Raw genomic sequence first — 57,671 nt, 5'->3', positions numbered from 1 at the left:
CATGACCGAAAAAAAGAGGAAATGGTCAATTTTGTAATTGCGTATGAAGCGACATTCAAAGGACATCAGTTGTACTCCACCGGTACCACCGGAATGCGCATCATGGAACAGACCGAGCTGCAGATTCATCGCTTCATGTCCGGCCCGCTTGGCGGCGATCAGCAGATCGGCGCGATGGTGGCGAAAAATGAACTTGATTTGATTATTTTTTTGCGCGATCCGTTAATGGCTCAGCCGCATGAGCCCGACATTATCGCACTGCTCCGGCTGTGCGACGTGCAGGGCATTCCGGTGGCCACGAATGTTGCAACCGCCGAATTGCTGGTGCGCGCCTTGCAGCGCGGCGATTTTGCCTGGCGGGAGCTTGTCCACAAGTACAAGCAGGGGCCGGAATAATGGAGGCCCGGGCGGACCTGCTCGCTTTTGGCGCACATCCGGACGATGTAGAGATTGGTATGAGCGGGACGATCGCCAAGCATGTGGCGGTCGGTAAGCGCGTAGCGATCTGCGATCTGACCGAAGCGGAAATGTCATCCAACGGCAACCCGGAGCTGCGCCGTGTCGAGGCCGAGCATGCGGGCACGGCGCTTGGTCTATCGCACCGCAGCTGTCTGAAGCTGCCCGACCGTGGGCTGGACGGATCGCCGGAGATGATCCGCGTCATCACAGCGGAGATTCGACTGCGCCGGCCGCGGCTCGTCTTTGCACCGTACTGGGAAGACCGGCATCCCGATCATGTCCGCTGCAGCGCAATGGTCGAAGAAGCGGTGTTCAACGCCAAGCTGCGGCGCTATCTGCCCGAGCTCGAACCGGTGACGGTCGAGCAGCTTATTTTTTATTACATCAACGACGTCAAGCATGCCTCGCTCATGGTCGATGTGAGTGCGGTCTACGCACAAAAAATAGCGGCGCTGGAAGCCTATCGCTCCCAGTTTATGCGCGGGGATGACGCCGACGATACGGTTGCGACGCCGCTGAATCAAGGCTATGTCGACAATGTCGAAGCGCGCGACCGTCTGCTGGGCGCGGAGCGAGGCTGGTCCTACGCCGAGGGCTTTGCCGTCAAGCGGCCCTTTCCGGTGTCGCTATTCGATGCATAATTGGCTTGCGATCTGGATACGCATGTAGGATGACGGGCAAACGGAGGCGGCAAGATGAAACGCTTAAAAATTGGAATCACGTGCTATCCGACGCTGGGCGGATCCGGTGTGGTGGCGACCGAGCTCGGCAAGCAGCTCGCCGACCGCGGCCATGAAATTCATTTTATTACGCATAGTATCCCGTTCAGACTTGGAAAGTATCATAAAAACATATATTACCACGAGGTTGAGGTTAACAACTATTACGTATTCCGCTATCCGCCGTACGACATTTCACTGGCGAGCAAGATGGCGCAGGTCGCGCAGATGCAGCAGCTTGACTTGCTGCACGTCCATTATGCGGTCCCCCATGCCATTTGCGCGTTTTTGGCCAAGCAGATGGTGCAGCGGGAGTTGAAAACCGTCACCACGCTGCACGGGACGGATATTACGGTGCTGGCGCAGGACGAGTCGCTCAAGGACATGATTCGGCTGGCGATCACGCGCAGCGACGCGGTCACCGCGGTTTCCTCCGACTTGATCAAGGAGACGCGCGAGCTGCTGGATATTACCGAGCCGATTGATCTGACGTATAACTTTGTCGACAAGCGCGTCTACTACCCGCGGGAATGCACGGGGCTGCGGCGCGACTATGCGCAGCCGGGCGAAAAAGTTTTGATGCATATCTCCAATTTTCGGCCGGTCAAGCGCGTCGGCGATGTGCTGGATATATTCGCTCGCGTGCAAGCAGAGATCCCGACCAAGCTGTTGCTCGTCGGCGAAGGGCCCGAACTGTCGCGGACGCAGTGCCGCGTGAGGGAGATGGGGCTCGCGGACAAGGTGCACTTCCTCGGCAAACAGGAAGACGTGGCGCAGGTGATCTCGATCGCCGATCTGATGCTGCTGCCGTCGGAAAAAGAGAGCTTCGGACTCGTCGCGCTGGAAGCAATGGCTTGCGGCGTGCCGACGATCGGCTCGCAGGCGGGCGGCATTCCCGAGCTCGTCACGCACGGCGAGACCGGCTGGCTGGCGCAGGTAGGCGATACGGCTGCGATGGCCGAAGGCGCAATTATGCTGCTGCGCGACGAAGCGAAGTACGCGGCATTTCGGGAGGCTTGTCTGCATCGGGCGCGGACCCGTTTTTGCAACGAGCTAATTACGACCGACTACGAAGATATCTATTATCGCGTGCTCGGACTGACACGTGCGGAAGCGCCTCTGACGACCTGCAGGGAATAACGAACACATCGATCGACAGGAGGAACCGGCCATGGACCATCCCGCTCTGCGCGCAGCGCTGCCTGTGCTGCTGACGCTCGAAGCCGCCGGCTTCGAGGCGGTTTTCGTGGGGGGCTGCGTGCGGGATGTGCTGGCGCGCCGCCCGGTGACCGACGTCGACATAGCGACCGCTGCCCGCCCCGAGCAGGTGCAGCGGCTTTTTGCGCGGACGGTGCCGACCGGGCTGCAGCACGGCACGGTGACCGTGCTGCACGAGGGAGCGAGCTACGAGGTGACGACCTTCCGCGCCGAGCGGGAATACGAGCGTCATCGCCGGCCTGCGGATGTCGTCTACATCGACGTACTGGAGCGCGACCTGTGCCGCCGCGATTTTACGATCAATGCGATGGCGATGCGCGCGGATGGCAGCGTCGTCGATCCGTTCCGGGGACAATCGGATCTGGCGAGCGGCGTCATTCGTGCGGTGGGCATTGCGCGTGAGCGCTTCACGGAGGATGCGCTGCGCATGCTGAGAGGCCTGCGTTTTGCCGCACAATACGGCGCCGGACCCAGACCGATCCATCCGGATACGTGGCGGGCGCTGCTGGAATGCCGCATGCTGCTGCGCCATATCGCGCTCGAGCGGGTGGGCACCGAGCTCGACAAGATGACCGCCGGACGGCGACCCGACGCGGCGTGGCGCATGGTGCTCCATAGCGAGCTGCTGGCGCATGCCGCCGAACCGAACGCGTGGCCGGAACAGTTGCATTGCGCCGCCAGCGGCCGGGAACGGGTGCTTGACTTGCTCGGCGAGCACGAATTGCTGGGCGGGCTAGCGGGCGCGGACAGTCGCTGGGCGGCGCTGAGTCTGGCGTCCGGCCTGGATGCCCGCCAAGCCCGCGCCTGGTTCCGGGCGTTGCGCTATTCGGGAGCGCGCATCCGTGCCAGGAGCGACCTCGTGGCCTTCCACCTGGATTGGATCGGCTCGCGCGAGCCGGTCGAGGCGCGCTGGGCGGAGCAGACAGTACGCTATGGCCGCGCGACGGCAGCTGCGTGGCTGGCGCTGGCGCGCGCATGCGAGCCGCTCGCCCCGGCAGGGCCGGATGAGCTGGAAGCGCTGCAGACGCAATTGGCGCACATGCCGGCAGTGAGCCTGGACGAGCTGGCCGTCGACGGACGCGATCTGATGCGCCTGCATGGTCACAAGGGCGGACCGTGGCTGCAGCGCCAGCTGCACGCGCTGCTGCTGGCCGTAGCGAGCGGCAGCGTCCGCAATACAGCCGAGGCGCTGCTGCGTCATGCGTCCGAATTAGACGAACGAGAGGGGGAGACGACGTGAGCGAGCGATTGCTGCGGCTGCTGAGCGAGCGGCAGGGGGAATACGTGTCGGGCGAGGCGATCAGCAAGCAGCTGCAGGTGAGCCGCACGGCGGTGTGGAAGCAAATCCGCAAGCTGCAGGAAAAGGGGTATCGTTTCGAGGCCAGTCCGAGGCTGGGCTATCGGCTGCTGGAGGCTCCAGCCCATCTGGAGCCGGAAGAGATTATGTCTAAGCTGTCCACCAAGCGTCTGGGCAGACGGATCGAGCGGCTGGAGGCGGTCCCCTCCACGCAGGACATCGCGCACCAGCTGGCGGCGGAGGGGGCTCCCGAGGGCACGCTCGTGCTGGCAGAGCAGCAGCTCAAGGGTCGTGGCCGAATGGGCAGAGGCTGGGTATCGCCGCGCGGCAAAGGAATCTGGATGAGCCTGGTGCTTCGTCCACGGCTGGCGCTTCCCTTTGCGCCCCAGCTCACGCTGTTGACGGCCGTTGCCCTGTGCCGGTCCTTGCGCAGAATGAGCGGGGCCGAGATTGGCATCAAGTGGCCCAACGATTTACTGATTGACGGCAAAAAGATCAGCGGCATTTTGCTGGAATCAACCGCCGAAGAGGAGCGCATTCGCTATGTGATCGCCGGCATCGGCATCAGCGTCAATTTGGAGGCGGATGATTATCCGGACGAGCTGCTGCAGCGCGCCGTGTCCCTTCGCATGGCGACCGGACGCAGCTATGACCGCACCGCCTTGATCGTCGAATTTTTGGACGAGCTCGAGCAATTATACGATCTTTTTGCCCAAGAGGGCTTTGCCCCGATCCGTTCGTTGTGGGAGGCCTTATCGGTCTCGCTGCATCGGCCTGCGACGCTTACGACGCCGCAGGGCGTGCTCACAGGCGTGCCGGTCGGTCTGGCGGAATCGGGCGCTTTGCTGGTGCGGCTGGGGGATGGCGAGGTGCGCGCGGTTTTTTCGGCCGAGATGGGGGCGTCCTCGTCAGGCAGGTGACGAAATACGCATGACATGATATACTAGAACGACAACAGGGCGGTATCCCCAGTGGAACTGCACCTGTCAGCCGATATGGCATAACGTCGTCTGTATTTCTTTCTATTTTAAAAAAAGCCAGTAGTACTCTGCTCTGAGCCGTAGGGACCGAGACAGAAGGAAACTCGCGAAGGACACGATGTTCCTTTTTGGACTGGGAACCTTTTTAGCGGCCGCTAAAAGGTTTTTTTGTGTTTCAAGGCGAAACGCCTCGCGCCGTCCTCCGGCGGCGACACAAGTTACGTTCCGAGGATGGCGCGATGCGCGCCGCCTTGCCCACTTCTGACAAGGAGCTGAACATGCATGAAAAAAACGGCAATGAAACTCGGCGCGATGAAACGGGAGCAAGACCCGATTACGTTTCTTACCGCTTATGACTATCCATCCGCCAGAATGGCCGAGGAGGCCGGCATCGACGCCATACTGGTCGGCGACTCGCTCGGCAATGTCGTGCTGGGCTACGACTCGACCATACCGGTCACGCTGGACGACATGGTCTACCATACGCGTGCGGTCGCACGCGGCGCCGGCGCGACGATGATTGTCGCGGACATGCCCTTTTTGACGTATCATACGGGAGCCTCCGATACGCTGCGGCACGCCGCGCGGCTAATGCAGGAGGGCGGCGCTCAGGCCGTGAAGCTGGAGGGCGGCGCCGAGATTGCCGACGAGGTGGCCGCCTGCACGCGCGCCGGCATTCCCGTACTTGGACATATCGGACTCACGCCGCAGTCGGTGCATCAGCTCGGGGGCTATCGTGTGCAAGGCAAAAGCAAAGCGGCGATCGACCGGCTGGTCGCCGATGCGCAGGCGCTCGAAGAAGCCGGTGCATTCGGCATCGTCATCGAGCTCATGACCGACGAAGCGGCCAAGGCGGTAACAGCCGCTGTCGCGATCCCGACCATCGGGATCGGCGCGGGCCGTCATTGCGACGGTCAGGTGCTGGTGTATCACGACATTCTCCAGTACGCTTCGCCGTATCGCGCCAAAAAATTCGTCAAAACGTATGCCGATCTAGGCGCAACCATTCGCACCGCGATCGGCGAATATGTCGCCGACGTCAAGTCGCGGGCTTTCCCGGCCGAGGTGCACAGCTTCCAGGGCGGCGAGACGCCTGCAGCTGGGCCCAGCGCGCTGTACGGCAGCGTCGGGGAGAAGCGGGAATGAGGCGCATTCAAACGATAGCCGAGCTGCGCGAGACGGTGCAGGCGAAGCGCCGCGCGGGGATCGAAATCGGGCTTGTGCCGACGATGGGCGCGCTCCATGACGGACATGCGAGCTTGATCCGCCGCGCGGCAGCGGAATGCGGCTACGTCGTCGTCAGTATTTTTGTCAATCCGACCCAGTTCGGTCCGGGGGAGGATTTTGAACGCTATCCGCGCAAGGCTGACGCCGATGCGGCGCTGGCCGAGGCCTGCGGCGCAGACGCCGTCTTTCTGCCGTCCGTGGATGACATGTATCCGGGCGAGCCGCGGACGACGGTGCACGTTGAGCAGGTCACCGCGCGGTTGTGCGGCGCCTCGCGGCCTGGACATTTTGACGGCGTGGCGACAGTCGTGGCCAAGCTGCTCAACCTCGTCCAGCCGGACCGCGCCTACTTTGGCTTGAAGGATGCCCAGCAGGTGGCAGTCGTTCGGCAGATGACGCTCGATCTGAATCTGCCGGTGCGCATCGTGCCCTGCGAGACAGTGCGCGAGCCGGACGGCCTTGCGCTGAGCTCGCGCAACGTCTATCTGAGCGCGGCGGAGCGCCGGCAAGCCACGATCTTGTGGGAGGCGCTCGAGGCGGCGCAGCGCCAGCTGGAGCAAGCGCCGCAGATTACGGCCGCCGAGCTCGAGGCGCTACTGCGCGGTACGATCGGACGCGCGCCGCTGGCCGAGCTCGAATATGCCGAAGTGCTGCGTTTTCCGGAGCTTGAGCCGCCGGTCGGGGCCCTCGACAGCGCTGCGGCGGAGAGCGACCTGATCGTCGCGCTCGCGGTCCGCTTTGGCGGGACCAGGCTGATTGACAATCGCGTATTCCAGCGCAAGGAGGCGACGCTCGCATGTACAGAACGATGATGAAATCCAAGCTGCATCGCGCTACGGTTACCGAAGCCAATCTGAATTACGTCGGCAGCATCACGATCGACGAAGCGCTGATGGAGCAGTCCGATATATGGGAAAACGAAAAAGTGCAAATTGTGAACAATTACAACGGCGCACGCTTCGAAACGTATGTCATTCGCGGCGCGCGCGGCAGCGGCGTCATTTGTCTCAACGGAGCGGCGGCCAGACTGGTTCAACCGGGCGACAAGGTCATCATTATCGCCTACGCCATGATGAGCGACGAGGAGGCCCGCGCGCACAAGCCCAAGGTGGTCATTCTTGACGATCGTAACAGTCCGGTGGAGCTGCTGCATGAGGAATTGCACGGGGCCATACGCTGAATTGCCGTGAATCCTTTTGACAGGCTTGGCGATTGACTGGGATGCAGTATGAAAACCCTCCTCGCGACAAAAAATGAGCATACACCAGCGCGTCGTGCGCGAGGAGGGGAGTGTGCCATGTTTCAGCATTTGTTTTCGTCCATGCACGCCTTGCTTGACGAACTTATTCAGACTTATCCCGATCCGTTAAGATGCGAGGAGCAGAGCCGCGAGCTCGAAGCGCTCAAGTCGATCAGCGACGATGTGATGGAGCAGTGGCTGGCTTTTGAAGAGAAACTGGGTCAGTTTCAAACGAAATTGCAGGAAAATGCCGACACGACCGAGAATGATACAGGAAGCGAGATCGCGCTTTTGCCGCCGGAAATCGACGGAGCCGCCGAGTCGCTGCTGACAAAGGGACAAGGCTATTACAAGCTGTTTATGTTCCAACAGGCAGCCAGCTTGTTCGAGCAGGCTGTGGGGAGAGCGCCGGATCACAATTTGGCCCGAATTTTTTTGGCCATGACCCACATGCACCTCAAATCGTGGAACGAGGCCCAGCGCCATTTTCAATTTTTGGTCGGGGTCGCCGATCAGCCCAAATGGCGCGCGCTGGCTTGGAATGCGCTTGGCTGCATTCAGGCCATTCGCTGCAACATGGAGCGCGCGGAACAATATTTTATACAGGCGCACGAAGCCGACCCCAGCTTTGCGGAGCCGCTTAGCAACCTAGATGCCTGTCGCCAAACGGGCGGGACAGAGCTGTCCCTCTATTTTGGCAGCGCGCAGCTCGGCTGTCTGTGAGAGGATCGAAACCGGATGAAATTCGCTGTACTGGATTTTGAAACGACCGGCCATCAGGCCACCGACGAAATTATTCAAATCGGGCTTGTTCTGCTTGACGGGCAAATGGAGGAGCAAGACGCCTTCAGCAGCTACGTCAAGCCGGAGCAAGCCATCCCGCCGTTTATCAGCCAGTTGACCGGAATTACCGATGCGGACGTCGCCGAAGCGCCTTCGCTCGAAGAGGCGATGCGATCCGTTCTTCCGCATCTTCAGGATGCCGTGCTGGTGGCCCATAACGCCGGGTTCGACCTCGGTTTTTTGAATCGGGCGTTGGAGCAATGCGGCTACATGTCCTTCTCCGGGCGAACGCTGGATACGGTCGCGCTGCTCAAGGTCGTCTATCCGTCTCTGACGACTTACCAGCTGGGGGCGGCGGCGCAGCAATTCGACATCGCGCACGAGCGCCCGCATCAGGCGGACAGCGACGCCCGGGCGACGGCGCACCTGCTGCAACTGGCGGCCGCCAAAATGCGCGAGCTGCCGCTGCTCACTCTGGAGCGACTGGCCGAGCTGCTGCAGGATACGCGCGATCTGGGCTGGTTCGTGCAGCAGCTCCTGCAGGAGAAGCAGGATGAGACGTCGCTTGATCTGCAGGCCAACCGCTATTACCGCAGCTTGGCGCTGCAGGTGGAGGATTGGACCGATACAATGCCGCCGCGCGAGGGCGAAGGACCGCCGCTGACAGACGTTTCGTACGAAACGTTCATCGAGCAGCTCAAGTCTTCGTTTCGCGAGCATGCGGCCAATTACGAGGATCGCGCCGCACAGCATCAGATGTTCGACGAGGTGCACGAGGCGCTGGAGGCCGATCGACACCTGCTGATCGAGGCCGGGACGGGCACCGGCAAGTCGATGGGCTACTTGATCCCCGGATTGTTCTACGGGATCAAGCATGACGCCAAAATCGTCGTCAGCACCCATACGATCAATTTGCAGGAGCAGCTTCGCGCCCGCGATATTCCACAGCTGCAGGCGATTATGCCGTTCGACTTCCGGGCAGCCGTATTCAAGGGGCGGGGCAATTACCTGTGCCTGCGCAAGTTCGAAAACAAATTGACCGGGCAAGAATTCGGCGCGCCTTCGGAAGACAAAATGACGGCGGCCCAGATGGTCGTCTGGCTGAACGAAACGGAGCACGGCGATCAGGAGGAGCTGCATTTTGGCAATCGCGGGAACGAATTTTGGAATACCGTCTCCAGCGACGCCGATTCGTGTCTGAACCGGGCCTGTCCGTGGTTCCGACGCTGTTATTATCACCGCGCCAAGCAAGAGGCGAATACGGCCGATGTAATTATTACCAATCATTCGTTGCTGTTCACGGATATTCGCGCGGAGCATCGCCTGCTGCCCGGCTACGAACGATTGATCGTCGACGAGGCGCATCATCTGGAGGAGGTTGCCGGCAAGCATCTTGGCATGCGTGTCTCCCAGGGCTCGATCCATGTGCCGCTGCAGCGGTTATGCAAGGATGTCCGCACCGGTCAGGTGCACCAGCTCAGGGCCATGCTGGCGCAAGAGGACGATGAATACAGCGCGGCCTGGACGGAGACGATCGATACGCTTGTTCCCGCATTTTTGGAGGCGCGGGAGTCGTGGGAGGAGCTGCTGGAGCTGCTATATGCCGCGACGACCGGCGGACGGTCCGAGGCCAGTCCCGAGGCGCCTGCCCAGACGGTCGTGCGGCTCAAAAAAGAGACGCTGCCCAGTGGATGGGAGGGCGTGCAGGCCGCCGAGGAGCGGGTCTATTCCGGCTTGGGCCGTCTGGTAAAAGAGATGGACAAGCTGATCGGACAAGTCAAGGAACGCGTCGAAGACAGCGGCGTGCAATCGCTCGTGACGGACATCAACGGCGCGGTGAAGGACGCGGCGCGCGCGCGCGACGAGCTGCACCTGTTCACGCGGCTGGATGAGCCGCTGAACGTTTACTGGATCGAGGCCAGCGAGCGTTACCGCGCCAAGTCCGTTCACCTGTACGCGGTGCCCGCCGACGTGAGCGCCCAGTTGAAGCAGTACCTGTTCGAAGCGAAGAAAAGCGTCATTCTCACCTCGGCGACCTTGTCGGTGCAAAAGTCGTTCGCCTATGCGTGCGAGCAGTTCGGACTGAGCGGCGAGGAGGAGCAGGGCAGACTGAAAACCGTGCAGCTGCCCTCGCCGTTTAATTATCGCGAGCAGGCGCTCGTGATGATTCCGCGCAATTTTCCGACCTTGCGCGGCGCGGCCGGAGAGTCGGCATTTGTCGAAAAGCTGGTCGCCTCGCTGGCCGAGGCGGCGGCGGAGACAAAGGGACGGATGCTCGTGCTGTTCACCTCGTATCGCATGCTGCGACAAGTGTACGAGCCGCTGCGGCAAATGCTCGAGCGCAATAAAATCGACGTCATCGGGCAAGGCATGGACAGCGGCAATCGGAGCAAGCTGACGCGGCGCTTCCGGGAGCAGCCCCAGGCCGTGCTGCTCGGCACGAGCAGCTTCTGGGAGGGCGTCGACATCCCCGGCGAGGACCTGACGTGTCTGGCGATCGTCCGGCTGCCCTTCCAGCCGCCGAATCATCCGCTGGTCGAAGCGAAGGCGGAGCTGCTGCAGCAAGCGGGCCAGAATCCGTTCATGAAGCTGTCGATCCCGCAGGCGGTCATTCGCTTCAAGCAAGGCTTCGGCCGTCTCGTCCGCAGCGGCAGCGACCGCGGCATCGTGCTGATCTACGATACGCGCGTCATCGAATCCTATTACGGCAAGCATTTCTTGTATTCCCTGCCCGGTCCCAAGATCGAGCATATGCATCTCGAACAAATCGTGCCGCGCATCCGTCAATGGCTGGGTGCCGAGTCGAAGGAGGCGTAAGGGATGAAGCCGATCAAAATATCCGAAGCGGTCGTTCGGCGCTTGCCGGTGTATTTGCAATATTTGAACGAGTTGTCCAAGCGCGAGGTCCAGACGGTCTCGTCCCAGGATCTTGGACATAAGCTCGATCTCAATCCGGCCCAGATTCGAAAGGATTTGGCGTACTTCGGCGAATTCGGACGCAAGGGCGTCGGGTACGACGTGACGTATCTGATTGAAAAAATCCGTCAAATTTTGAAGCTCGATCAGCCGCTGAACGTCGGACTGGTCGGAGCGGGCAATCTCGGACATGCCCTGTGCAATTATAATAAATATTTAAAAGACAACATGAAAATCGTCGCGGTTTTCGATGCCGATCCGCATAAATACGGCGAACGCATCAACAATTTGATCGTGCAGCCGACCAGCGAGCTGGCGCGGCTCGTGCAGGAGCTGAATATCCGGATCGGCATCATTACGGTGCCCGCTCCGGAGGCGCAAAATGTCGCCAATCACTTTGTGGAGGCCGGTATCGAAGCCTTGCTCAATTTCGCGCCGGTCATTCTCAAAGTGCCGGATGAGATTCGCATTCATCACGCCGATTTTACGACGGAACTGCTTAGCTTGGCTTATTATATGGAAACGGGAGGCGAGCACGCTTGACAGACAGCCGCCGATTATGGATTGAAAACGGTCTTTTTGTAACGATGCGTTCGGAAACGGATATCCTGCAGGGGCATATGGTCGTGGATAACGGCCGCATCGTCTCGCTCGGCGCCGAGCGCCCGGCGGCCGAGGCCGTCGAGGGCGCGCAGCGCATCAACGGCGCCGGCCTGCTCTTCATGCCGGGCCTGATCAATACGCACGGACACGCCGCGATGGCGCTGCTGCGCGGGTATTCGGACGATCAAGCGCTCCAGGTATGGCTGGAGCGGGACATGTGGCCGATGGAAGGCAAATATACGTCGAATGAGACGCGCTGGGGAACAGCGCTGGCATTGGCGGAGATGCTGCGCAGCGGAACGACCTCATTCGTCGACATGTACGATCGGATGGACATCGTCGCCGAGGTGACTGAGGGCTCGGGCATGCGCGGCTGGCTCGCGCGCGGCGCGATCGGCTTGTGCTCGGAGGCCGAGCAGGACGCCAAGCTCCGGGAAGCGGTCGCATTCGCCCGCGACTGGGACGGCAAGGCGAACGGGCGCATTCACACCATGCTCTCGCCGCACGCTCCGTATACCTGCCCGCCGGCCTTCATCGAGCGCTTCGTGCAGGCCTCGGTCGACTATGGCTTGCCGATGCACACGCATATGTCGGAGACGGTCGCCGAGGTCGCGCGCAATGTCGAGGACTACGGCTGCCGCCCGGTCGAGCACCTGGACCGGCTCGGTCTGCTGGCCCGCCCGTCCTTCGTCGCCCACGCGGTACATCTCACCGACGAGGAGATCGCGCTGCTGGCTGCGCGCGGCACCGGCGTCTCGCACAATCCGGCCAGCAACCTCAAGCTGGCCAGCGGCGTCGCCCCGGTGCCCCGATTGCTCGCGGCCGGCATTCCTGTCTCGCTCGGCACGGACAGCGCAGCGAGCAACAACAATCTGGACTTGTTCGACGAGATACGCCTCGCCGCGCTGATTCACAAAGGCGTGAGCGGCGATCCCACCGCCGTGCCCGCATTCACCGCGCTCCAGCTCGGCACGACGGCAGGCGCGCGGACGCTGTGGGCCGGCGAGGAGCTCGGCATGCTCGAGCCGGGCATGAAGGCCGACTTCATCGCCCTCGACATCGACCAGCCGCACTGGGTGCCGCGGACCGACATGGTGTCGCATCTGGTCTATGCCGGTTCGGGGCGGGATGTGCGGCATGTCTGGGTGGACGGTGCTCAGGTCGTCAAGGACGGGCGCTGTACGCAATTGGATGAAGAACGTATTATGCGTGAGGCGCAGCTGTGCTTCGACAAGCTGAATCGCTGACGCGCGGCAAGCGCTATGCCGCGCGGCGCATGAACATATGGCGCTGGGTGATCGCCGCGGGCATCGTGCTGCTGCTGGTGCTGCTCGTCTTGAATCTGTATTATCGCTCGGTCCAAGCCGGGGTGTGGGCGGAGGAGCGTGAGGTGCGCGAGCTGGCGATGGAGTCGGCCGGCTTGACCCAGGTGAACGACGTCACCAAGCATGTCTGGGATCAGACGGCGTGGGTCGTGCGCGGTATCGATACCGACGGCCGAGATGTGTGGGTGTGGCTCGTAGAGGGCGAGGTCCAGACGCTGAGGGCGGAAGAAAGTGTCACGGCGGCCCGCGCACGCGAGCTGGCGGAGGCGCAATATCCGGATGCGCGCGTGCTGCGGGTGCTGCCCGGCTTGCTCGGCGAGGAAAAAGCATGGGAGGTCTATTTTCACATGAACGGCGAATCGCGAACCTACCATTATGCGTTTTATCGCTTCTCGGACGGGGCGTATTTGACGACATACAATCTGCCTTCCCGCTTTGCTGACTAGGACTTTGGTACTTATTGGCGTCCCTTTTCCAGTGTGAGCTGTGCTATACTATTCATTGAAATGGTAGCGTACAGTTCGCTTTGGAGAGGGGGCGCTTTATTGATGAAGCTTCGTTGGTTGCCGACCGTTCTGACCTTTGCCGTCGTGGGCGTCCTGCTGCTCGGAGGCTGGTTCGGATACCGTGCGCTGGCGGTCGAACAGCCGCTGCAGAGCGCAGTCAACGCGGTGAATGGCGTCAAGTCGGGCGAGCCCACGATCGGGCGCGACGTCGTCACGGTGCAGCTGCAGCTCGAGCCGGGTGCGGATCTACGCCAGGTCTACGCGCAAATCGAGCGCGATAGCGCGTCCGTCCTGGACGGCAGACGCCTGGAACTGCAGTTCGCCGAAGCCGGCGATGCATTGGAGGCGTTGTGGTCGACGGCGTTGTTCGATGTCGCGGAGGCTATGGAAAGCCACGCGTACTCGCGTATTCCGGAGGCGATGGAGGAGCTGGAGCGTCAGCATCAGGGCGTCCGCATCGAGACGCAAATGGATGCGCATAATGTGTATATTACAATGACAGACGAGCAGTCCGCCAAATATATCGTATTGCCTCGCATGCCGCAGCAGCTGGGGGTGTGGCCGAATGCGTAGCTACTGGAAGGAAGGATTGGCCGGGACCGCGCTGGCGCTGCTGGCCTTCCTGCTCTATATCGGCGTGAACCTGATGCCGCTGCTGGTCGTGGCCGGCGTCGTCGGCCTGCTGCTGTTCGCCGCTCGCGGACGGGGCAATCTGGCGACCGCCGCAGGCAACCGCAAAAGCCGCGGGCGGACGCCGCAGTCGCTGTCGTTCGAGGAGATCGGCGGCCAGCAGCGCGCCAAGCAAGAGCTGATCGAAGCGCTCGACTTCCTGATCAAGCAGGACGAGATCCGGCAGTTCGGGATCCGGCCGCTCAAGGGCATCCTGCTGACAGGACCGCCCGGCACGGGCAAGACCCTGCTGGCGAAGGCGGCGGCGCATTATACCGATTCGGTCTATGTGGCCGCCTCGGGCAGCGAGTTCGTGGAGATGTATGTCGGCGTCGGCGCCGGCCGCATCCGCGACCTGTTCAAGGAAGCGCGCCAGAAGGCGGAGAAGTCCGGCAAATCGAGCGCCGTCGTCTTCATTGACGAGATTGACGCGATCGGCGGCAAGCGCGACGGCGGTCAGCATCGCGAGTACGATCAGACGCTGAATCAGCTGCTGACCGAGATGGACGGCATTCATTCCAGCGAAACGCCGCGCATCCTAATCATGGCGGCAACCAATCGCAAGGACACGCTCGACAGTGCGCTCGTTCGGCCCGGCCGCTTCGACCGCCATATCGGCGTCGAGCTGCCGGACAAAAAGGGGCGGGAGCATATCCTTCGCATCCATGCGCAGAACAAGCCGCTGCACGCGTCCGTCGAGCTCAGCCGTCTGGCGGAGGAGTCGTTCGGCTTCTCGGGCGCGCAGTTGGAGAGCGTCATGAACGAGGGCGCAATCTATGCGATGCGCGAGGGCAGCGAGCGGATCGAACATCGGCATCTGTCGATGGCGATCGACAAGGTGATGATGGGCGAGAAGACCGACCGCCAGGCGACGCGGGAGGAGCGCGACCGGATCGCGCTGCATGAGCTGGGCCATGCGATCGCCGCCGAAGCGGTCCGGCCCGGCAGCGTCTCCACCGTCGCGCTGTCGCCGCGCGGGCAAGCGATGGGCTACGTGCGCCACCACCCGCACGAGGATCAGTATCTGTACACGCGCGAGTTCCTCGAGGGCCAGATCATGATCGCGCTCGGCGGGGCGGCTGCGGAGGAGCTGTTCTACGGCTCGCGCAGCACCGGCTCGCGCGGCGACTTCGAGCAGGCCACGGGCATCGTGCGTACGATGGTGGAGTCCGGGCTGACGGAGCTGGGCATCGTCGACGGCTCGATGATGACCCCGGACGGCTGGGCGCGCGTCAATTCCACTACGCTCGATCTGCTGATGCAGCGCGTCAAGGAGCTGCTGGACGGTTATCGTCCGGTGTTCATCGAGGCACTGGAGGTGCTGATCGCCGAGGAGACGCTCAGCGGCGAGCAATTCCGCGAGCTGCTCCGTGCGGGCAGCCCGCAGTCGGCCTGAGAGCTTTTCTAAAAGTGCGGTGAAAAAAGTGCCAGAGTGGCCGAAATTGCGTTGGAGAAGCGAAGCGTCCGCCATCTTGCTCCCCGATTTCTTCCTTTGAAGCAGTTCAAATTCAAGAAATTGGGGAGGAAACGAATTTCGGGCACGGCGGCTTTCCTTTTTCACCGCACTTTTAAAGGCATGCGCGGCAAATGAGAACGATCTTCAAACATTCGTCCCCTTTCCTGACGGGGGACGATTTTTTTTAATATAAAGCATTTATAAGTTCCACGCTTATAAACGGTCTCTATATTCTCGGAACGAAACGCGCATCGCCGCCAAAGGATGGCGGTAGCCGTTTCGCCTTGGTATAATGAGGAGGCCGGCGGCAACGATAGACGAGAGACGTGTCGCAGGAAGAGATCATACTGTGGATTGGAAGGGATTAAACCATGGCGGTACGAAAAGTAGGAGTGGTCGGGGCCGGCACGATGGGCCGCGGCATCGCAGAAATGCTGGCCTTCAAAGGGCTGGATGTGCTGCTCGTCGAAAAAACGGAATCGAATCTGGAGCTCGGACTGGCGACAATCGCCCAGAGTCTCGATAAGCAAATTGACAAATGGGCGCTCACGCAAGCGGAAAAAAAATTGGTGCTCAATCGCATTCATCCGACGCATACGCTGGACGAGCTGGCCGAATGCGAGTTGATTATCGAAACGATAACGGAGGAGCTGGAAGCCAAGCTGGCGGTCATGCGCGAGCTGGATCGCGCGGCCGGCGCGGAGACGATTATTGCGAGCAATACGTCGACGCTGAGCTTGACCGAGCTGGCCAGCGTGACCGAGCATCCGCAGCGCGTCATCGGCTTGCACTTTATTCATCCGGTGTCGCATATCGATCTGGTCGAAATTGTGCGCGGCCTGAAAACGTCGGAGTCGACCTTCGACGCCACCAAGCATTTTGTCGAAAAGATCATTCACAAAAAGGGCATCATGGTGTTTGAATCGCCGGGCTTCGTCACCACACGGCTGATCTGCCTGCATATCAACGAGGCGCTCAAGGTGCTGGAGGAGGGCGTCGCCTCCGAGGAGGATATCGACAGCGCCATGCGCATGGGGTATTCCTTCAAATACGGGCCGTTCGAAATGTGCGACCGGTTCGGCCTCGACGCCGTGCAGGCGGCGCTCGAAAATATGTTTCACGAGTACGGCGAGTTGAAGTATCGGCCGTCGATCGTGCTGAAAAAAATGGTGCGGGCCGGCCAGCTTGGCGTCAAAACCGGCGCCGGTTTTTTTAACTACGACAAGGATGGAGACCGGATATGAAGATACTGGTCATCAACGCGGGGAGCTCCTCGCTCAAATATCAGCTGTACGACATGACGGCGGAAACCGTGCTCGCCAGCGGCAGCGTCGAGCGCATCGGCATGGAAACGTCGATCGTCACGCAGGCGGTGCCGGGGCGGCCGGATATGCGCGAGGTCAGCGAAATTCTCGATCACGTCACCGCGGTGAAACGGCTGCTGGATATGATCGCGCATCCGGAGTACGGGGTCATCGAGTCGATCGCCGAGGTCCAGGCCGTCGGTCATCGGGTCGTTCACGGCGGCGAAGTGTTCAAGCAGTCGGTGCTTGTCGACGAGACCGTCAAGCTGGAGATTCGCCAGCTGTTCGATCTGGCGCCGCTGCACAACCCGGCGCATATGATGGGCATCACCGCCGTCGAGACGAATTTGCCGGGCGTGCCGCAGGCGGTCGTCTTTGATACGGCCTTTCATCAGACGATGCCGGAGGTTGCCTATCTGTATCCGATCCCGAAGGTGCTGTATCGCCGTCACAAAATTCGGCGCTACGGCTTCCACGGCACCTCACATCACTATGTGAGCGATCAGGCGGCGGAGCTGCTCGGCCGGCCGCTGGACGAGCTGAAGATGATCTCCTGCCATATCGGCAACGGCGCCAGCTGCACCGCGATACAGCACGGCGTATCGGTCGACACGAGTATGGGTCTGACGCCGCTCGAAGGGCTGATGATGGGCACGCGCAGCGGCGATCTTGATCCCGCCATCGTCCCTTTCACCATGAACAAGGAGGATCTCACGCTGAGCGATGTCAATTCGATGCTGAACAAGCATTCCGGCCTGGTGGCGATCTCGGGTCTGAGCAGCGACATGCGTGAGATCGAGGAGGCGATGGCCGAGGGGGATCGCAACGCCCGACTGGCGTTCGACATGTACGTCTATCGGCTGCGCAAGTACATCGGCGCCTATACGGCGGTCATGGACGGCGTGGACGCGCTCGTCTTCACCGCCGGAATCGGCGAAAATTCCTCCAGTCTGCGGGCGGAGGTATGCAAAAACCTGAGCTACCTCGGCGTCAAGCTGGACGATGCGAAAAACGGTATGCGCACGAAAAAGCCGCGTGAAATCTCGGCGCCGGATTCACGGGTACGCGTGCTCGTCATTCCGACAAACGAGGAGCTGCTGATCGCGCGCGACACATACAAGCTGGTGACGGAGCAAGCCTCGTCACTGTCCGGGCAAAGGGAGGAAGGTACGGATGCTTGATCGCAGAGCCGGTAGGCAAGCGGACGAGGCCGTGATGCAGCGCCAGGACGATTATGCCGGGGGGATGGCTGCGGCGCTGCAGCAGGGAGGCATCCATGTGCCGGCTATGCTGCTGCGCACGGTCGGCGAGCTCGGCATTGCGCCCGAGGACGCCATGTTGCTGCTCCAGCTGATGGCGTATCGCGAGCTCGAGGGGATCGAGTTCCCGACGCCCGACCAGCTCGGCCGGCGCATGGGCCGGACGCCGGAGCAGATCGGCGGTCAGCTGCAGCGGCTGCTGCGCAGCGGCTTGCTGGAGATCGAGGACATGATCGAACCGGCGGACGGCCTGCAGGCCGAGCGGTACAGCTGGAGCGGCTGGCTGCTGCAAGCAGCCTCCTGTACGGCGACGCGCGAGGGGGCGCGTCCGGTCCGGCGCGCTCCGGACGCCGCCCAGTCTAATGTGCAGGTGCGAGGCGAGGCGGCCGCCGGAGCGGCGCCGCCGAATTTATTTGTGTTGTTCGAGCGCGAGTTCGGACGGCCGCTGTCTCCGATGGAGCTGGAGACGATCAGCGCCTGGATCGATCAGGACGGCTACGCCGACGAACTGATTCGTTTTGCGCTCAAGGAGGCGGTTTTTGCGGGCAAGCTGCACTTCCGCTATATCGACCGCATCCTGCTGGAATGGAGCCGCAACCGCATTACCAATGTCGACGAGGCCCGCGCCCAGGCGCAGAAGTTCCGCGGCAGGGCGTAGCCCGGGTACGGCTATTCTTGTCATCCGCAATAGCGGGCCTGGCGCGCACAAGCGTCTCAGGCCTGAGCGCTCAGGAACCCCAGCTTCACCGAAATGCGGTCCGCCACCTCGATTACGACGCCGGCCAGCTCGCCCTCGCGCTCCGGCAGCCGGATGTCCGAGAGCGGCCCTGACAGGCTTAGGCCGGCCACGATCTTGCCGCTGCGTCCGCGGATGGGCGCGGCTATGCAAGCGCGCCCCCGCGCCAGCTCCTCCACTTCGACGGCATATCCGCGCCGCCTTACGGCGGCCAATTCCTCGAGCAGCGCCGCCCTGTCGGTCAGCGTATGCTCGGTGTAACCGATCAGCTCGATCTGCTTCATGTCGGATTCGGGCTCTTTGGCATGCGCCAGCAGCACCTTCCCGATTCCCGTGCAATAGAGCGGGTTGGTCCGGCCGAGCAGCGTATACATGCGCGGCGCGTGCCGGCTGTCCACATGCGCCAGATAGAACATGCTGCTCCCCTTGCGAACGGCCAGATTGGCGCCGAGTCCCAATCTGCCTTCCAGATCGTACAGCTCGGGCAGCGCCAGCTTGCGAATTTCGGAGTTGTTCAGCGCAATGCCGCCGAGCGTAATAATCTGATCGCCAAGCCGATACAAACCGCTGAGCTCGTCCTTTTCTACATAACCGAGCGTGACCATCGTAGTGAGCAGGCGGGAGACGTTGCTAGGCGTGAGGTTCATTATTTTGGCGACGTCGCCGGCGCGCAGCTCGGGACGCTCGTCGGTGAAGCAGGACAGGATGCCGAGCGCGCGAGTGACGCTCTGGGTAAGTGCGGGCGAAGCGGATTCGGATTTCGACATGTATACTCATCCTTCTCAAAAATATGGTATTGAATCCTTCTTTTTCGTATTATATAATCTATTTGCGCATTACGCAATTCAATATCAAATTTTCTTCTAGCTGAAGGAATACTGACGAGCGTAGCGAATTCAAAATGTAAGCGAATACATTCAGCAGGAGAAATGGAAGAGGAGGCATTGACGCGATGGACGGCAAGCAAAGGGAACAAAAAGCCATTCGCGGCGTCGTTCCGATTTTGGCGACCCCGTTTGGCGAAAACGGCGAAATCGACGAGGCCAGTCTGCGCGAACTGGTGCGTTTCGAGCTGAAGGCGGGCGTCGACGGACTGGCCTTGTTCGGCAACGCCAGCGAAATGTATACGCTGCTGGAGCGGGAGCGCGAGCGGATCGCGGAGATCGTCGTGGACGAAGTGAAGGGTCGGGTGCCCCTTGTCTTCGGCAGCGGCCATACCGGGCTGGAGGGGGCGGTACAACTGAGCAAATGGGCGGCGCGCGCAGGGGCGGACGCCTTAATGGTGCTGCCCCCTTATATGGTGAAGCCGGACGGACAACGGCTGGAGGCGTATTTTTCGGCTGTGGCGAAGGCGGTCGACCTGCCGATCATGCTGCAGGACGCACCGCTGGCAAGCGGGGTCGCTGTGCCGGTGCCGCTCATGGCGAAACTGGCGCGCGAGGTGGACAATATTACGAGCGTCAAGGTGGAGGCGCCGCCGACGACCGTCAAGATGACGGAGGTGCTGAAGCAAAGCGAAGGCAGACTAGAAGTTTTTGGCGGATTGAACGGCATCTACTATTACGAAGAATTGTGCCGCGGTGCAATCGGGACGATGCCGGCCTGTGAGTTTCCCGATCTGTGTGTGCAGATCCAGCAGAGCTTCGAGAAGGGCGATCGTCGGGCTGCGCGCGCGTTGTTCTACCGCTGTCTGCCGTTCATTCGCATCGGCACGATTGCGGGCTATGCGATGGCTGTGCACAAGGAAGTGCTCAAAGCGGGCGGCGTGATCGCATCGGCTTATGTGCGCAACCCGAACGCGCCGCTCGACGAGCCGTTGCTCCGGGAGGCGTTGGAGACGCTGGAAGACCTGGACCCGCTCGTGCTCAGATGGCGGAAGGCTACGGCCTAGAGGAGGAGATGATGAGCATGCTGCTGGCACAGCGCACGGCGCTGATTACAGGCGCGGGCGGCAGTCTGGGGGCGGCAATCGCAGAGCGTTTCGCGGCGGAGGGTTGTCGTCTGATCGTGGCGGATATTCGCGAGGAGGCAGCGCAAGAGACGGTGCGGCGGCTGCGAGATAGCGGTGCGCCAGCCGCCGCTGTGCGGATGGACGCGACCAATGAGGATGAGGTGCGGGAGGTGTTCGGCGACCTGGATTCGTTGGACATCCTGGTGAACAATGCCGGTCGTACGAAGGGCGGCATGATGGAGCAGATCGCCCTCGAGGAGTGGAATGAATTGTTGACGCTGAATCTGACGACGGTCTTCCTATGTACGAAGCATGCGCTGCCGCTGCTCAGACGCTCGGCGACGCCTGCGATTGTCAATATCGCCTCGATCAACGCGCTGCGCATGAACCCGGGGCTGCCGGCTTACGCCGCGGCCAAGAGCGGCGTCATTGCGCTGACCGAGCAAACGGTGCTTGAGGGGGCGAAGGATTGCATTCGCGCCAATTGCATCTCGCCCGGCTTGACGATCAGTCGCGAACGGCAAGCCGCGCGCGTCGGCGGCGAGGATACCGAGGCCGATCTTGACTGCTACCCGCTTGGGCGGCTAGGCGTACCGGAGGATGTGGCGAACGCGGCGCTATTCCTGGCCTCGGACATGTCCGCTTTTGTCAATGGCACCAATCTGATTGTCGATGGCGGCATGTCGGTGCAGGCGGTGAGCAGTCTGCTGCGCCCGTCGATGCGCCGGCGATGGAAACCGATTATCAAAGAGGAGGAATCAACGAATGAAAATTAAGCAGATGGATATTTACGTGGTGAAAATTCCGCCGACAAAGGCGGTGAATCCGAAGGGTGTTCGATTTTTGACGCGCGACTATGTCGTAAGCGACAGCAACCGCCGGTCCTGCGTCTATTCGGTCAATCTGGAATCCGTCTTCGTCAAGCTGACGACGGATGACGGTCTGAGCGGCTGGGGCGAGGTGCTGGCGCCGACGCATCCGGAGGTCGCGGCGACGCTGCTGGAGCGCCATCTTGGCCCGATGCTGATGGACCAGAACCCTTTGCAAAATCAAGTGCTGTGGGACCGCATGCTCGACACGCTGCGCGAGCGCGGCTATACCGGCGGTTATCTGGTCGATGCGCTGGCCGGCGTCGACATCGCGCTCTGGGATCTGAAGGGCAAGGCGCTTGGTCAGCCGGTCTATATGCTCTTGGGCGGTGCTTATCGGGACCGGCTTCGCTGCTATTGCTCCAGTATTCCCGGCGCCGATGTGTCCGAGCGGTTGGAGACGGTGGCGCGGCTGCGCGAGGAGGGCTTCGGGGCGGTCAAAATCCATACGTTCGGCCGCGGCAAGCACGATGACCTGGAGCTGCTGCGCAAGCTGCGCGAGACGTACGACGCGCGCGAGCTGGAGCTGATGTACGACGCCCACGGCAAGTCCACGCATACGGAGGCGTATACGCTCGGGCGGACGCTCGGCGAGCTGGATGCGCTGTTTTTCGAATCGCCGATTACGTTCGAGGATCGCGAGGGCCATCGCAAGCTGGCGGCTGCGGTCGATGTCGCGATCGCCGTCGGCGAGCCGCTGCGTACGATTTACGATTTCAAGTCATGGCTGGCGGTCGGGGCCGTCGAGGTTGTGCAGCCGGATATGGGCCGCAACGGCATAACGGAAATGATGCGGATCGCGCATCTGGCGGAGGCGCATCACGTGCCGTTCGCGCCGCATTTGAGCGCGCATCAGGCCGTGGGCCACGCGGCGACGGTGCACGTATCGGCGGCCGCCTCGAATTTCATGCTGTATGAATACCAGCCGAACGCGCTCAAGGCGTGCGCGTCCTACGCGCAGCCGGAATTTCGAATGGAAGGCGGCGAATTGACGCTCCCGACCTCGCCGGGGCTGGGCGTGACGATGGATGAGCAGGCGCTGGCGAAGGTGGTGACCGCGCACACGACGATTCGGGCCGGAGAACGGTGAAGAAGCGCCTGCCGTGAACGGCCGACAGCGGCACGATAACGAATCTGGAAAGGAGGGGAGCAAGATGGCGGAAGCGCCGTACCGGCTGCTCATCGTCGATGACGATCGGGAGGTTCGGGAAGGATTGGTGCAGATCGTGGACTGGGGACGCGTCGGATTCCGCGTCGCGGACGCGCTGGCCGACGGTCGAGAGGGGATCGCCTATCTCGACCGGCAGGAGGTCGAGGTCGTGTTGTCGGACATTCGGATGAATTTTGTCTCCGGTCTGGAGCTGGCCAAGCATGTGCACGAGCGCGCCCTGCCGGTCAAGGTGGTGCTGATCAGCGGTTATCAGGAGTTCGGTCTGGCCAAGGAGGCGCTGCGCTACGGCGTCAAGGACTACTTGCTCAAGCCGACCGACCTGGACGAGGTGTACGACGTATTCGCCGCGATTCGGCAGCAGCTCGACCAAGAGCGCTCGGAGGTCAGGCGACGGGCGAGAGACAAGCAGCGTTGGCAGCAGACAATGGATGATTTGAAGCTGTACTACCTCCCTCATGTGCTGCATGCCGCCCAATTGGAGAGCGAGGAGATCAGGCGGCAGTTCGAGACGATCGGGGTATCGCTTGATCCCGACAGTGCTTGTTGCAGCCGGATTGCAGTCGAATGGGACGGCCCTCAGCCGCCGGAGGCGGTGCTTCGCGCCTTGCAGCGGAGCGCTGCGGACGACGACGAATCGCTGACGCTGCTGCCATGCGGCGAGTTGACGCAGCCGCTGCGTCTGCTGGCCGTATCCGCCGGAAGTTCGCAGGCGCAGCTGGAGGCGGCGCTGCGCGATCGGATCGCGCACGCGACCTCCAAGCTGCAGGGCGTGTTTGGCCTGACCTTGCGTTCCCGACTCGAGGAGGCCCATGAATCGCTCGTTCATTATTTGCGTCGCCGGCAGGCGGAGCAGGCGGCCGATCGCGGCGAGCCGCAAGGCGCGGCGGATGAAGCGATAACAAGATGGGCGCGCGACAAGCGGCAATGGCTGGCGGATGTCGGCGCCGGTCATCTCGCTCCGGCGCGGCGCCTATTGCGAGATATAGCCGAATTCGATCAGACTGGGGCGTCGGCCTCGGCGCTTCGGTCCAAGCTGATCGAGCTGTTCGGCAGCGTGGAGGCGGTAGCCGAGGCGGATCGCATCAGCGACGGGCTGCTGCGGCTGTGCCGCTCGGAGGCGCCGGCCGAGCTGCTGGAGATCGGCCTCCAATTGCTCGATCAATTGGAGACTGCCGACGCCCCGGTAGAGAGCGCGGAGCGGGAGCGCAGTGTCATTACGCAGGTCAAGCGCTTCATTCAGGAGCGTGGCGGCGTGGACGTTTCGCTATCGGACGCTGCCGATCTGGTGTACCTGAGCCCGGTGTACCTGAGCCGCTTGTTCAAGCGGGAGACCGGGAGGAGCTTCTCCGACTATGTCACGGAGATTCGGCTGGAGCAGGCTGCCCGGCTGCTGCGCGAGACGAACTTGAAGATTTATGCGATCAGCGAACAGACGGGTTATCGGGACGTGCGGCATTTTTACAAGCTGTTCAAAAGCTATGCCGGATGCTCCCCGAGCGAGTACAGAGAGCGCCGCGCGCGGTAGCCTCAAGGCGTGGACGCGGACAAGGGGCAATGCGCATGGAGTCGAATACCTCGTTGTGGACCTATATTAAAAACTACAAATTCAACAGCTTGTTTTTCCGCAATTTTCTAATCGTGCTCTTCCTGCTCATGGTGCCGCTTGCCGTCGTGCACGCGCTGGTCTATTCCTTCAATCAGGCGGCGCTGCGCGAGGAGATCGGCCGCATCAGCGCGGGTGAATTGACCCGCATACGAGACAACATGGACATGATCCTCACCGAAGCCGAGAATCTCAGCATCCGAATCGGGTCCGACCCGGATGTAGAAGCGCTCGTCAAGGGCGAGATGTCCGGTTATCCGCTCCCCTACGCTTCAATTGCGCGCATCCGCAAGCTCCAGGACATGCTGCGCATTTCCATCCTGACCAACCCTTATGTCGAAGAAATCGAGCTGTACAATGAAACGACCAATCATCTGCTGAATATGACGAGCAGCGGCATGCTGGACAAGTATGCGCCGCCCTGGTGGGCGGCGGAATACAGGCAGGGCAAAGACGAGGCCAGGACATGGATCAGCACGGTCGAAATTCGGCGCGGCGAAGAGACGAGCCAATCGATTGTCCTGTACCGGCAGCTCGTCAACGAACAATCGCGCAGCGTGCTCGTCATCAGCATCGGAGCGGCTGAGCTGGAGCCGTTGCTGCGCGAGATGACGCCGGAGCAGCAGATCTACATCGTCGATCAGCAGCGCCGCATCCTGTATGCGCGCGACAACGGCCTGCTCCATGCGCCGCTGTCGCAGCTTGTGCCGGAGCCAAGCTTGACTGGTGGCGGTACGGACTCGCACATCATGCAGCTCGACGGCATCGACAGCGTCGTCACGATGGCGCCTTCGTCGCGGGGAGACTGGACCTACCTGTCGATTATTCCGCTGGAGCTGTACGAGTCCCGCCAAGACCGGCTGTACTCGTTTATTTTACTGCTCGTAACGGTCGGTATCGTGTCAAGTCTGGTCATCGCCTTCCTGATCTCGATTCGCACCTACCGGCCGATTCAATGGGTACTGTCGTTGCTCGATCAGGCGCATTCTCCGTTGCACAGCATGCTCGGCAAGCGCAGCAGTCAAGCGACCAACGAGCTGAAATATATTGCGACGGCAATCGGGGAATCGCTCGAAAAAAGCAAGCAATTGGAGGAGGAGCTTGGACGTCGTTACGAGCTGATGAGCCGAGCGCAATCGATTGCCCTGCAAGCGCAGATCAACCCGCACATGCTGTACAACACGTTGGAGGGTATCAATTGGAAGGTCATGCGGCTCACCGGCGGCAAAAACGAAGCGTCAATGATGCTCCATGCCTTGTCCAAGCTATTGCGGCTGAGCTTGGCGACAGGGGAGAACGTCATCCCGTTGCGCGACGAGCTGGAGCATGCCCGCCTCTATGTCGAGGTGCAGCAGCTGCATTTCAAAGAGGAGCTGGAGGTCATCTGGAAGATCAACGGGGCCATACAGGATCATCTCACCGTCAAATTGACGCTGCAGCCGATCATCGAGAATGCGATTCATCATGGCATTAGGCCGTCCGGACGGCAGGGCGTCATCACGATCACCGGCTATGAGGAGAGCCAATCGGTCGTCATCAAAATCAAGGACAACGGCGTCGGCATCCCGGCCGCGACAGCCGAGCGCATCAACGCCGAATTTCGACTGGAGCATATCCAGGAAGACACACAAATTGGCCTGCGCAACGTCAACCAGCGCCTGAAGCTCATCTTCGGCCCGGCCTACGGGCTGCGCATCTCCGGCGTCAAGGGCGAGGGCACGCTGGTGGAAATGCGTATGCCAAGGCGAAGCGAGTCTCGCCAATAAAAAGGCGAGACCAGCTTCGTTCCGCGAAAGCTAGGAGAGACCCGGAGATTGCGGGTCTCGCTATGGTTTCAAGGCGAAACGAAGCTCGCCACCCGTAGGAGCGGGCTCGGTTTCGTTCCGCGAAAGCTAGGAGAGACGAGATCCGAAGGGCGCACTAACGGCTCAATAAGCGTAAAAAGTGAGGCTACAAGAAATTTGTAAACGCATACATACAAAATGTGCAATTAGCCCTACCAAATGCTGCGAAACGATGGAGCACAAATATAAAGCGTTTTCATACCCGAACCATTTGTAGCTTACGCCGTATTTCACGCGTTCCCGATCGCGGCTATAGTGGAGGTATAGCGAATTTTTAAGCGGTTTCACCATAAAATCGACGCACTTCCAAGCAAAATCAAAGCCGATTTGTTCTGCGGCAGGCCGCGTCGTTTCACATCGCTTGGAAATACGAATGATCTTGAGAAAGGAGGAGGAGCAATGCAGGCTACGGGAAAGCTTCAATACTGGATTCGCCATCGCTGGCTGTACATTTTTTTGATTCCGGGACTGATCTATCTGCTCGTGTTCAAATATGTGCCAATGTTCGGCGTTGTCATCGCTTTCAAAGAACTCAACCTAATTCGCGGCATTTGGGGCAGCGACTGGATCGGCTTGGCCAATTTTACGACATTGTTCGATTCGCCGCATTTTTATCGCGTGCTGCGCAACTCGCTGCTGCTTAGCATTTACCAGATTGTCTGGGGCTTCCCGGCGCCGATCATCGTGGCCCTGATGTTGAACGAAGTCCGGCAGATGGCGTTCAAGCGCATTTCGCAGACCATTTTGTACTTGCCGCACTTTATTTCGTGGGTCGTGCTGGCGGGCATCCTGATCAATTTCCTATCGCCGAGCTCAGGGCTTGTCAATCATCTCATCACTTCGATGGGTTATGGTCCGGTCAGATTTTTGATGGAGCCGTCATACTTCCGCTCCATCATCGTCAGCGCCGAGATCTGGAAGGAGGTCGGCTGGGGCACTATCATCTATCTGGCGGCTATGACGGGCATCGACCCGACGCTCTACGAGTCGGCGACGATCGACGGGGCCTCGCGTTTGCAGCGCATCTGGTACATTACGATCCCCGGCATTGCGACGACAGTCGTCATCTTGCTGCTGCTGAAGCTGGGCAACATTCTGGACAACGGCTTCGAGCAAGTATTCCTGCTCTACAATCCGCTGACGTACGAGACGGCCGACATCTTCGAGACGTACACGTACCGGATCGGCCTGCAGGACGGACGATTATCGTATGCGACGGCAGTCGGCTTGTTCAAAAGCATTGTCGGCTTCGTGCTGATCGTCTCTGCCAATTATGCGGCGCGTAAAATCAGCGGCAAATCGATCTGGTAAAGGAGGAGAGCGGGCAAGTGAAATTTCGTAAATTTACGTTGTTCGACACCGCTAACAACGCGCTGATCGTTATGATCAGCCTGCTCATGCTTTATCCGTTCGTCAACGTATTTGTCGTATCAATCAGCTCATATTCAGCTTATATTGAAAATCCGCTGCGCATTTTTCCCAAGGACATCACCTTTGGAGCATATGCCCAAATTACGCGGCATCCAGTGCTCTGGTCCAGCTACCTCAATACGATTATCGTCACCATCAGCGGGGTAGCGCTCGGTATTTTTCTGTACATCGTCACTGCATACCCGCTTTCCAAATCATTTTTGAAAGGCCGCCGAATCATCATGCTGGCAATCGTGTTCACGATGCTGTTCAACGGCGGACTCATTCCGAACTATTACCTGATGCGAGAGCTCGGCTTGCTCAATTCGCTGCCTGCGCTTGTGCTGCCGATGCTGCTCAGCGGATTCAACTTGATCCTGATGAAGACCTTTATGGAGAACATTCCGGAAGAGCTGGAGGAGGCGGCGCGAATCGACGGCGCCTCGGATCCGTACATTTTATTTCGCATCGTCGTGCCGTTGTCGCTGCCGATTATCGCGACGTTGTGTCTGTTTACGGCGGTCGCCTACTGGAACAATTTCTTCAACGCCATTGTATACATCCGCGATGTCGACAAGTGGCCGCTCATGCTGTTTTTGCGTGAGATTATCGAAGGCGCCAAGCTGATCTCGATTTCCGGAGGAGGCGTGGAAAATGCTGCGGAGGCGGGCAATGTTCAAATTACTGCGGAGACGTTGCAATATGCGACCCTGATGATTGTCACGCTTCCGATTCTATGCGTATACCCATTTTTACAGCGCTTTTTCGTTAAGGGCATTATGCTCGGCTCGGTCAAGGGGTAGCGACCGGCCGTACGCCTGAAAATAAATTAGGGGGTTAAGTACATGATTGAAAAAGGACGGCGCACAGCAGGAATCGGTCTGGTTGCGGGGATGCTGGTCTTGTCGGCATGCTCCGGCGGGAACAATGGGAATGACAAGGTTGGCGATACCGGCGGCGCTGAAGCAAATGCTGCCGCAAACGCCGGAGCGAATGGAAGCGAGCAGGTCAGCATCAAAATCATGGCCAACTTTTCGGCGGCCGATATGGCGGCTTCTGAAAAACCGATTTTTGACCGTCTTGAGGAGGAATTGAACGTCAAGCTCGAATTTATTGTCCCTCCTGCAACCGGTTACAAGGAGCAACTCCAACTTTCCCTCGTGTCCGGCGATTACGCCGATCTCGTCTTCTTCCCGTCCGAGACCGACGAATCGTTCATTAATGCCGTCAATGACGGCGTGCTTGTTCCAATCAACGAATACCTGGATGAATTGCCGAATATTCAGGCGCACACGTACGACATCTCATGGGAGGCACTAGAGACGAAACGCGACGGGGACATCTACGGCGTGCCGCGCACCTCGGTTGCACGCAACGACGGCTTCATCGTCCGCGAGGACTGGCTGGACAACGTTGGCATCGAGGTGCCGGAAAACCGAGAAGTAACAATCGATCAATTTACGGATATATTGCGTAAATTTACCTTTGACGATCCCGACGGCAACGGCAAGGACGATACGTACGGCTTTGGCGCATTCTTGAACGGCTCCAAGCTCATCGACCCGATTCTCTCTTCGCAATTCGGAAATCTCGGCTGGCAGAAATCTGACGGCGGCGAATTTGATTTTATGACGCCGATGTACGACCGGACTTCGGACGTCTATAAGGAGGTGCTTGCTTATACGCAAATGGCATTTAAGGAAGGACTGGTCGACCCGGACTCGGCGGTCATTGATCGTAATACGTCAATCGATCGTTTCAAGCGTGGTATCTCCGGTGTACGCTATGAATTTGCGGGCAATGCTTACGGCGCCGAGAAGGGCGGCAAGGAACTGAATCCGGAAACCGAAATTTCGTACCTGTTCATCCAGGATCGGGAGGGCGAGCTAAAGGGCGTCTCATACGGTACCGGCACCTGGGGCGTGTGGGGCGTGACGGCGGCGGCCGAGCATCCGCAGCGCACGCTGGAGGTGCTCGATTGGCTGCTGTCGGACGAAGGTTGGGATATGATCAAATTTGGAGTAGAGGGCCAGCATTTCAACATGGAAGACGGCCAGCGCGTCTATATCGACGACGTGGAGTCGCCGTGGCGCAAGAACATCGTGCGCCGCGCCAACGACGGCGATTTCTTTATCTCGCCAAGCCATCCGAGCGAGGAGCGGGAGAAGATGAGAAAGTGGGTGGACCGCTCCATCGAAACGGTCGAATTCTCGCTTGATCAAGGATTCATTCCGCCCGCGTCCAAAGAACCGAGCTTTCAGGACTTCAAGCTGATCTGGGACGAAACGATTACCAAAATCATGATCGGCGAGCTGCCGGTGGACGCGTTCGACGATCTGCTCGACCAATGGTACGCGAAGGGCGGTCAGGCTTACGTCGAGCAAATGAACGAATATATTGCCGGCACCCAGTAATCCGGTTCGTTAGCAGGACCTCATACGGTTCTGGCGACAAGGGGACGAGGCCCGCGGCAGCATAGCGGGCCGTCCAAAAAAGCCGAAATGTAAGCGGTTAAAATTGAAGGAGGGAAATTGATGCGCAAGCTGCTTGTCATACTGATGGTGATTGGTCTGGCGCTGCCGGTTCTCGCGGGAACGACAGCTGTTGCAGAAGAAGAGGAGCAATACAAGCATTTCTTTATTACGCCCAATACCTTCAAATCGTTCGGCTCGTGGACGCTCACCGGCGACTATGTCACCGGCCGCTCGACCGGCTCCACAATCGATGAAGCCGACGGAAGCGGCGGCGAGCCGGCTATCGCCGAGGTCAACATTACCGAGCCCGGGCAGTATCGAGTCTGGGTGCGCGATCGCGATTACGCGACGAATCAGCCGGGGACGCGCACATTCCACGTCGCCGTGGACGGCGTGATGGCGGCCGAGCAATTCGGCGATCACGGTCAGGAGGGCTTCCGCTGGTCCGAGGTTGGCGTGTACAATCTGAGCGCCGGCGTACACGAGCTGGCGCTGCACGACACGTCGGGCTTCTACGCCCGCAGCGAAGGCTTCTTCCTGAGCAATGATCTGGACCTGGTGCCGCCGGAGGATCGCGAGGAGCTGATCGCGATCGCGCCGCCGTACAGTCCGTTCGACGACCTGCCGCCGGCCGACTTCCCGGCATGGGCGACAGCCGATCCGACACCGGAGCGCACCGATACGATCGAGAACGACTTGGTGCGCGTGGTGTTCTACGAGGGCGAGGGCAGCGAAGGCCAGCTCGTACAGAATGAAATCTACATCAAGGACGGCGGCGTCTGGGTTAAAGTCAAGGCGAAGACCGAGGAGCTTGGCTTCCTGATGATGGCCGCACTGGACAGCGAGTACGTAGGAGAGAAGGAACAATTCACACAGGTCAGACAGACGGCGCTTGTGAACGGCCAGCCACTGTCGACAGTGGTGGACAATTATTTCAAAACTGGCGTGCCGGTATGGTTCATTCCGTCAGGCTATACCAAGACGGGGCCGAGCACGGTCGAGCTGACGTTTCCGAGCAATGACATGGCAGAGCTGGCTGTAACTATCGAGCTGGAATCCGGACGGGACGAGCCGAAGGTCACGCTGCAGGCGGATTTCGCCGAAGCGGGCGCGTACTCGTTCATGCTCTACAGCGGCGACAGCGTCGCCAAGGAAGCGTTCGATACCGTGACCGCGCCGCTGCTGTACGTCAAGAAGGCGGTCCCGATCGACGCGTACATGATCCCGGAGAGCTATCTGTTCACCCCGATGGCGACGCTGCACTACGGCGCGGACAGCGGCCGTCTGACAGGCCGGGAGCTGACCTCCGGCGTGGCGCTGGACCCGGAGAGCGTGCCGCAGGGCTATAGCTATCCCGATACCTCCGCCTTCGGGCTCGTGCTGCGCGACCAGCAGGGGGGTGTGCGTCCGCAACTGATTGCGCCGATGCCGGGCACCTCGCACAGCCTGTTTGGCGAAGGGGACAGCTACGAAGTGTCGTACCGCATCGTGAATCGCATCGCGTCCTGGTACGATACGCTGACGCATGTCTCGGAGGGGCTGTACAATTTTTCGGATCTTCGAACCAATTATTTCCATTCCCTTAATGAAGCGATCTACAATGCGACGGACTTGATGCTGGACGACGACTACGGCGGCTGGGATCCAGTCAATATGGCGCACTACAACATGGAGGAGCGCGATCTGACGACCAATGCCAATGCGATGACGGCCGTGCAGCGCTATCTGCTGACCGAGAACGAGGACATCCTCGACGAGCGCGCCGTGCCGACGCTGGCTTATCTGCTGAGCCGGCAGCGCTATCACTTCAAGATCACCGATACGCCCGGCGGCGGCAACTATGTCGGTAATCCGCCATCGCCGATGGGCGCGCCGGTGGAGAATTACACGGCCAGCGTATACGGCGGACTGTACGAGATGACGCAAGGCCGGATGCCGTTCCTGATGGATCAGGCGGTACGCTCCGCGAAGCAGACGGCCAATCTGGGGGGCGTTACCGATCAGGCCGCGCTGTACAAGTATACGAACGACGCGGAATATCTTAACGAGGTTAAGCGACTTGCGGACTTGTATCTGGCGAATTATCCAAATGCAGAACCCAATCGCGAATCCCGCTTCGTCAGCGGCTTCATCTACGGCGATTATATCCCGATGGTGACGACGTTCCTGGCCGCCTATGAGGCGACAGGCGAGCAGAAATACCTCGATGCTGCGGAGGAATGCGCGCGTCTGCTCGCCACCGGCGTATGGACGACGGGCTATCACAACGGCTACGATACGGCGCCGTATACGATCGATCCCGTGGAGACGGCGGCCCGTCCGCTCGTCGCCGACCGCTTCACCTTCTGGTGGCACGGCGATCAGCAGTGGCGGCTGGGCAATCCCGACGGCGAGGCCAAGTCGCCGCAGGAGGCGGGACCGCCGCTGCAGGAGGAGACGGTGCCGGGCTGGCTGATCGCCAAGGCCGGTATGGGAACGGAGCATCCGCGGACACCCGGCCACGGCAACGTCATCACGATGAACAACTGGGCGGGCATGCTCGTCAAGCTGGCCGAATATACCGGCGACGACTATTTCGAGACGATGGCGCGCAATGCCATGATCGGCCGCTTCGGCAACTATCCGGGCTATTATCAGGATCGGGCGATCGTGCATCAGATGCGGGACGATTACCCGTATGTTGGACCGGACTTTACGTCGATCTACTGGCATCATATTCCGGTGTTCATCTCCATGCTGGAGGACTTCCTGATCAACAGCGCGTGGGCCAAGTCGGAGCAGCATATCGCATTCCCGTCGCTCTACCAATCGGGATACGCGTATTTCGCTTCGAATCAATTCGGTCATGCGCCGGGGCAATTCTATGATGAATCGGACATGTGGCTGTGGCTCGACCGCGGCATCGTAGAGCCGGACACCCCAGAGGTGGACTACATCGCCGCGCGCAAGGACGGCGTGCTCGGGCTGGCGCTGATGAACGAGGGCAACGCGCCAATCACGACGACAGTCGCGCTCGGCGACAAAGTACCGGGCGGTGCCAGCTACAGCGGGACGGCGGACGTCTACGCCGCGGACGGCACTGTGTCGACCGTCGCGGTGTCCGGCGGCGAATTCATCGTCACGATCCCGGCCAAGGGCATCCGCTCGGTCGTGCTGGACGTGCCGGGTCTGGAAGCGCCGGCCTATGCACGGGAGAACGTTGTCTATTCCAACAACCTGCGCAATACGGTGACCGAGCATACGCGCGGCAAGGGGCACGTCATTCAACTGACGCCGGACAGCTACTATGCGTATGTCTACATCGCGGACGACAACGAGACGACGTCCAAGCTGGAGATCGAGTACGAGATCGACGGCGAGACGTTTACTCAGGAAAAATCCGGATATCCGTACGAGTTTTTGATCAAGGTCGACGATCCGAGCGAAGCGTTCACATACAGCCTGACGGCTACGAAGGTCGGCGGCGCGACGGAGGCGCTCGGAGGCGGCACGCTCGAGCCGAATGACTTCGTCGATGCCGGCTTGTCGCTGGACGATGAGGAAGCGGCGAGCTTCGAGCCGTTTGACATTACGGTGACGACGACCGGCATGAGTCCGTCGGAGCAGGTGATTCGGTTCGTCGTGCCGCTGGCGGACTTCCCGTTCGAGGTGAGCGAGGACTCGCTGATCGGCCTGCGCATCGCGGGCACGCTGACGCACAAGACAACCGGCGAACAGCTCGAGCTGGACAGCGTGATTAGACGCAACGAGATTCGCGCATCGGCCGGTACGACGGTGCTGGTCATCTATCCGACCGACGATGCGCCGCTGGAGAACTACATCGATTACTACCGCGACATGACGATCTATCCGGCGGAGCTGCCTGAGACATTCGATCCAGTCGAGCTCGGCGTCTCGGTAGCGGGCATGAACAGCTCTGAAGGCGTGATTCGATTCGTGGTTCCGCTGCCGGGCTTCCCGTTCGCGGTGGCGGAGAATACGTTGCGCGGTCTGCGGATTACCGGTACGCTGACGCACAAGACCGACGGCTCGGTGCTGAATCTGGATTCCCATCTCGTGCGCAACGAGGTGCGGCCAAATGGAACGACGGTATTGGTCATCTATCCGACGGCGGGGGTGCCGCTGCGGGATTACCGCGACTATACCATCACGGTGCAGGTGCATCCGCCGGACGGGTCGGGGGAAGAGCCGCAGGCGCCGGAGGTGACGGCGGAGATCGCATACAGCGAGACGGAACCGACCGCCGATGCAGTGACGGCGTCGCTCGTCACGAGCGCGCCGGTGACGGTGACGAACAACGACGGCGCGGACAGCCGTAGCTTCCTGTATAACGGCAGCTTCACCTTCGAGTATGTCGACGAGGCGGGCCGGTCCGGCTCGGCGACGGCCGAGGTGAACAATATCACGGCAGCCAGCACGGGCGCTCCGGCGAAGGCTACGCTCAGCCACGACAACGGACATGATACCGGACTGCTGGACGGCAGCTACACGGTACGCGCCGATCTGTGGTGGGGCAACAATGCGCGCGAGTATCGGCTGTACGAGAACGGCGAGCTGATCGACAGCCGCGTCCTGGCGGATGCGGCTCCGTCGGCACAATCGGTAGAGACGGAGATCGAAGGACGGCCGAACGGCACATACGAATACGTGGCCGAGCTCGTCAACGCGCACGGTACGACGACGACCGATCCGATTACGGTGACAGTCGAGGATGCCGCGCCGGGTTCGTTCTCCCTGACGCATACGAACTGGCTGGGCGGCGCCGATTACGAGATTGTAATGAACCTGTGGTGGGGGACGAACGGCTCGGAGTACCGGCTGTACGAGAACGAGGAGCTGATCGACAGCCAGGCGCTGATCGAGTCGACGCCGCAGGCGCAGACCGTCGTCACGCAGGTATACGGCAGAGCGCCGGGCTCGTACGTCTATCGCGCCGAGCTGAGCAACGATGCGGGCACGACCGTGAGCGAATCGATCACGGTGGAGGTGACGGAATAATAACAAATGGGAATAGTGCGCAGAATAATAAGCGTAAAATGTGAGGCTACAGAGCGAAAAAAGCCAGATGCCTGAAATAAGGGTAAATTCCGAGGTTACAAGTTAAGTGAAAGAGCGGGACAAGGCGTAATCCAATGCAAGTTGGACTACGCCTTGTCTTTGTTGCTGTAATGGTTGTACCGGCTGTGGCAACGCTTGGCTGTGCAAGGCTGCTTGCCCGAAGACACCGACAGGCGGTTCTCTTCAAGTCACCTACCTCGTCAGCCTCGGCGTGCCGATCCCTTTAGCAGCTCCATGCGGTACGCGTATTCGAAGAGGAACTCGAACGCCTCCAGATGGCGCTTCGCCTCAAAAGCGTTCGCGCCCCAGGCGTAAATGCCGTGGTTGCGGAGCAGCACGCCGGGAATGCGCGGGTCCAGCGCCGCAGTGATCTCCGGGACGATGCTTGGGATGTCGGCGTAATTGGGTACGATCGGCACATCGATGCGGGCGTCCTGGTCCCAAATATTGAACGCCTTGATCAGCTCGACGGCGTCGACCGGCACGGATCCGCGCTCGGCAAACCATTCGGAGATCAGATTGTTAAACACCGTATGGACATGGAACACCGCTCCGCAGCCGGTAAGCCGGTAAATCTCGCAATGGATCAGCGTCTCGGCCGAAGGCTTGAGCGCGGTTGCCTCGCAAGGCCGTCCGCTCTCGTCCACAAAAAGAAAATCCTCCGGCGTCTGCGCGGACTTGTCGCGTCCGCTCGAGGTGACGGCAAACTGAAAGCGCGTCGGCGCGTACGCGCCGACGCGGATCGACAGATTGCCGCTCGTGCCGGGGAACCACCCGCGTCCGGAAAAATCCGCCTTGATGTTGCGCAGCTCGGCCAGCGCGCGCTGCTTCTCCTCGGTCGTCGCCGAATACTCCTCCTGTAACGTCATGGACGGCTGCCTCCTTCAAAATTGTCGACTAGGTTTGTTTCGATGGCATGTTTTTCAGATGATCGAGCACCTCGTTGAAGGTCTCGTAGGGCACGGACGGCACGCCGAGCTCGCGACATTTCTTCGTCAGGTGCGAGCGCGAGAACACCAGATCGGCGAGCTGCGCGCCTTCGAAATCGGTCACGCTGTCGCCGATCAGGATGCGTTCATAACGCTCGGGCGGAAAGCGCCGCATCACCGTCGTCTTGCACATGCCGCAGCCGCCGCTGGCGCACTCTGCGTCGCACGGATGCGGCCAGGTGACCCGGATCCATTCCCCGCCAAAGTCGCTGCCGTTGCAATAAATATGATCGTGCGCGATCGGGTACGGCTCCAGCGTCGGATAGACGAAGAAATCGAGGCCGCCGCTGGTGACGTAAAAGTCGATCTGCGCCTCGCGGCAATAGGCGAGCAGCTCTGAAAAGCCCTCCCGAATCTCAATATTGTCCAGCGCGTAGGCTTCGATCTCCGCGCGGCGCGCGCTCGGCAGCAGCCGGAAGAGGGCGCCGACCCCGTCCTGAATCGTCACCCGCTGCGCGATGATGTCGTCGACGATCGGCTGCCAGCCCGGCGGGTCGAAGTGCTTGATAATCGCGACAATGTTGTCGTTGACCGTGATGGTGCCGTCAAAATCGCAAAAAATGACGCGCGCGCGCTTCTCCTTCATGCCTTGATCCCCCACAGCTCCACGGCCCGTCCGAGCGCCTCGTGCTGCCGTGCCGCTTCGGCCAGCGGGATGCCCGCCGCGCTCGCGCGCATCGCCTCGCGGAACGCTTGTCCGCCCGCGGCGGTGCCGAGCGGATGACCGTGAATGCCGCCGCCCGCATTGACGACGACGTCCTGGCCGAAATCGCGCAGGATGAGCGGCACGACGCCGGGGTGAATGCCCGCCGAGGGGACCGGCAGCGCGCGCCGGATTGGCAGTTCGTCGCTCAGGAGCGCTTCTTTCACGGCCATGTTCTCGGCCTTGGGCATGACGACCGAGCCGTATGGGGAAGGGAATAGCGACAGATCGGCGCCGGCGAGGCGCACGAGCTTGCCGAGCAGGAGCGGCGCCGCGACGCCATAGTGCGGCGACGGATACAGCGCGCCGGCGAGCGCCGGATGCGCCGCAATCGGCACGGCAATCTCGGGATCGCTGCTCAGCTCGTGCAGGGCGTCGAGGCCGTAGGCCAGCACATTGAAGAGCAGGGCGTTGGCGCCGGCATCGATGGCCTTGAGCGCCTGCTCGCGAAGCTTCGACGTCTTGCCGGTCACATTGACGGCGTACAGCAGCTTCTGCCCGGTCTGCTCCTGCGCCCGCGCGGCCGCCTCCATGCACACCGCGACGCGCTTCTCGATCGGCGTGAGCGGATTCTCGAACAGAATCTCGTCGTCCTTGATCAGATCGACGCCGCCCAGCGCCTGGCCGTAGAATTGCGCGCGCAGCTGCTCCAGATCGTGCCCGATCACGGACTTGAAAATGCTCATCAGCAGCGGCCGGTCGTACACGCCGAGCAGCTCGCGTACGCCGTCCAGACCGAACTTCGGCCCGGGAAAGGCGGACAAGAAGCCTTCGCTGAATGTCAGGTCGAGCAGCTTGATGCGGCCGTCCATCGACAGCTTGCCGAATACAGTGACGAGCAGGGCCGGCAGGTCGCGGCTGAAATTTGCATCCGGGTACGCGATGCGAATGTCGGCATAGCGCTCGCCGTTCGGACTATCCTCGGGCTCGTGCACCTCCACGGAGAGTACGCGCCCGAGATGCTTCTCCATCTCGGCCTTGCGCGCTTCGGGCAGATCGGTCCAGCTGCCGACGGTGAGACCGACCGCGATGGCAGTCGCTTTTTTGTGGAAATCCGCCAGATTGTCTTGTAGACGGTATGTGGCAATGCAGGCTTCGCTCATGATGATTGCAATCCCTCCTCAATGCTGTCTCCAAGCTCGCCGGCTCGCTCGGCGGCACGCGCCATGGCGCGCTGCACGCCCTCGGGGAAGCCGTGCGCGTCCAGGGTGCGGATCGCGGCCTCGGTCGTGCCGCCGGGGGACATCACCTTGCGTCGCAGCTCGGCTGGCTGCTCGCCGGTCGCCAGCACCATCTCGGCCGCGCCGCGCAGCGTCTGCACCGTCAGGGCGCGTGCCGCATCGGCATCCAGGCCGAGCTGCTGTCCGGCGGCGATCATCTGTTCCATCAAATAGTAGGCGTACGCCGGTCCGCTGCCCGAGACCGCCGTCACTGCGTCCAGCAGGGGCTCGTCGACGACCTCGGCCGTGCCGACGGCCTCGAACATCGCGGTCGCCATCGCGCGCGCCTGCGGCGAGACGCGCTCCGAGAAGCTGATGCCCGTGACGCCGAGCCCGATCGTGCTGGATGTATTCGGCATCGTGCGGACGATCGGGACGTCGCGACCCACGAGCCGCTCGATTGCGGCGATGCGCAGTCCGGCGATGACCGAGACGAGCAATTGGCCCGGTCTGACGATCTCGCCGAATTGCCGCAGCGCCTGGGCGGCGTCCTTGGGCTTCATCGCCAGCACGACGATCTCGGCACCTTTCAGCGCCTCCAGCTTGGCGCCGCCCTCTGAGGGCGCCTGCACGCCGTAGCGGCTGCGCAGCGCCTCCAGGCGCGCGGCGTCGGCGCGATTGATCATCGTGATCTGCTGCGGCTGCGTCAGCTCGCGCGTCAGCAGCCCGCGCACGATCGCTTCGGCCATAGAGCCGGCCCCGTAGAAGGCCAGTTTTTTTCCATACAGTCCGCTTGCTTCTTGCCGAGCGGCGGCAGCGTTGCCCGGTTCATGGTCATGCATCGGCAATTCTCCTTTCGACGGACGGCTAAGGGCGAATCTGCCCGGTGCCGCGAATTTCATATTTGGTCGAGGTCAGCGCGGGCAGGCCCATCGGGCCGCGGGCGTGCAGCTTTTGCGTACTGATGCCGATCTCCGCGCCGTAGCCGAATTCGAATCCGTCGGTGAAGCGGGTGGACGCATTGTGGTAGACGGCTGCGGCATCGACTTGCTGGAGGAAGCGCTCGGCGCGCGCCGCATCCTCGGTGACGATGCACTCCGAGTGCATCGTGCCATAGCGGGCGATGTGCCGCAGCGCTTCGTCCATGTCCGCAACGACGCGGATATTCAGGATGTAATCGCTGTACTCCGTGGCGTAGTCGCTGTCGGTCGCGGGCACGACAGCGTCCAGCAGCGCGGCCGCGCCTTCGTCGCCGCGCAGCTCGACCCCGGCCTCGCGCAGGCGCGCCGCCAGCGCGGCCAGGTGCCGCTCGGCATAGGCGCGGTGCACGATCAGCGTCTCCATGGCATTGCATACGGAAGGGCGCTGCACCTTGGCGTTGAGCGCGATCTCTGCGGCCATCTCGGGATCTGCGCCGGCATCGACGTACGTATGACAGATCCCGGCGCCGGTCTCGATCACCGGGACGCTGGCATGCTCCACGACCGTACGGATGAGCGCGGCGCCGCCGCGCGGAATGATGACGTCGAGCAGGCCGTTGAGCTTCATCATCTCGCTCGCCGAGGCGCGATCGGCGTCCTCGATGAGCTGCAGCGCATCCGGCGGCAGCGCGGTCTGCGCCATCGCCTCGTGCAATACCTGCACGATCCGTCGATTCGAGGAGAGCGCGGCGGAGCCGCCCCGCAGGACGACCGGATTGCCGGTCTTGAGGCAGAGCCCGGCCGCGTCGACCGTGACGTTGGGGCGGGCTTCGTAGATGATCCCGATGACGCCGAGCGGCACGCGCCGCTTCGTGATGCGCAGGCCGTTGGGCCGGTCGAACGTATCCAGCACGTCGCCGACGGGGTCGGGAAGCGCGGCTATCTGGCGCAGCCCTTCGGCGATGCCGGCGATGCGCTGCTGGTTGAGCGCGAGCCGGTCCAGCAGCGACGCGCTCGTGCCGTTCTCCCGGCCGCGCCGCAGATCCTCGCCGTTGGCGTCGACGATCGATTGCTGCTGCATCAGCAGCGCGTCGGCCAGGTGCAGCAGGGCCTTATTTTTTTGCTCGGTCGTCAGCGCGGCCATCGCCGTCGCGGTCGCCCGGGCGCGCTTGGCCTTGCCCCGCACCTCCGAATCGGCGACGACCGCTTGGGCGCCTAGCTGTTGTCCATCCATCATCTCTATCGTCCTCCTCTATAACCTGCATAAAAGTTAGCCTAACGCGACCCACTCGTCGCGATGAATGACCTCGATGCGCGAGACCTCGACCCGGCGCCTCGCCTCTTCGGTGCTCAGCCCGGCTACCGCCTGCACCTGCCACTGGGCATAGTTGACGATGCCGCGACCGAGCACGCGTCCGTCCGAGCCGACGACCTCGACGACGTCGCCGGGCCGGAAGTCGCCCTCCGCAGCGCGAATCCCCGCAGGCAAGAGGCTGCGGCCGTCGGAGAGCAGAGCGACTTCGGCGCCGCCGTCGATGACGATTCGCCCCGTGATCGGCGAGTGGAAGCCGACCCATTGCTTCTTGACGGGCAGATTATGCAGCGTCGTATCGAAGTACGTGCCCTTGCCGCGTCCGGCTGCGGCTAGGGCCAGGTCGCCGGGCTCTTCGGCCCGGCCGATGAAGGCGGGCACGCCGCCGCGCATCGCGATGCGCGCGGCCTCGATCTTGGAGCGCATGCCGCCGGTGCCGACGCTCGAGCCGGCGCCGCCGGCGATGCGCTCGATCTCGTCCGTCACGGTGCTGACGCGCGCGATGCGGGCGGCTTGCGGGTCCTTGCGCGGATCGGCGGAGTAGAGGCCGTCCGTATCGGTGAGGATCAGCAGTTGCGCCGCGCGCACGAGGTTGGCGACAAGCGCGGAGAGCGCGTCGTTGTCCCCGAACTTCAGCTCCTCGGTCGAGACCGTATCGTTCTCGTTGATGATCGGCAGGACCCGCTGCCGCAGCAGCTCGTCAATCGTGCGCTGCGCATTGCGGATGCGCGGCCGGTTGGCGAAGTCGGGACGCGTCAGCAGCAGCTGCGCCACCGGAATGCCATGCGCCGCAAATGCTTCTTGGTAGGCCTGCATCAGCAGCGCCTGCCCGACGGCGGCGGCGGCTTGCTTCTCATGCAGATGGCGGGGACGCGTCGCGTATCCGATTCGGCGAAAGCCTGCGGCGACCGCGCCCGAGGTGACGAGCAGCACGCGGCATCCGGTGCGATGCAGCGCGGCAATCTCGCCGGCATACAGCGCGACACGGTCCGCGCTCAGGCCGCCGCCCTCGGTCGTCAGCGAGCTGCTGCCGATTTTGACGACAATCGTTTCTTTTCCTGCCTCGTTCATTTCCCGATCGTATCCTTCCCGCCAAATAGCTGACTTCGATTTTGACACCTTCTGTAAAGAAACAAAAAGACTCCCGCCCAGTAAAGGACGAAAGTCACGGCTTCCGCGGTACCACCTTTATTGACCGTCCGCGGGTATGCGCGGGCGGTCCAGCTTGCGGCCCGGTAACAGCGGGCGCCGTCCGGCTCGTCGCCGGCCGCTCCGGGGTGGGACAAACAGGCGCCGTGGTAAATTTTTGCAGCCGGGAAATTTACTCTCTGGTCACGGCGGGTTCGCTGCTTGCAGCCCCTTCATCGCGTTGCATGTTCGATTGCATCTAGCATACCACGAGCGAGCGCCGGGTGTAAAGAACGGCGGCTCGGCGAAACCTCAGCGAAACAGCCCGAGCTCGCCGATGCGCCGTATCGCCTCGCGAAGACGCTCTTCGCCGGCGAGCAGCCCGAGGCGCACGTAGCCCTCGCCGTGCGCGCCGAAGCCCGCGCCGGGCGCGAGCACCACGCCGGCCTCCTCCAGCACGCGGTCCGCGAACGAGACCGAATCGAGCCCGGCTGGGACCGGCAGCCAGCAAAAGAACGAGCCGCCCGGGCGTTCGGCCAGCCAGCCGATCTCCGCCAGTGCCTCAAAAAGCGCTTCGCGGCGACCGGCGTAAACGGCATTGAGCTCCGCCACACAGTCCTGCGGGCCGCCGAGCGCGGCTGCGGCCGCCTCCTGGATGCCGCCGAACAGGCTGCAATAGTAGTGATCCTGCATCAGATTGATCAGCTCGACGATCTCGGGATTGCCGAGTGCGAAGCCGACCCGCCACCCGGCCATATTGTACGTCTTGGACAGCGTATAGAATTCGATGCCGACCTCCTTGGCTCCCGGCGTCTGCAGGAAGCTGACCGGCCGCGGGCCGTCCAGCCCGATGGCGCCGTAGGCGAAGTCGCTGGCCACGGCGATATGGTGCTCGCCGGCGAACCGCACCGTCTCCTCGTAGAATTGCGGCGTCGCCGCCGCGCCGGTCGGGTTGTTGGGATAATTGAGAAACATCAACCGGGCGCGCTCGGCAATCTCCGGTGCGAGCGCGTCATAGCGAGGCAGGTAGCCGTGCGCCTCGCGCAGCGGCATGAAGGCCATCTCTGCGCCGGCCAGCGCAACCCCGGACCAGTAGTCCGGGTAGCCGGGATCGGGCACGAGACACAGGTCGCCGGGATTGAGCAGGCATTGGCTGATCTCGATCAGACCGGTCTTGCCGCCGAACAGAATCGCGACCTCGGTCTGCGGGTCGAGCCGGACGCCGTAATCCTCGGCGTAGCGCGCGGCCACGGCTTCCTTGAGGAAGGCATGGCCGCGGAACGGCGGATAGCGATGATGCTGCGGATCGGCCGCAGCCTGCTGCAGGGCAGCCACGACATGCGGCGGCGACGGCCGGTCGGGATTGCCCTGTCCGAGATGAATGATGTCGCGGCCCTTGGCGGCTTCGGCTCCGGCCTTGGCGACGAGGGCGGCAAAGAACTGGGCCGGCAGGCGATTCATGCGATCGGCGGGCCGGGCCAGGCGTTTATCGATAATAGGCTTCATAAAATAAGTACACTCCACATCGTCCGTATTCACTATCATGTCCAATGTATCAAAAAGCGCTGGCGGTGTCGAGATAAGGCCGGGAGGATCGGGTAGCTAAGCCTCGGATGCTTTCAGCACGATGGCCGAATTGTGCCCGCCGAAGCCGAACGAATTGGACATGCCGTATCGCAGCCCGGCCTTGCGTGCCTCATTGGGCACATAATCGAGATCGCAGGCGGGATCGGGCGTATCGAGGTTGACCGTCGGCGGAATGCATTGTTCCCGCAGCGAGCGCAGCAGGGCGATCGCCTCGACTGCGCCGGAGGCGCCGAGCATATGGCCGGTCATCGACTTGTTGGCGGTGATCGGAATCCGATAGGCTTCGCCGCCGAGCACGCGCTTGATCGCGGCGGTCTCCGAGCGGTCGCCGACGACAGTGCTCGTCGCGTGCGCGCTGATGACGTCGAGCTCGTCGGGGGAGAGCCCGGCCTCGGTCAGCGCCAGCCGCATCGCGCGGGCCGCGCCGTCGCCGTCCGGCGGCGTGGCGACCATATGGTAGGCGTCGGACGAGGCGCCATAGCCGATGACTTCGCCGAGAATGCCGGCTCCTCGGCGCATGGCGTGCGCGCGCGATTCCAGCACGAGAATGCCCGCCCCCTCGGCGATGACGAAGCCGTCCCGATTGGCATCGAACGGACGACTGGCCCGCTGCGGCTCGTCGTTGCGGGCGGACAGGGCTGTCGCATTGGCGAAGCTGGCCAGCGCGATGTCGGTCAAGGCTGCTTCGGCGCCGCCCGCCAGAATGACGTCGGCCCGTCCGGACCGAATGGCGTGGAAGGCCTCGCCGATGGCCGTATTGCCGATCGAGCATGCAGTCACGGGCGCCAGCGAGGGCCCGAGCGCGCCATACCGAATGCTGATCAGCGCAGCCGCCATATTGGGGATCATCATCGGCACGAGTGTCGGGCTGACCCGACTGGGACCGCGCTCGGCCGATAGGTCAGCCTGCTGCATCAGCGTCTGGATGCCGCCGATTCCCGATCCGACGTAAACGCCCATCCGCTCCCGATCGATCCGATCGAGCTGCAGCTCCGCCTCGCGCACAGCCTGCTCCGCCGCTGCCAGCGCGAAGTGGCAGAAGCGGTCCATGCGACGCGCTTCCTTGCTCCCGATGACGGCCTGCGGATCAAAATCGCGCACGGCGCCGGCAATACGCACCTTGTGCCGGGCGGCATCGAAGGAGACGATCGGCGAAATGCCGGATTCGCCGCCGACCAGACGCCGCCAAAACGTATCCACATCGTTCCCGAGCGGCGAAATAAGGCCCGTCCCGGTAATGACCACTTGTTCCATCCTGTATCCTCCTGACGGTTAATGAAGGTCGATTGCTTCAATGGGCCCATTATGGAACAGCTCTTATCCTAGTACAACAATTCCTTTATACTGGTATAATAACTGCCAGTCTAACAATCTGCCGAAAGGAGAATGCCGATGAACGGACAGCCCAGACAGCAGGCGCTGTCGCAATTTTTGAAAACGAAGCGCGCCGCATTGTCGCCCGCAGCCGCCGGCTTGTCAGGCGGGACGCGCAGGCGTACGCCGGGGCTGCGGCGGGAGGAAGTGGCGCAGCTCGCCGGCATTAGCGTGACCTGGTATACGTGGCTGGAGCAAGGGCGGGACATCCGCGTCTCTCCCCCCGTACTGGACGAGATCGCCAGCGCGCTGCGTCTGAATGCCGATGAGCGCACTTACTTGTATTCGCTGGCGTTTGAGAGCGCGGCTGAGCGCGTTCAGGACCGGCTTGAGCCCGTCCGGCTCAGCCCCTCCCTGCAGCGCATCATGGGAGAGCTGACCTATTGTCCGGTGATGATTTCGGATCGACGCTGCAATATCGTCGGCTGGAACCGCGCGGCAGCGCATGTGTTTCTCGACTTCGACCGCATCCCGCCAGAGGAGCGCAACATGATCCGCCTGCTTTTTGCGCGCAGGGAGTTCAGGCGTCTTGCGGTTAATTGGGAGGATTTCGCGCAGGAATTTTTGTCAATGTTCCGCACCTACTATGGGCAATATATCGAAGATGAGTGGTATGAGCGTTTTTTGGAGGAGATGAAGCGCATGTATCCGGAATTCGATCAGATGTGGGAGCAGAGCCGCGTCAGCTATGCACCGGAGGTGCACCTGGAATTCAGACACGCCCGGGCGGGGAAGATGGTGTACGAACTGACATCGCTCAAAGTATACGGCCGGCTGGATCTGCGATGCAGCATTTATACGCCTGCGGCGGACACGCATACGGAAGCCAAATTGCAGCAACTAATGGAAGGGAATTAATGGAGCGCGTGTGGCGCCAGCGATGGAAGTGCGGAGACAAACGGCCATAGCGGCCTGTCACCGCACTCCAGGCGCAGCCGGTTATTTGCCGGAGCGCTCGCCGATCTTGCTCAAAAACGGCTTCAGATCGCCGTTGAACTCGAGCAGGAAGGGGCGATGCTTGGCGTCGAATACGAGCAGGACGGGCTGCTTGCCCTCGCAATGGAACAAGAATACGTCCTGGACGGGCACTTGCTCGTCGCGCACCTTGACCATCATCGCGCCTTCGAGCGGGATGCGGTAGACGAAGCCGCACTTGTCGTCGGGACCGAGCTGGGGAGCAGGCCCCCCGGCCGACTTCAGCCAGGCGGCTGCGATATCCTGATATTGCTTGTCGTTGTCGAGCGTCTTGACGACCTTGCCGGCCTTCACGTCGAAGACCTGCACGGGCCGCAGCGGCGTCGCCTCGGCGGCCGCGGACGCGAGGTGCGGGAGCAGCGCCATCAGCGCGAGCGCTGTAGCCAGCGCAAGCAGCGCGGCGCGGTTGATCGTTCGCATCGGCTTCACTTCTCCTTCAATTTTAATATCCATATTGTATGGAACGGAGGGTCCGGTACAGCATGCTGTTACTTTGCCCAACTTGACACGTTTCCATGACAGCGTATTATGATGAGGAGACGACACCGCTCGGCTCTGGGCCGTGCCTGAAATCAAGCATGTCAACGGGAGATGAAAAACGATGATGGACGAACCGAGCAGACCGCTTCATGTCGCGCTGCTGCAAATGAATATAAAGGCGGGCGATCCGGACGCCAACTTCCGTCGGCTCGGCGAGCTGCTGGAGGAGGCGGTCGCGGGAGATCCCAAGCCCGATATCGTGATGTTTCCGGAAATGTGGAATACCGGCTACGCTCTGGACCGCATCGAGGAGCTGGCCGATCCGCAAGGCAAACGCACGCTGGCGCTGCTGGGCGAATATGCCCGAAAGCATCAGGTACATCTGTTAGCCGGCTCGATCGCCGAACGGCGGGACGATGGCGTCTACAATACCGCCTATGTCCTGGACCGCGCCGGCGCGGTCCGGGCCAGCTACTCCAAGATTCATCTGTTCCGGCTGATGGAGGAGGAGAAGCATCTGCAAGCCGGGGATCGGCCGGGCACGCTGGAGCTTGACGGCATTGCGGCCGGCATGATGATCTGCTACGACATCCGCTTCCCCGAGCTGGCCCGCCGCCTGGCGCTCGGCGGCGCCCGGATGCTGTTCGTCCCGGCCGAGTGGCCGAATCCGCGGCTGCATCACTGGCGTACGCTGCTGACCGCGCGCGCCATCGAGAATCAGATGTACGTCATTGCCTGCAACCGCACCGGCACGAGCGGAGCGACCTCGTTTTTCGGCCATTCGATGATCATTGATCCGTGGGGCGAGGTCGTCGCGGAAGCGGGCGAGGCGGAGACGGTGCTGCGCGCCGTCGTCGATCCGGCGCTGACCGAGGAGGTGCGCGGCCGCATCCCCGTCTTCGAGGATCGCCGGCCGGCTCTGTATTAGGACGTGGCGCGGCGTCGCTACAGGTCGAAATGGCGCTCGACGGTCGTCTGCATCGTGCGGATAAACGCTTCGGAGGCGCGCGACAAGTACCGTCCCTTGCGGCTGGCGATGACCAGCGTGCGCGAGGGGCGCGGCTCGGCGAGCCGGACGTAGACGGGGGCAAGCGTGCTCCACTGGGCGCGGGCGACCATCGCGGGCACGAAGGCGATGCCCATGCCCGCGGCGACGAGCGATTGCACCGTCTCGATGTTGCCGCTCTCGAAGACGATGCGCGGCGCGAAGCCGGCTTGGGCGCATAGATCAAGCGCAATCTGACGGAAGCCCTGGCCTTTTTTGAGCAGGATGAAGGGCTGCTCGCGCAGCTCCTCCAGCCGCACGTCCTCCGCGCTCCCGCTGCGGCGCGCCAGCTCGTGCTGCGGCGGCACGGCGAGCCGGATCTCCTCCTCGACGAGCGGGACATAGGTGAGCGCGGGCTCCTCGAGCGGCAGCGACAGCAGGCTCAGATCGGTCTGTCCGCTCGCGGTCAGCTGCTCGAGGCGGGAGGTGCTATCCTCGACGAGCACGACCTCGATCTCGGGGAATTTCTCCTGGAAGACGGGCAGGACGAGCGGCAGCATGTGCGCGCCCGTGATGGGCAGGCTGCCGACGACGAGCCGCCCTTTGCGCATGTGCGCCAGATCGTCCATCTCCTGCCGGAGCTGCTCGACGGAATCGAGGATATCCTGGGCCTTGGCGACAAAAACGGAGCCGGCGTGCGTCAGCTCGACGGAGTTGGTCGTGCGCCGAAACAGCAGCACCCCGATCTCCTTCTCCAGCTTGGACAGTTGCTGGCTGAGCGAGGGTTGGGCAATATGCAACTTTTCCGCGGCGCGCGAAAAATTTTTTTCCTCGGCGATGCGGACGACATACAGCAGTTGACGGAGTTCGATCCCAATCGCATCCTTTCTGAGTGCCTGACGCCTACTAACGCCTTATAGGTTGTCTCTATTACCATTATAGATATTATATCTTAGAACAATCAATTGCGAAATGTTACGATAGAAGCATCCACACGAACCGGTCCCGTCGTCTAGCGGAGGCGGCGCCAACGAATTGAACCAATGGGGTGAACCGACATGACAAAACGAACGATGTTCGAAAAAATCTGGGACAACCACGTCATTCAGCAAGAAGAAGGAAAGCCTGGCATCATCTATATCGACCTGCATCTCGTGCACGAGGTGACGAGCCCGCAGGCCTTCGAAGGCCTGCGTCTGAACGGCCGCAAGGTGCGCCGTCCGGAGCGCACGTTCGCGACGATGGATCACAACGTGCCGACCAAGGATCGCTTCAACATCTCCGATCCGATCTCCAAGCAGCAGATCGATACGCTGACGCGCAACTGCGAGGAATTCGGCGTCACGCTGTTCGACCTGAACAGCATCGATCAGGGCGTCGTGCACGTCATGGGGCCCGAGCTCGGGCTGACGCAGCCGGGCTACACGATTGTGTGCGGCGATAGCCACACTTCGACCCACGGCGCCTTCGGCGCACTCGCCTTCGGCATCGGCACGAGCGAGGTGGAGCATGTGCTGGCGACCCAGTGCCTGCAGCAGTCCAAGCCGAAGACGATGGAAGTGCGTTTTAACGGCAAGCGCAAGCCCGGCGTGACGGCAAAGGATCTGATTCTCGGCGTTATCGCCAAATACGGAACCGATTTTGCCACCGGCTACGTGCTGGAGTACACGGGCGAAGCGATCACGAGCCTGTCGATGGAGGAGCGCATGACGGTCTGCAACATGTCGATCGAGGCCGGCGCGCGCGCCGGACTGATCGCGCCCGACGAGACGACCTTCGCGTATCTGAAGGGCCGTCAATACGCGCCGCAAGGCGAGGCGTACGAGCGTGCCGTAGCCGAGTGGAAGGCGCTGACGACCGACGAGGGCGCAGCCTACGACAAGGTGGTCGATTTTGACGTCGACTCGCTGATCCCGCAAGTCACCTGGGGCACGAGCCCGGGCATGGGCACGGACATCACCTCGCGCGTGCCGGAGCCGGCTTCGCTGCCGACGGAGAACGAACGCAAAGCCGCCGCCAACGCGCTTGAATACATGGGTCTGGAGCCGGGTACGAAGATGGAAGACATCCCGGTCGACTATGTGTTCATCGGCTCTTGCACCAACGGCCGGATCGAGGACCTGCGCGCCGCCGCCGCAGTGGCCAAGGGCTATCAGGTTGATAGCCGCGTCACGGCGATTGTCGTGCCGGGCTCGGGTCGGGTCAAGCTCCAGGCCGAGCAGGAGGGACTGGACAAAATCTTCAGCGAAGCGGGCTTCGAATGGCGTGACGCCGGCTGCTCGATGTGCCTGGCGATGAATCCCGACGTGCTGCAGCCCGGACAGCGCTGCGCTTCGACCTCGAACCGCAACTTCGAGGGCCGTCAGGGACGCGGCGGACGGACGCATCTCGTCTCGCCGGCCATGGCTGCCGCAGCGGCGATCAACGGCCGCTTCACCGATGTGCGCGATTGGGAATTCAAAACCGAGGCGCTCGCCTAAGCGGCGCGCCTTCGAACCGAGAGGAGTCTGAACCAGATGGAAGCATTCACGAAGCATACCGGCATCGTCGCCCCGGTCGACCGCGTCAACGTCGATACGGACGCTATTATTCCGAAGCAATTTTTGAAGCGAATCGAGCGCAGCGGCTTCGGCCAGTTCCTGTTCTACGAATGGCGCTTCGACGAAGCGGGCAACGTCAACCCTTCATTCGAGCCGAACAAGCCGCGCTACGAGGGCGCCTCGGTGTTGATTTCCCGCGCCAATTTCGGCTGCGGCTCGTCGCGCGAGCACGCGCCGTGGGCGATTCTCGACTACGGCTTCCGCGTCGTCATCGCGCCGTCGTTCGCGGACATCTTCTATAATAACTGCTTCAAAAACGGCATCCTGCCAATCAAGCTCAGCGAAGAGCAAGTCGAAAAGCTGTTCCAGCGCACGGCCCAGCACGAAGGCTACAAGCTGACGGTCGATCTGGAGAACAACCGTCTGACCGACGCGCACGGTCTCGACGTCTCCTTCGAGCTTGACGAGCATCGCCGGCAATTCCTGCTGCAAGGCCTCGACGATATCGGGCTGACGCTGCAGCACGAGGACAAAATTTCGGCATACGAGGCGGCTCGCGCCGCGCAGTAAGTCCGTTATGCCAGGCCCCGGATGATCCGGGGCCATTTTCGCATTTCGGACCGTACCGTTTAAATTTTTCCTCGAAACGCAACTTTTTCTGTCGGACCGCGTCTAACTAAATGTTCGCAAGGTTCGTTCCGCGCACCAGGTCGGCGGTTCGATACGGCAAAATCAGTCTTCGAGGTGAGCGATGAAAAAGCTGGTATCATTCATGTTGGCGTTGACAATGGTTCTTGTCTTGTTCAACGGCGAAGGACAAGCCGCCGAAAAGCAGGTGGTCCCGAAGCTGTATCTGAACGGGCAGGAGCTGCAGACCTCCGTCAGTCCGATGCTGAAAAGCAACGTGACGATGGTCCCGCTCTCGGTCATTACGTCGAGCTTGGGCCACTACGCGACCTGGAACAAGGACACGCGTACTGTAACCGTACATAACAATGGCTTGGAAATGCTGCTCAAGATCAACAGCACGATTGCAACGGTGAACGACAAAGCGGTGGAAATGCGAGTAGCCGCTTTCATTGAGGACGGACGCACGATGGTGCCGCTGCGCTTCATCGGCGAATCGCTCGGCCTTGACTTCTACTGGGACAATAGCGCCAAGGCGGCGCATATGACGAAAAAAGTTGAGCCTCCGGTCGAGACCGAGTCGCCGAATGAAGACGATCCCGGAGCGGAGCAGCCTGAAGCGAACCCGGGCGGCGGGCAGACGGGCGGCGGAGTGTTCCCGGAAGGGCTGCCGGACCCGACGCCGGAGCAGCTGCGTCCGGTGCCGACGGACGCGATCGGCGCCATCACCGGCATTCGGTACGAGCTGAGCGAGGACGAGGGAACCCGGATCCTGATCGATTACGAAGGCAAGATGAACAGCGCCGAGGCATTTGCCATTGACGGGCCGGATCGGCTCGTGCTCGACCTGCCGTATGCGGCGTTTGCTTCCGACTTCGTAGAGGGCTTCCAGCTTGATCCGCAGGGCAAGCGCAGCGCGGAAGGCAAGCTGGTCGCCGAGGGACAAGCCGCGCTGACCGCCGTTCGTTACTCGGCGTTTTCGGACAAGCCTTCGACGGTGCGGGTCGTGCTGGATCTGACCGGGCCTGCGGAGTTCGCGACGAGCCAGGCGGATGGACAGCTGCGCATCGATGTCAAGCCCGACGCGAGCCGGATGCCGCTCTATGACGCCAGCGGCAATCGGATCTACAAGGTCGTCATCGACGCCGGTCACGGCGACCACGATCCAGGCGCGGCCAGCGTGACGAAGCGCGCGGAGAAGGAATTCAACCTCAGCGTCGCGCTCAAGGTCAACGCACTGCTGGAGAAGGAGCCGCGCATCCAGCCGTATATGACGCGCGACGACGATACCTTCGTCGATCTGTACGACCGGGCCGAGTTCGCCAATGACCGCAATGCGGACATCTTCGTGTCGATTCACGGCAACAGCTATTATTCCCATATCAGCGGCACGGAGACGTATTACACCCATGATCGCAGCCGATCTCTGGCGAATGTCATGCACAAGCATCTGGTCGATGCGACCGGACTGCCGGATCGCGGTGTGCGCACGGCCCGATTCGTCGTCATTCGCGAGACGGACATGCCGTCGGTGCTGCTGGAGTCGGGCTACCTGTCCAATGTGACGGACGAGAAGGTGCTGTTCTCCGAGGAAGGACAGAACAAGATCGCCAAGGGCATCGTCGCAGGCATCAAAGAATATTTCAATCTCAAATGACCGGGGGGATCGCGTTGACCAATCAAGCCAAAAAGCCGGTGTTGCTGGCCTTGCTCATACTTGTGGCCGTGCTGGCGGCCGGCTGCGGAAGCAGACAAGGAGACGCCCCGCCGGACAACAATGGAGGTGTCGTAAGCGCCTCTCCATCGAACCAGGGCGGCGAAGGCGAAAATGCCGAAGCGCCGGCGACGGATCCGGATCCGCTCGTTCGGACGGTCTATTATGGCAATGAGGACGGAACCGCATTGGTTAAGAAGCCGGTCGAGCTCGCGGCAGACACGCCGCTTGACGATCAGCTCGCGGCCGTGCTGGAGGCGCTGCAGCAGCCAAGCGACGACGCCAGCCTGTCCTTGTGGGAGAAGATCGATATTCTCTCGCATGCGCTGGAGGACGGCACGCTGACGCTGGATATCGACATTCCGGACGAGGCTCGGCTCGGCTCGCCGGGCGAAGCGCTGGCGCTGGATGCGCTCAAGCAGACGGTCTTCCAGTTCGAAGACGTCGAAGCGCTGGAGGTGCTGGTCGGCGGCGAAGCCAAAGACAGCCTGATGGGGCACGAGGAGCTGCCGCATCCGATCACGCGATAAGCACAAGCAATGAACACACCGCAGCGCAACACGTGATTTGCCGCCGCTTGATGGGGGCTAGCGTGTTGCGCTTTGCGGTACCAAATGGGGGAGCTAAATTTGAACAAAAAATGGTGGCAAAACGCGTTTTTGCTCGTATTGATCGTCTCGCTGCTGGGCAGCGGGAGCGCGGTGTATGCACAAGAGGACGACCAGCAGGCGCTGGCGGGCAAGGCGCCGTTCAACGATGTGCCGGCCGGGCATTGGGCGGCCAAGCACATCGCAAAGCTGGCGGCGCAAAACATCGTCATGGGCACCGGCGCCGGCAAGTTCGGCCCGAATACGAACGTCTCGCGTCAGGATGCGGTCATTATGGCGATCCGGCTGCTCGGCAAGCAGGGCGAGCTGCCGGATACGTCGACGATCTTTTTCCCGGAATCGTTTGCCGTTTCCGATTACGCGTACAGCTATGTGGTGCTGGCTTTTGAGCTCGGGCTGCTGGATCGGACCGAGGAGTTCAAGCGCGCCGACGCCGAGACGGAGCAGCAGTGGGGACCGCACACGGCCAGCCGTGAATGGGTGACCAAGCTGATGATCCGGGCGATCGGCAAAACCTCGCTTGCGACCGAGCTGCAGCAAATGCCGAGCGGCTTTGCCGATGCCGACATGGTCGGCGAAGGCTATGCGGGGTATGTCAATGCGGCCGTCTCGCTCGGCCTGATGAACGGCGTCAGCGAGACGCGCTTCGACCCGCAAGGCAGCATTACGCGCGCGATGATCGCCAAAATGTTCAGCGGCGCGCAGGCATTTTTTGGCGGCTCGTACGCCGGTCAATTGAGCGGCGTGCTGAGCGCGCGCACGGACAAGTCCATTACCTTGTACGACGAAGAGAGCGGCAGCGAGCGCATGTATACGGTCGGCGGCGATTCGCTGCTTTATCGCCACGACGGCACGATCAGCATCGCGCTCGGGGAGCTTGACCTCTATACCGAGCTGACCGTCATTGCCTCCGGGACGAGCGTCCGCTATGCGGAGCAGCTCGAGGGCGAGCCGCAGATCGAGACGTTCGACGGCGAGCTGGCGCGCTATGTGCCGAGCGAAAGCAAGCTCTGGCTCTACGCCGGCGACGAATACGTCGATGTGCGCTATGACGCGTCGCTGCAGCTGCGCGAGCCGAGCGGAGCCGAGCTCGAGCTGGACGACCTGCCGATCGGCAGCGCCTTGCAGGTGACGATGGATACATTCCGCGAGACCCCGCTGGCCGTGGCGATTGTCGTCGAGGGCGCGCCTGTCAACAAGACGGCGTCCGGTACGGTCGAGCGGGTGGCGGGCGACGAACTGACCGTCACGGAAGAGAGCAGCGGCGCTACCGAGACCTGGAAGGTCGACGAGCAGGCCGTCATCACGTGGAATAACCAGCTGCGCGGTCTGGATGATCTGGCGGAAGGCAATGCGATTACGTACACAGTCAAAAACAGCGTCGTGACGCGGATCGCGCTGACGCAGACGAGCGGCGTGACCGTGACCGGCGAATTCTACGAGGCGGGCGCTGACAGCAAGACAATTCAGTACCTCATCGACGGCCAGCCGAACGTGAAGTTCGTCGGCGAGGATGTCGAGGTGCGCATCGAAGGGCTCAGCGACTCCGACCTGAGCGATCTCGTGCGGGGCGATCGGATCGTCATGACGGTCAACGAACGCAACGAGGTCGTCTCGGTCGTCGTGCAGGACCGCCAGGTCGAATATATTAACGGCGCCAACATTATGTATGACTACGAGAAGGACAGCGGAGCGATTATCGTCAAGGACGGCGCGGGCACCGTCCATGCCATCGAGCTTGACAAGGACACCCGGATCGACTTCGCCGGCACGAAGCTGACGCTCGACGCGGCGGCGGGCATGCTCGTCAAAAACCGCAAGGTGACGATCGGCTATACGGATAACAAAGCGGTCACGCTGGAATTCCTGTTCAGCTACACCGGCGAGCTGACCAAGCTCGGCACAAGCGCCAAAACGCTGACGATGCGCGTGGACAACGGCTCGACGCTGGAGCTGGATATGCTTGCTCCTTCGGTCGAGGTGCGCGGCAAAGCCAACGCGACGCTCAGCGACGTCGCCGTCGGCGACCGCATCACCGCCCGGCTCGGCGGGGCGGAGCAGGACCAGGTCGTGACGATCCTCGTGCACGACACGGTGCAGCGCCAGGTCGTCTCGGTCAATGCGGCCTCCAACCGGATCGAGCTGAAGACCGGCACGCAGCCGGCCGAGACGCTGAACGTGCAGCCTTCCTGGCGAGTCGCGGCGCAGGACGGCACCGCGCTGACGCTGGCGGATCTGCAGGCCGGCGATCTGCTGCATGTGGAATATGCCGGCACGCAGCCGGTCGCGCTCATTCGCGTCGAGGTCACCATCGGCAAGCTGACTGCGGTCGGCGCGGACGAGCTGACGCTGCGTACAGCGTCCGGCGCCACCAAGGAAGTGGAGCTGAGCGGCGGCGTGCAAGTGAAGAAGAGCGGGCTCGCCTATACCGGGACATCGGCGCTCGGCGGCGGCGACTGGGTCAAGCTGACGCGCGACGCCTACGGGCGCGCCACCGTCGAGGTGCTGGCGCCGCTCACGCACCAATTCCGGATGTACGACGCGGGCACGCAGCAGCTCTACGTCCTTGCGACCCGGACGGGGGACCCCGACGTCAAGTTCAAGGTCACCTCTTCCTCGCTGCTTTACGACGGCAGCGATCCGATCACGATGGATGCGCTGACTAGCGGCGATGAGCTGACGATCTATGCCGCGGACGGCGTCCTGCTGGAGGCGTCCAGATAGGTAGATGCGCGCCGTCAGTCGTTTTTCAGTGAAACATGCGGACCGTATCTGCCCGCGCGGGCGGATACGGTCCGCTTCTTTTGGAGCCGATTTGACGGCTCCGGCTTTGTCGGGGCGAAATCTCTAAAATATTTACTTTCAAAAGCGCGAATCAGGCTTGCATGAGGTGTTATTTTTCGTTACACTTTGAAGCGAAGCCTATACGTGCCAGAGAGGGAAGCGATGAACAAAAAGCAGATGCGTCATATTCTGGATGTAATCGAGGACATGTTCCCCGATGCGCATTGTGAATTGAATCACAGCAATCCGTTCGAGCTGACCGTCGCCGTGCTGCTGTCCGCGCAATGCACGGACGAGACGGTCAACAAGGTGACGGCGGACCTCTTTCGCAAATATACACGACCCGAGGACTATCTGAGCGTACCGGTCGAGGAGCTCGAGCAGGACATTCGCCGGATCGGCCTGTTCCGCAACAAGGCCGCCAATATTCAAAAGCTGTGCCGCATGCTGCTGGACGTCTACGACGGCGAAGTGCCGCGCACGCGCGAGGAGCTTGTGCAATTGCCCGGCGTCGGGCGCAAGACGGCGAATGTCGTCATGTCCAACGCGTTTGGCGAACCGGCCATCGCGGTCGACACGCATGTCGAGCGCGTCAGCAAACGGCTTGGTGCCGCAGCTCCCGACGATTCCGTGCTGGAGGTGGAGCGCAAGCTGATGAAGCTCGTGCCCCGCGAAGCGTGGACGCTCACGCATCATCGGCTCATTTTTTTCGGGCGGTATCATTGCAAGGCTCAGAATCCGGGCTGCGCCGTCTGTCCGCTGCTCGATGGCTGCAAGGAGGGCAAACGGCGCATGAAGCCGCCCAGAATCAGGAAAGATAAGGCAAGTACCCAATCAATCGGCAGAAAAGGATGAGGACAATGAAATGCATTTCCGTATACACCAACAACTTCGAGCTGTTTTCCGATCTTTATCCGCAAATTCTCGCATCGCCGCCGGAAGAGAATGAGGACATCGTACTGGAAGGCATCACCGTCAGCGGCTCCGGCGAGGTGCCCGAGCAGTATCTCGAGCGCATGCGTCTGAAGCCGGAAGTCGTCGTGATGAAGGAGCGCAAGCTGGGCATTACGATTTTGCAGCACGGCAGCGTATTCGAGATCTGCATGCCGTATGCGGACGGCGAGCTGGAAAAACAGGCATAAGCAAGGCGTCTTGCGCATGCACCAGGGAGAGAGTAGAATGCATACGACACTTCAAGGCGCAGCGACGGACACGTCGGCTGCGCTTTTGGAACTTTCACGGCAGCTTGAGCGGGAGGGAGACGGCGCGCATGGCCACAAGCTGCGCGAGCTCGCGGACAAGCGCGAGGCAGACCGGCTGACGCTGGCGTTTTGCGGGCATTTCTCGGCGGGCAAGTCGACGCTCGTCAATCGCTTGTGCGGACATCCGCTGCTGCCGTCCAGTCCGATTCCGACTAGCGCCAACGTCGTCGCGATCCGCAGCGGCTCGCCGCTGGCGCGCATTACCCGCAGCACGGGCGAGACGATCGAGGCGCCGCCAGAGGAGCTGGAGCGTTACTGCGTGGACGGCGCTTCGTTCGCGTCGGTCGAGATTACGTATCCGATGCCCCATCTGGGGGAGCGCACGGTGCTGCTGGACACGCCGGGCATTGATTCCACGGACGACGCTCACCAGGCAGCGACGGAGTCGGCGCTGCATTTGGCGGACGTCGTTTTTTATGTGATGGATTATAACCATGTCCAGTCGGAGATCAACTTCGCCTTTGCCAAACGGCTCAAGGACTGGGGCAAGCCGCTCTATCTGATCGTCAACCAGATCGACAAGCATCGCGAGCGCGAACTGAGCTTCGCGGATTATCGCCGCAGCGTCGAGCAGGCCTTTGCGAGCTGGCATCTGGAGCCGGCGGGGATTCTCTATGTCTCGATGCGGGAGCCGGAGCATCCGCATCAGCAATGGCAGGCGCTGCAGCGCCTGCTGCGCGAGCTGCAAGGCGTCGGCGGCGATCTCAATGCGAGCAGCGTGGACGCGTCGGCCCGGCATCTGATCGCCGAGCACGGACGCTGGCGCTCGGCGCGCGAGCAAGAGCGTCGCGAGCAACTGCTCGCGCGCGCCGGCGGCGAGGAGGGCGCGCGCGAGGCACTGGCGCGTCTCGGCGCGATCGACGCCGAGCTCCAGGAGCAGCAAGAGGCGGCGGAGACGCTGCGGCTGCGGCTGCGCAAGGAAGCCCAGTCGCTGCTGGACAATGCGATTATCATTCCGGCTGCCACGCGCGACCTGGCACACGCTTTTCTGGAGAGTCGCAGATCCGGATTTCGGGCGGGCCTGCTTTTTGCCGCGGCCAAGACGGCGGCTGAGCGCGAGCGGCGCATGCAAGCGCTGCTGGAGGACTTCGGCGCTCAGGTGGACGCCTCGATCCGCTGGCACTTGACGGAGCTGCTGCGTCAGGCCGCGCATGCGCTGGGCTGGCAGGACGAGTCGCTCGAGCGCGAGCTCAGCCAAGCGCTGGAGGCGATCGTCACCGAGGCGCTGCTGGAGGACCAGGTGCAGCCGGGAGCGGTCTTCGGCAACGAATCGACGATGAACTATTGCAAGGCGCTGTCCGCCTCGGTCAAAAGCGACTATCGGCAGCGGGCCTATGCGCTGATCGAGCAGTTGACCGAGCCGGCGGCCGCGCCGAGCAGCGCCGCAGCGGAGCAGCTTCGGCAGCGGCGCGCGGATGTGGCCGCCGCCGCGCAGGCCGCGTCCGC

The 57,671-nt window shown here is 61.7% G+C and carries 48 protein-coding genes (1 of these 48 running past the window's edge); 37 read left to right on the top strand and 11 right to left on the bottom strand.

Features of this window, described 5'->3' with window-relative positions:
- From IDH44_RS08010 to IDH44_RS07925, 18 genes are all read left to right on the top strand, one after another.
- On the top strand, positions 1-396 hold the 3' portion of the coding sequence (locus IDH44_RS08010; protein WP_190916781.1) for a methylglyoxal synthase. 21 nt of this gene lie to the left of the window's left edge; 396 of the gene's 417 nt are visible here — the last part of the coding sequence; the start codon falls outside the window, past its left edge; it ends in the stop codon at positions 394-396.
- Positions 396-1,100 carry a bacillithiol biosynthesis deacetylase BshB1 gene (bshB1, locus tag IDH44_RS08005; protein ID WP_190916454.1) on the top strand — a complete coding sequence of 235 codons (705 nt, stop codon included), beginning with the start codon at positions 396-398 and terminating at the stop codon, positions 1,098-1,100. The genes IDH44_RS08010 and bshB1 overlap by 1 nt, the downstream gene beginning before the upstream one ends.
- Positions 1,101-1,154: 54 nt before the next feature.
- Positions 1,155-2,318 (top strand): N-acetyl-alpha-D-glucosaminyl L-malate synthase BshA, encoded by a 1,164-nt coding sequence (gene bshA / locus IDH44_RS08000; RefSeq protein WP_190916452.1) that lies wholly within the window; start codon positions 1,155-1,157, stop codon positions 2,316-2,318.
- Between the two features lie 31 nt (positions 2,319-2,349).
- Entirely contained in the window at positions 2,350-3,636 is a 1,287-nt protein-coding gene (locus IDH44_RS07995; protein ID WP_190916450.1) for a CCA tRNA nucleotidyltransferase, read from the top strand.
- Positions 3,633-4,613, top strand: coding sequence for a biotin--[acetyl-CoA-carboxylase] ligase (locus tag IDH44_RS07990; RefSeq protein WP_190916448.1), 981 nt, complete (start codon positions 3,633-3,635; stop codon positions 4,611-4,613). Before IDH44_RS07995 ends, IDH44_RS07990 begins: the two co-directional genes overlap by 4 nt.
- Positions 4,614-4,955: 342 nt before the next feature.
- Positions 4,956-5,819: a 3-methyl-2-oxobutanoate hydroxymethyltransferase gene (panB, locus tag IDH44_RS07985; RefSeq protein ID WP_190916446.1), complete on the top strand. Its 864-nt coding sequence runs from the start codon at positions 4,956-4,958 to the stop codon at positions 5,817-5,819.
- Positions 5,816-6,712: a pantoate--beta-alanine ligase gene (gene panC / locus IDH44_RS07980; RefSeq protein WP_190916444.1), complete on the top strand. Its 897-nt coding sequence runs from the start codon at positions 5,816-5,818 to the stop codon at positions 6,710-6,712. The genes panB and panC overlap by 4 nt, the downstream gene beginning before the upstream one ends.
- A complete protein-coding gene (panD, locus tag IDH44_RS07975) occupies positions 6,697-7,080 on the top strand; it encodes an aspartate 1-decarboxylase (RefSeq protein WP_190916443.1) in 384 nt (127 codons plus the stop codon). The genes panC and panD overlap by 16 nt, the downstream gene beginning before the upstream one ends.
- A 117-nt stretch (positions 7,081-7,197) precedes the next feature.
- A complete protein-coding gene (locus IDH44_RS07970) occupies positions 7,198-7,863 on the top strand; it encodes a tetratricopeptide repeat protein (protein WP_190916441.1) in 666 nt (221 codons plus the stop codon).
- Between the two features lie 15 nt (positions 7,864-7,878).
- On the top strand, positions 7,879-10,740 hold the full coding sequence (dinG, locus tag IDH44_RS07965; protein WP_190916439.1) for an ATP-dependent DNA helicase DinG: 2,862 nt from the start codon (positions 7,879-7,881) through the stop codon (positions 10,738-10,740).
- A gap of 3 nt (positions 10,741-10,743) precedes the next feature.
- Complete coding sequence (locus IDH44_RS07960) at positions 10,744-11,382, top strand: redox-sensing transcriptional repressor Rex (protein WP_190916437.1); 639 nt, start codon at positions 10,744-10,746, stop codon at positions 11,380-11,382.
- Positions 11,383-11,426: 44 nt separating this feature from the next.
- Positions 11,427-12,689, top strand: a complete 1,263-nt coding sequence (locus IDH44_RS07955; RefSeq protein WP_190916779.1) for an amidohydrolase — start codon at positions 11,427-11,429, stop codon at positions 12,687-12,689.
- Positions 12,665-13,213 carry a cell wall elongation regulator TseB-like domain-containing protein gene (locus IDH44_RS07950; RefSeq protein WP_190916435.1) on the top strand — a complete coding sequence of 183 codons (549 nt, stop codon included), beginning with the start codon at positions 12,665-12,667 and terminating at the stop codon, positions 13,211-13,213. The genes IDH44_RS07955 and IDH44_RS07950 overlap by 25 nt, the downstream gene beginning before the upstream one ends.
- A 102-nt stretch (positions 13,214-13,315) precedes the next feature.
- The gene (locus IDH44_RS07945; RefSeq protein ID WP_190916434.1) at positions 13,316-13,846 is read left to right on the top strand and encodes a hypothetical protein; all 531 of its coding nucleotides are present in this window, start codon (positions 13,316-13,318) and stop codon (positions 13,844-13,846) included.
- The gene (locus IDH44_RS07940; protein WP_190916432.1) at positions 13,839-15,338 is read left to right on the top strand and encodes an AAA family ATPase; all 1,500 of its coding nucleotides are present in this window, start codon (positions 13,839-13,841) and stop codon (positions 15,336-15,338) included. Before IDH44_RS07945 ends, IDH44_RS07940 begins: the two co-directional genes overlap by 8 nt.
- Before the next feature lie 431 nt (positions 15,339-15,769).
- Entirely contained in the window at positions 15,770-16,642 is an 873-nt protein-coding gene (locus IDH44_RS07935; RefSeq protein ID WP_190916430.1) for a 3-hydroxyacyl-CoA dehydrogenase family protein, read from the top strand.
- The gene (locus IDH44_RS07930; protein ID WP_190916428.1) at positions 16,639-17,883 is read left to right on the top strand and encodes an acetate kinase; all 1,245 of its coding nucleotides are present in this window, start codon (positions 16,639-16,641) and stop codon (positions 17,881-17,883) included. The genes IDH44_RS07935 and IDH44_RS07930 overlap by 4 nt, the downstream gene beginning before the upstream one ends.
- Entirely contained in the window at positions 17,876-18,619 is a 744-nt protein-coding gene (locus IDH44_RS07925; RefSeq protein ID WP_223869476.1) for a DnaD domain protein, read from the top strand. The genes IDH44_RS07930 and IDH44_RS07925 overlap by 8 nt, the downstream gene beginning before the upstream one ends.
- A 56-nt stretch (positions 18,620-18,675) precedes the next feature.
- Here the strand turns inward: IDH44_RS07925 and IDH44_RS07920 are convergent, their stop codons facing one another.
- Entirely contained in the window at positions 18,676-19,464 is a 789-nt protein-coding gene (locus tag IDH44_RS07920) for an IclR family transcriptional regulator (RefSeq protein ID WP_190916427.1), read from the bottom strand.
- Between the two features lie 185 nt (positions 19,465-19,649).
- Between IDH44_RS07920 and IDH44_RS07915 the strand changes: the two genes are divergently transcribed.
- From IDH44_RS07915 to IDH44_RS07875, 9 genes are all read left to right on the top strand, one after another.
- Positions 19,650-20,588: a dihydrodipicolinate synthase family protein gene (locus IDH44_RS07915; RefSeq protein WP_190916425.1), complete on the top strand. Its 939-nt coding sequence runs from the start codon at positions 19,650-19,652 to the stop codon at positions 20,586-20,588.
- A 17-nt stretch (positions 20,589-20,605) separates the two neighbouring features.
- Positions 20,606-21,424: an SDR family NAD(P)-dependent oxidoreductase gene (locus IDH44_RS07910; RefSeq protein ID WP_190916423.1), complete on the top strand. Its 819-nt coding sequence runs from the start codon at positions 20,606-20,608 to the stop codon at positions 21,422-21,424.
- A complete protein-coding gene (locus tag IDH44_RS07905) occupies positions 21,414-22,607 on the top strand; it encodes a mandelate racemase/muconate lactonizing enzyme family protein (protein ID WP_190916421.1) in 1,194 nt (397 codons plus the stop codon). Before IDH44_RS07910 ends, IDH44_RS07905 begins: the two co-directional genes overlap by 11 nt.
- A 64-nt stretch (positions 22,608-22,671) precedes the next feature.
- A complete protein-coding gene (locus IDH44_RS07900) occupies positions 22,672-24,213 on the top strand; it encodes a helix-turn-helix domain-containing protein (RefSeq protein ID WP_190916419.1) in 1,542 nt (513 codons plus the stop codon).
- Between the two features lie 35 nt (positions 24,214-24,248).
- A complete protein-coding gene (locus IDH44_RS07895) occupies positions 24,249-26,057 on the top strand; it encodes a cache domain-containing sensor histidine kinase (protein WP_190916417.1) in 1,809 nt (602 codons plus the stop codon).
- A gap of 477 nt (positions 26,058-26,534) precedes the next feature.
- On the top strand, positions 26,535-27,446 hold the full coding sequence (locus IDH44_RS07890; protein WP_190916415.1) for an ABC transporter permease: 912 nt from the start codon (positions 26,535-26,537) through the stop codon (positions 27,444-27,446).
- Between the two features lie 17 nt (positions 27,447-27,463).
- Positions 27,464-28,348 carry a carbohydrate ABC transporter permease gene (locus IDH44_RS07885; protein ID WP_317890135.1) on the top strand — a complete coding sequence of 295 codons (885 nt, stop codon included), beginning with the start codon at positions 27,464-27,466 and terminating at the stop codon, positions 28,346-28,348.
- A 42-nt stretch (positions 28,349-28,390) separates the two neighbouring features.
- Positions 28,391-29,959, top strand: a complete 1,569-nt coding sequence (locus IDH44_RS07880) for an extracellular solute-binding protein (RefSeq protein WP_190916413.1) — start codon at positions 28,391-28,393, stop codon at positions 29,957-29,959.
- A gap of 120 nt (positions 29,960-30,079) precedes the next feature.
- Positions 30,080-35,017 carry a hypothetical protein gene (locus IDH44_RS07875; RefSeq protein WP_190916411.1) on the top strand — a complete coding sequence of 1,646 codons (4,938 nt, stop codon included), beginning with the start codon at positions 30,080-30,082 and terminating at the stop codon, positions 35,015-35,017.
- A gap of 260 nt (positions 35,018-35,277) precedes the next feature.
- Here the strand turns inward: IDH44_RS07875 and mtnB are convergent, their stop codons facing one another.
- From mtnB to fabF, 8 genes are all read right to left on the bottom strand, one after another.
- On the bottom strand, positions 35,278-35,946 hold the full coding sequence (gene mtnB, locus IDH44_RS07870; RefSeq protein WP_190916409.1) for a methylthioribulose 1-phosphate dehydratase: 669 nt from the start codon (positions 35,944-35,946) through the stop codon (positions 35,278-35,280).
- 28 nt (positions 35,947-35,974) lie between these two features.
- Positions 35,975-36,652, bottom strand: a complete 678-nt coding sequence (locus IDH44_RS07865) for a 2-hydroxy-3-keto-5-methylthiopentenyl-1-phosphate phosphatase (RefSeq protein ID WP_190916407.1) — start codon at positions 36,650-36,652, stop codon at positions 35,975-35,977.
- The gene (locus IDH44_RS07860; RefSeq protein ID WP_190916405.1) at positions 36,649-37,872 is read right to left on the bottom strand and encodes a 2,3-diketo-5-methylthiopentyl-1-phosphate enolase; all 1,224 of its coding nucleotides are present in this window, start codon (positions 37,870-37,872) and stop codon (positions 36,649-36,651) included. Before IDH44_RS07860 ends, IDH44_RS07865 begins: the two co-directional genes overlap by 4 nt.
- Positions 37,869-38,771 (bottom strand): pyrroline-5-carboxylate reductase, encoded by a 903-nt coding sequence (gene proC, locus IDH44_RS07855; RefSeq protein ID WP_190916403.1) that lies wholly within the window; start codon positions 38,769-38,771, stop codon positions 37,869-37,871. The genes IDH44_RS07860 and proC overlap by 4 nt, the downstream gene beginning before the upstream one ends.
- Before the next feature lie 25 nt (positions 38,772-38,796).
- Positions 38,797-40,086: a glutamate-5-semialdehyde dehydrogenase gene (locus IDH44_RS07850; RefSeq protein ID WP_190916401.1), complete on the bottom strand. Its 1,290-nt coding sequence runs from the start codon at positions 40,084-40,086 to the stop codon at positions 38,797-38,799.
- A 33-nt stretch (positions 40,087-40,119) separates the two neighbouring features.
- The gene (gene proB / locus IDH44_RS07845) at positions 40,120-41,232 is read right to left on the bottom strand and encodes a glutamate 5-kinase (protein ID WP_190916399.1); all 1,113 of its coding nucleotides are present in this window, start codon (positions 41,230-41,232) and stop codon (positions 40,120-40,122) included.
- A 369-nt stretch (positions 41,233-41,601) separates the two neighbouring features.
- Positions 41,602-42,795 carry a pyridoxal phosphate-dependent aminotransferase gene (locus IDH44_RS07840; RefSeq protein ID WP_190916397.1) on the bottom strand — a complete coding sequence of 398 codons (1,194 nt, stop codon included), beginning with the start codon at positions 42,793-42,795 and terminating at the stop codon, positions 41,602-41,604.
- Between the two features lie 96 nt (positions 42,796-42,891).
- The gene (gene fabF / locus IDH44_RS07835) at positions 42,892-44,130 is read right to left on the bottom strand and encodes a beta-ketoacyl-ACP synthase II (protein WP_190916395.1); all 1,239 of its coding nucleotides are present in this window, start codon (positions 44,128-44,130) and stop codon (positions 42,892-42,894) included.
- A 138-nt stretch (positions 44,131-44,268) separates the two neighbouring features.
- Here fabF and IDH44_RS07830 point away from each other — a divergent pair, with 138 nt between their 5' ends.
- Complete coding sequence (locus tag IDH44_RS07830) at positions 44,269-45,108, top strand: helix-turn-helix transcriptional regulator (RefSeq protein ID WP_190916393.1); 840 nt, start codon at positions 44,269-44,271, stop codon at positions 45,106-45,108.
- 81 nt (positions 45,109-45,189) lie between these two features.
- Here IDH44_RS07830 and IDH44_RS07825 read toward each other — a convergent pair whose 3' ends face one another.
- A complete protein-coding gene (locus IDH44_RS07825; RefSeq protein ID WP_190916391.1) occupies positions 45,190-45,645 on the bottom strand; it encodes a hypothetical protein in 456 nt (151 codons plus the stop codon).
- Between the two features lie 181 nt (positions 45,646-45,826).
- Between IDH44_RS07825 and IDH44_RS07820 the strand changes: the two genes are divergently transcribed.
- On the top strand, positions 45,827-46,633 hold the full coding sequence (locus tag IDH44_RS07820; protein ID WP_397326751.1) for a carbon-nitrogen family hydrolase: 807 nt from the start codon (positions 45,827-45,829) through the stop codon (positions 46,631-46,633).
- Positions 46,634-46,650: 17 nt separating this feature from the next.
- On the opposite strand, the gene IDH44_RS07815 is transcribed toward IDH44_RS07820, so the two are convergent.
- Positions 46,651-47,562, bottom strand: a complete 912-nt coding sequence (locus IDH44_RS07815; RefSeq protein WP_190916771.1) for a LysR family transcriptional regulator — start codon at positions 47,560-47,562, stop codon at positions 46,651-46,653.
- A 186-nt stretch (positions 47,563-47,748) separates the two neighbouring features.
- On the opposite strand from IDH44_RS07815, the gene leuC reads away from it, so the two are divergent.
- The 8 genes from leuC to IDH44_RS07775 form a co-directional block, all read left to right on the top strand.
- Positions 47,749-49,170, top strand: coding sequence for a 3-isopropylmalate dehydratase large subunit (gene leuC / locus IDH44_RS07810; RefSeq protein ID WP_190916389.1), 1,422 nt, complete (start codon positions 47,749-47,751; stop codon positions 49,168-49,170).
- 36 nt (positions 49,171-49,206) lie between these two features.
- Positions 49,207-49,800, top strand: coding sequence for a 3-isopropylmalate dehydratase small subunit (gene leuD / locus IDH44_RS07805; RefSeq protein WP_190916387.1), 594 nt, complete (start codon positions 49,207-49,209; stop codon positions 49,798-49,800).
- 181 nt (positions 49,801-49,981) lie between these two features.
- Positions 49,982-51,514, top strand: a complete 1,533-nt coding sequence (locus tag IDH44_RS07800; RefSeq protein ID WP_190916385.1) for an N-acetylmuramoyl-L-alanine amidase — start codon at positions 49,982-49,984, stop codon at positions 51,512-51,514.
- A 14-nt stretch (positions 51,515-51,528) separates the two neighbouring features.
- The gene (locus IDH44_RS07795) at positions 51,529-52,101 is read left to right on the top strand and encodes a GerMN domain-containing protein (RefSeq protein ID WP_190916383.1); all 573 of its coding nucleotides are present in this window, start codon (positions 51,529-51,531) and stop codon (positions 52,099-52,101) included.
- 99 nt (positions 52,102-52,200) lie between these two features.
- Complete coding sequence (locus IDH44_RS07790; protein WP_190916381.1) at positions 52,201-54,903, top strand: S-layer homology domain-containing protein; 2,703 nt, start codon at positions 52,201-52,203, stop codon at positions 54,901-54,903.
- A 222-nt stretch (positions 54,904-55,125) separates the two neighbouring features.
- Positions 55,126-55,818, top strand: a complete 693-nt coding sequence (gene nth, locus IDH44_RS07785) for an endonuclease III (RefSeq protein ID WP_190916379.1) — start codon at positions 55,126-55,128, stop codon at positions 55,816-55,818.
- Positions 55,819-55,823: 5 nt separating this feature from the next.
- The gene (locus IDH44_RS07780) at positions 55,824-56,105 is read left to right on the top strand and encodes an NAD/NADP transhydrogenase alpha subunit (protein ID WP_190916377.1); all 282 of its coding nucleotides are present in this window, start codon (positions 55,824-55,826) and stop codon (positions 56,103-56,105) included.
- Between the two features lie 37 nt (positions 56,106-56,142).
- On the top strand, positions 56,143-57,671 hold a 1,529-nt coding region (locus IDH44_RS07775), incomplete at its 3' end, for a dynamin family protein (protein ID WP_190916375.1).

The sequence above is a fragment of the Paenibacillus sabuli genome (assembly GCF_014705605.1).
GTDB classification, from domain to species: domain Bacteria; phylum Bacillota; class Bacilli; order Paenibacillales; family Paenibacillaceae; genus Paenibacillus_D; species Paenibacillus_D sabuli.
This window is presented reverse-complemented; position numbering and strand designations above follow the sequence as displayed.

Coding starts and splice junctions, on each gene's coding strand:
- bshB1 (WP_190916454.1), top strand. CDS start 396: ATGGAGGCCCGGGCGGACCTGCTCGCTTTTGGCGCACATCCGGACGAT.
- bshA (WP_190916452.1), top strand. CDS start 1,155: ATGAAACGCTTAAAAATTGGAATCACGTGCTATCCGACGCTGGGCGGA.
- IDH44_RS07995 (WP_190916450.1), top strand. CDS start 2,350: ATGGACCATCCCGCTCTGCGCGCAGCGCTGCCTGTGCTGCTGACGCTC.
- panB (WP_190916446.1), top strand. CDS start 4,956: ATGAAAAAAACGGCAATGAAACTCGGCGCGATGAAACGGGAGCAAGAC.
- panC (WP_190916444.1), top strand. CDS start 5,816: ATGAGGCGCATTCAAACGATAGCCGAGCTGCGCGAGACGGTGCAGGCG.
- panD (WP_190916443.1), top strand. CDS start 6,697: ATGTACAGAACGATGATGAAATCCAAGCTGCATCGCGCTACGGTTACC.
- IDH44_RS07970 (WP_190916441.1), top strand. CDS start 7,198: ATGTTTCAGCATTTGTTTTCGTCCATGCACGCCTTGCTTGACGAACTT.
- dinG (WP_190916439.1), top strand. CDS start 7,879: ATGAAATTCGCTGTACTGGATTTTGAAACGACCGGCCATCAGGCCACC.
- IDH44_RS07960 (WP_190916437.1), top strand. CDS start 10,744: ATGAAGCCGATCAAAATATCCGAAGCGGTCGTTCGGCGCTTGCCGGTG.
- IDH44_RS07955 (WP_190916779.1), top strand. CDS start 11,427: ATGCGTTCGGAAACGGATATCCTGCAGGGGCATATGGTCGTGGATAAC.
- IDH44_RS07945 (WP_190916434.1), top strand. CDS start 13,316: ATGAAGCTTCGTTGGTTGCCGACCGTTCTGACCTTTGCCGTCGTGGGC.
- IDH44_RS07940 (WP_190916432.1), top strand. CDS start 13,839: ATGCGTAGCTACTGGAAGGAAGGATTGGCCGGGACCGCGCTGGCGCTG.
- IDH44_RS07935 (WP_190916430.1), top strand. CDS start 15,770: ATGGCGGTACGAAAAGTAGGAGTGGTCGGGGCCGGCACGATGGGCCGC.
- IDH44_RS07930 (WP_190916428.1), top strand. CDS start 16,639: ATGAAGATACTGGTCATCAACGCGGGGAGCTCCTCGCTCAAATATCAG.
- IDH44_RS07925 (WP_223869476.1), top strand. CDS start 17,876: ATGCTTGATCGCAGAGCCGGTAGGCAAGCGGACGAGGCCGTGATGCAG.
- IDH44_RS07920 (WP_190916427.1), bottom strand. CDS start 19,464: ATGTCGAAATCCGAATCCGCTTCGCCCGCACTTACCCAGAGCGTCACT.
- IDH44_RS07915 (WP_190916425.1), top strand. CDS start 19,650: ATGGACGGCAAGCAAAGGGAACAAAAAGCCATTCGCGGCGTCGTTCCG.
- IDH44_RS07910 (WP_190916423.1), top strand. CDS start 20,606: ATGCTGCTGGCACAGCGCACGGCGCTGATTACAGGCGCGGGCGGCAGT.
- IDH44_RS07905 (WP_190916421.1), top strand. CDS start 21,414: ATGAAAATTAAGCAGATGGATATTTACGTGGTGAAAATTCCGCCGACA.
- IDH44_RS07900 (WP_190916419.1), top strand. CDS start 22,672: ATGGCGGAAGCGCCGTACCGGCTGCTCATCGTCGATGACGATCGGGAG.
- IDH44_RS07895 (WP_190916417.1), top strand. CDS start 24,249: ATGGAGTCGAATACCTCGTTGTGGACCTATATTAAAAACTACAAATTC.
- IDH44_RS07890 (WP_190916415.1), top strand. CDS start 26,535: ATGCAGGCTACGGGAAAGCTTCAATACTGGATTCGCCATCGCTGGCTG.
- IDH44_RS07880 (WP_190916413.1), top strand. CDS start 28,391: ATGATTGAAAAAGGACGGCGCACAGCAGGAATCGGTCTGGTTGCGGGG.
- IDH44_RS07875 (WP_190916411.1), top strand. CDS start 30,080: ATGCGCAAGCTGCTTGTCATACTGATGGTGATTGGTCTGGCGCTGCCG.
- mtnB (WP_190916409.1), bottom strand. CDS start 35,946: ATGACGTTACAGGAGGAGTATTCGGCGACGACCGAGGAGAAGCAGCGC.
- IDH44_RS07865 (WP_190916407.1), bottom strand. CDS start 36,652: ATGAAGGAGAAGCGCGCGCGCGTCATTTTTTGCGATTTTGACGGCACC.
- IDH44_RS07860 (WP_190916405.1), bottom strand. CDS start 37,872: ATGAGCGAAGCCTGCATTGCCACATACCGTCTACAAGACAATCTGGCG.
- proC (WP_190916403.1), bottom strand. CDS start 38,771: ATGCATGACCATGAACCGGGCAACGCTGCCGCCGCTCGGCAAGAAGCA.
- IDH44_RS07850 (WP_190916401.1), bottom strand. CDS start 40,086: ATGATGGATGGACAACAGCTAGGCGCCCAAGCGGTCGTCGCCGATTCG.
- proB (WP_190916399.1), bottom strand. CDS start 41,232: ATGAACGAGGCAGGAAAAGAAACGATTGTCGTCAAAATCGGCAGCAGC.
- IDH44_RS07840 (WP_190916397.1), bottom strand. CDS start 42,795: ATGAAGCCTATTATCGATAAACGCCTGGCCCGGCCCGCCGATCGCATG.
- fabF (WP_190916395.1), bottom strand. CDS start 44,130: ATGGAACAAGTGGTCATTACCGGGACGGGCCTTATTTCGCCGCTCGGG.
- IDH44_RS07830 (WP_190916393.1), top strand. CDS start 44,269: ATGAACGGACAGCCCAGACAGCAGGCGCTGTCGCAATTTTTGAAAACG.
- IDH44_RS07825 (WP_190916391.1), bottom strand. CDS start 45,645: ATGCGAACGATCAACCGCGCCGCGCTGCTTGCGCTGGCTACAGCGCTC.
- IDH44_RS07820 (WP_397326751.1), top strand. CDS start 45,827: ATGATGGACGAACCGAGCAGACCGCTTCATGTCGCGCTGCTGCAAATG.
- leuC (WP_190916389.1), top strand. CDS start 47,749: ATGACAAAACGAACGATGTTCGAAAAAATCTGGGACAACCACGTCATT.
- leuD (WP_190916387.1), top strand. CDS start 49,207: ATGGAAGCATTCACGAAGCATACCGGCATCGTCGCCCCGGTCGACCGC.
- IDH44_RS07800 (WP_190916385.1), top strand. CDS start 49,982: ATGAAAAAGCTGGTATCATTCATGTTGGCGTTGACAATGGTTCTTGTC.
- nth (WP_190916379.1), top strand. CDS start 55,126: ATGAACAAAAAGCAGATGCGTCATATTCTGGATGTAATCGAGGACATG.
- IDH44_RS07780 (WP_190916377.1), top strand. CDS start 55,824: ATGAAATGCATTTCCGTATACACCAACAACTTCGAGCTGTTTTCCGAT.